General features: G+C 33.4%; 49 protein-coding genes and 1 pseudogene (1 of these 50 running past the window's edge). 41 read left to right on the top strand and 9 right to left on the bottom strand.

From position 1 onward, the window contains the following. The 6 genes from glgA to CAAU_RS01360 all read left to right on the top strand — a co-directional run. Window positions 1-1,019 carry the 3' portion of a glycogen synthase GlgA gene (gene glgA, locus CAAU_RS01385; RefSeq protein ID WP_008907648.1) on the top strand. 415 nt of this gene lie to the left of the window's left edge, so 1,019 of the gene's 1,434 nt are visible here — the last part of the coding sequence; its start codon lies beyond the left edge, outside the window; its stop codon occupies window positions 1,017-1,019. Window positions 1,020-1,030: 11 nt separating this feature from the next. Continuing rightward, a complete protein-coding gene (locus CAAU_RS01380; protein ID WP_008907647.1) occupies window positions 1,031-3,442 on the top strand; it encodes a glycogen/starch/alpha-glucan phosphorylase in 2,412 nt (803 codons plus the stop codon). 96 nt (window positions 3,443-3,538) lie between these two features. Continuing rightward, entirely contained in the window at window positions 3,539-4,243 is a 705-nt protein-coding gene (locus tag CAAU_RS01375) for a WecB/TagA/CpsF family glycosyltransferase (RefSeq protein WP_008907646.1), read from the top strand. A gap of 12 nt (window positions 4,244-4,255) precedes the next feature. Then, complete coding sequence (locus CAAU_RS01370; protein ID WP_008907645.1) at window positions 4,256-5,494, top strand: glycosyltransferase family 2 protein; 1,239 nt, start codon at window positions 4,256-4,258, stop codon at window positions 5,492-5,494. Between the two features lie 12 nt (window positions 5,495-5,506). After that, window positions 5,507-7,303, top strand: a complete 1,797-nt coding sequence (locus CAAU_RS01365) for an LTA synthase family protein (protein WP_008907644.1) — start codon at window positions 5,507-5,509, stop codon at window positions 7,301-7,303. Between the two features lie 100 nt (window positions 7,304-7,403). Next, complete coding sequence (locus tag CAAU_RS01360) at window positions 7,404-8,534, top strand: THUMP domain-containing class I SAM-dependent RNA methyltransferase (RefSeq protein WP_008907643.1); 1,131 nt, start codon at window positions 7,404-7,406, stop codon at window positions 8,532-8,534. Between the two features lie 19 nt (window positions 8,535-8,553). Here CAAU_RS01360 and CAAU_RS01355 read toward each other — a convergent pair whose 3' ends face one another. Beyond that, window positions 8,554-8,805 carry a spore coat protein gene (locus tag CAAU_RS01355; RefSeq protein WP_008907642.1) on the bottom strand — a complete coding sequence of 84 codons (252 nt, stop codon included), beginning with the start codon at window positions 8,803-8,805 and terminating at the stop codon, window positions 8,554-8,556. Between the two features lie 12 nt (window positions 8,806-8,817). Then, window positions 8,818-9,003: a hypothetical protein gene (locus CAAU_RS01350; protein ID WP_008907641.1), complete on the bottom strand. Its 186-nt coding sequence runs from the start codon at window positions 9,001-9,003 to the stop codon at window positions 8,818-8,820. A gap of 83 nt (window positions 9,004-9,086) precedes the next feature. On the opposite strand from CAAU_RS01350, the gene CAAU_RS01345 reads away from it, so the two are divergent. Further along, complete coding sequence (locus CAAU_RS01345; RefSeq protein ID WP_008907640.1) at window positions 9,087-10,031, top strand: phosphoglycerate dehydrogenase; 945 nt, start codon at window positions 9,087-9,089, stop codon at window positions 10,029-10,031. A gap of 101 nt (window positions 10,032-10,132) precedes the next feature. Continuing rightward, window positions 10,133-11,542, top strand: a complete 1,410-nt coding sequence (gene nhaC / locus CAAU_RS01340; RefSeq protein ID WP_008907639.1) for a Na+/H+ antiporter NhaC — start codon at window positions 10,133-10,135, stop codon at window positions 11,540-11,542. A gap of 35 nt (window positions 11,543-11,577) precedes the next feature. Here the strand turns inward: nhaC and CAAU_RS15535 are convergent, their stop codons facing one another. Together CAAU_RS15535 and CAAU_RS01330 are read right to left on the bottom strand one after the other, a co-directional pair. Further along, on the bottom strand, window positions 11,578-11,943 hold the full coding sequence (locus tag CAAU_RS15535) for a hypothetical protein (protein ID WP_008907638.1): 366 nt from the start codon (window positions 11,941-11,943) through the stop codon (window positions 11,578-11,580). Between the two features lie 24 nt (window positions 11,944-11,967). Then, entirely contained in the window at window positions 11,968-12,411 is a 444-nt protein-coding gene (locus CAAU_RS01330) for a cell wall hydrolase (RefSeq protein ID WP_008907637.1), read from the bottom strand. 133 nt (window positions 12,412-12,544) lie between these two features. Between CAAU_RS01330 and CAAU_RS01325 the strand changes: the two genes are divergently transcribed. The 6 genes from CAAU_RS01325 to CAAU_RS01300 all read left to right on the top strand — a co-directional run bounded on the left by CAAU_RS01325 (window position 12,545) and on the right by CAAU_RS01300 (window position 19,413). Beyond that, the gene (locus CAAU_RS01325; RefSeq protein ID WP_008907636.1) at window positions 12,545-13,303 is read left to right on the top strand and encodes an exodeoxyribonuclease III; all 759 of its coding nucleotides are present in this window, start codon (window positions 12,545-12,547) and stop codon (window positions 13,301-13,303) included. 396 nt (window positions 13,304-13,699) lie between these two features. After that, window positions 13,700-14,605: an acyl-CoA dehydratase activase-related protein gene (locus CAAU_RS01320; RefSeq protein WP_008907635.1), complete on the top strand. Its 906-nt coding sequence runs from the start codon at window positions 13,700-13,702 to the stop codon at window positions 14,603-14,605. After that, on the top strand, window positions 14,602-15,702 hold the full coding sequence (locus CAAU_RS01315; RefSeq protein WP_008907634.1) for a 2-hydroxyglutaryl-CoA dehydratase: 1,101 nt from the start codon (window positions 14,602-14,604) through the stop codon (window positions 15,700-15,702). Before CAAU_RS01320 ends, CAAU_RS01315 begins: the two co-directional genes overlap by 4 nt. Continuing rightward, entirely contained in the window at window positions 15,683-16,633 is a 951-nt protein-coding gene (locus tag CAAU_RS01310; protein WP_008907633.1) for an acyl-CoA dehydratase activase, read from the top strand. The genes CAAU_RS01315 and CAAU_RS01310 overlap by 20 nt, the downstream gene beginning before the upstream one ends. Window positions 16,634-16,696: 63 nt before the next feature. Beyond that, window positions 16,697-17,101 (top strand): Hsp20/alpha crystallin family protein, encoded by a 405-nt coding sequence (locus CAAU_RS01305; protein ID WP_008907632.1) that lies wholly within the window; start codon window positions 16,697-16,699, stop codon window positions 17,099-17,101. 215 nt (window positions 17,102-17,316) lie between these two features. Further along, a complete protein-coding gene (locus tag CAAU_RS01300) occupies window positions 17,317-19,413 on the top strand; it encodes a glutamine synthetase III family protein (RefSeq protein WP_008907631.1) in 2,097 nt (698 codons plus the stop codon). A gap of 84 nt (window positions 19,414-19,497) precedes the next feature. Here CAAU_RS01300 and CAAU_RS01295 read toward each other — a convergent pair whose 3' ends face one another. Both CAAU_RS01295 and pulA read right to left on the bottom strand, forming a co-directional pair. Further along, on the bottom strand, window positions 19,498-20,121 hold the full coding sequence (locus tag CAAU_RS01295) for a hypothetical protein (RefSeq protein ID WP_008907630.1): 624 nt from the start codon (window positions 20,119-20,121) through the stop codon (window positions 19,498-19,500). Window positions 20,122-20,649: 528 nt separating this feature from the next. Further along, the gene (gene pulA / locus CAAU_RS01285; RefSeq protein ID WP_008907628.1) at window positions 20,650-23,670 is read right to left on the bottom strand and encodes a type I pullulanase; all 3,021 of its coding nucleotides are present in this window, start codon (window positions 23,668-23,670) and stop codon (window positions 20,650-20,652) included. Window positions 23,671-24,634: 964 nt separating this feature from the next. Here pulA and CAAU_RS14465 point away from each other — a divergent pair. Further along, window positions 24,635-24,802: a hypothetical protein gene (locus CAAU_RS14465; RefSeq protein ID WP_008907627.1), complete on the top strand. Its 168-nt coding sequence runs from the start codon at window positions 24,635-24,637 to the stop codon at window positions 24,800-24,802. Here the strand turns inward: CAAU_RS14465 and CAAU_RS01280 are convergent, their stop codons facing one another. Next, on the bottom strand, window positions 24,803-25,039 hold the full coding sequence (locus CAAU_RS01280) for a YkoF family thiamine/hydroxymethylpyrimidine-binding protein (RefSeq protein ID WP_008907626.1): 237 nt from the start codon (window positions 25,037-25,039) through the stop codon (window positions 24,803-24,805). Between the two features lie 62 nt (window positions 25,040-25,101). Then, window positions 25,102-25,920 (bottom strand): aminotransferase class IV, encoded by an 819-nt coding sequence (locus tag CAAU_RS01275; RefSeq protein ID WP_008907625.1) that lies wholly within the window; start codon window positions 25,918-25,920, stop codon window positions 25,102-25,104. Between the two features lie 134 nt (window positions 25,921-26,054). Here CAAU_RS01275 and CAAU_RS01270 point away from each other — a divergent pair, with 134 nt between their 5' ends. The 5 genes from CAAU_RS01270 to CAAU_RS01250 all read left to right on the top strand — a co-directional run bounded on the left by CAAU_RS01270 (window position 26,055) and on the right by CAAU_RS01250 (window position 30,957). Further along, window positions 26,055-26,957, top strand: coding sequence for a phosphate butyryltransferase (locus CAAU_RS01270; protein WP_008907624.1), 903 nt, complete (start codon window positions 26,055-26,057; stop codon window positions 26,955-26,957). A 16-nt stretch (window positions 26,958-26,973) separates the two neighbouring features. Next, entirely contained in the window at window positions 26,974-28,743 is a 1,770-nt protein-coding gene (gene iorA, locus CAAU_RS01265) for an indolepyruvate ferredoxin oxidoreductase subunit alpha (RefSeq protein ID WP_008907623.1), read from the top strand. Further along, the gene (locus CAAU_RS01260) at window positions 28,736-29,308 is read left to right on the top strand and encodes an indolepyruvate oxidoreductase subunit beta (protein WP_008907622.1); all 573 of its coding nucleotides are present in this window, start codon (window positions 28,736-28,738) and stop codon (window positions 29,306-29,308) included. Before iorA ends, CAAU_RS01260 begins: the two co-directional genes overlap by 8 nt. 145 nt (window positions 29,309-29,453) lie before the next feature. Beyond that, window positions 29,454-30,107, top strand: a complete 654-nt coding sequence (locus CAAU_RS01255; RefSeq protein ID WP_008907621.1) for an MgtC/SapB family protein — start codon at window positions 29,454-29,456, stop codon at window positions 30,105-30,107. 25 nt (window positions 30,108-30,132) lie between these two features. Then, complete coding sequence (locus CAAU_RS01250) at window positions 30,133-30,957, top strand: hypothetical protein (RefSeq protein WP_008907620.1); 825 nt, start codon at window positions 30,133-30,135, stop codon at window positions 30,955-30,957. A 16-nt stretch (window positions 30,958-30,973) separates the two neighbouring features. On the opposite strand, the gene CAAU_RS01245 is transcribed toward CAAU_RS01250, so the two are convergent. Then, window positions 30,974-32,440: an aminotransferase class I/II-fold pyridoxal phosphate-dependent enzyme gene (locus CAAU_RS01245; RefSeq protein ID WP_008907619.1), complete on the bottom strand. Its 1,467-nt coding sequence runs from the start codon at window positions 32,438-32,440 to the stop codon at window positions 30,974-30,976. Between the two features lie 215 nt (window positions 32,441-32,655). Between CAAU_RS01245 and CAAU_RS01240 the strand changes: the two genes are divergently transcribed. The 21 genes and pseudogenes from CAAU_RS01240 (at window position 32,656) to CAAU_RS15040 (ending at window position 57,348) form a co-directional block, all read left to right on the top strand. After that, entirely contained in the window at window positions 32,656-33,261 is a 606-nt protein-coding gene (locus CAAU_RS01240; RefSeq protein WP_008907618.1) for a 50S ribosomal protein L25, read from the top strand. 129 nt (window positions 33,262-33,390) lie between these two features. Continuing rightward, a complete protein-coding gene (locus tag CAAU_RS01235; RefSeq protein ID WP_008907617.1) occupies window positions 33,391-34,878 on the top strand; it encodes a TIGR02677 family protein in 1,488 nt (495 codons plus the stop codon). Window positions 34,879-34,904: 26 nt separating this feature from the next. Continuing rightward, on the top strand, window positions 34,905-36,065 hold the full coding sequence (locus CAAU_RS01230; protein WP_008907616.1) for a TIGR02678 family protein: 1,161 nt from the start codon (window positions 34,905-34,907) through the stop codon (window positions 36,063-36,065). Further along, the gene (locus CAAU_RS01225) at window positions 36,052-40,125 is read left to right on the top strand and encodes a TIGR02680 family protein (RefSeq protein ID WP_008907615.1); all 4,074 of its coding nucleotides are present in this window, start codon (window positions 36,052-36,054) and stop codon (window positions 40,123-40,125) included. The genes CAAU_RS01230 and CAAU_RS01225 overlap by 14 nt, the downstream gene beginning before the upstream one ends. A gap of 9 nt (window positions 40,126-40,134) precedes the next feature. Next, window positions 40,135-41,430 (top strand): TIGR02679 family protein, encoded by a 1,296-nt coding sequence (locus CAAU_RS01220; RefSeq protein ID WP_008907614.1) that lies wholly within the window; start codon window positions 40,135-40,137, stop codon window positions 41,428-41,430. Between the two features lie 27 nt (window positions 41,431-41,457). Next, window positions 41,458-42,405: an LCP family protein gene (locus tag CAAU_RS01215; RefSeq protein WP_008907613.1), complete on the top strand. Its 948-nt coding sequence runs from the start codon at window positions 41,458-41,460 to the stop codon at window positions 42,403-42,405. Window positions 42,406-42,467: 62 nt separating this feature from the next. After that, window positions 42,468-43,532: a tetratricopeptide repeat protein gene (locus CAAU_RS01210; RefSeq protein WP_008907612.1), complete on the top strand. Its 1,065-nt coding sequence runs from the start codon at window positions 42,468-42,470 to the stop codon at window positions 43,530-43,532. Window positions 43,533-43,634: 102 nt separating this feature from the next. Then, complete coding sequence (locus CAAU_RS01205) at window positions 43,635-44,318, top strand: YveK family protein (RefSeq protein WP_008907611.1); 684 nt, start codon at window positions 43,635-43,637, stop codon at window positions 44,316-44,318. 9 nt (window positions 44,319-44,327) lie between these two features. After that, window positions 44,328-45,005, top strand: a complete 678-nt coding sequence (locus CAAU_RS01200) for a CpsD/CapB family tyrosine-protein kinase (protein ID WP_008907610.1) — start codon at window positions 44,328-44,330, stop codon at window positions 45,003-45,005. Further along, a complete protein-coding gene (locus CAAU_RS01195) occupies window positions 45,005-45,781 on the top strand; it encodes a tyrosine-protein phosphatase (RefSeq protein ID WP_008907609.1) in 777 nt (258 codons plus the stop codon). The genes CAAU_RS01200 and CAAU_RS01195 overlap by 1 nt, the downstream gene beginning before the upstream one ends. A 2-nt stretch (window positions 45,782-45,783) precedes the next feature. Then, the gene (gene galU / locus CAAU_RS01190; RefSeq protein ID WP_008907608.1) at window positions 45,784-46,662 is read left to right on the top strand and encodes a UTP--glucose-1-phosphate uridylyltransferase GalU; all 879 of its coding nucleotides are present in this window, start codon (window positions 45,784-45,786) and stop codon (window positions 46,660-46,662) included. A 171-nt stretch (window positions 46,663-46,833) separates the two neighbouring features. Further along, a complete protein-coding gene (locus tag CAAU_RS01185; protein WP_008907607.1) occupies window positions 46,834-47,553 on the top strand; it encodes a CpsD/CapB family tyrosine-protein kinase in 720 nt (239 codons plus the stop codon). Window positions 47,554-47,675: 122 nt separating this feature from the next. Further along, a complete protein-coding gene (locus tag CAAU_RS01180; RefSeq protein WP_008907606.1) occupies window positions 47,676-49,520 on the top strand; it encodes a polysaccharide biosynthesis protein in 1,845 nt (614 codons plus the stop codon). Window positions 49,521-49,561: 41 nt separating this feature from the next. Continuing rightward, window positions 49,562-50,809, top strand: coding sequence for a DegT/DnrJ/EryC1/StrS family aminotransferase (locus CAAU_RS01175; RefSeq protein ID WP_008907605.1), 1,248 nt, complete (start codon window positions 49,562-49,564; stop codon window positions 50,807-50,809). A 25-nt stretch (window positions 50,810-50,834) separates the two neighbouring features. Further along, window positions 50,835-51,461, top strand: a complete 627-nt coding sequence (locus tag CAAU_RS01170) for a sugar transferase (RefSeq protein WP_008907604.1) — start codon at window positions 50,835-50,837, stop codon at window positions 51,459-51,461. Continuing rightward, on the top strand, window positions 51,415-52,251 hold the full coding sequence (locus CAAU_RS01165; RefSeq protein WP_051004355.1) for a GNAT family N-acetyltransferase: 837 nt from the start codon (window positions 51,415-51,417) through the stop codon (window positions 52,249-52,251). The genes CAAU_RS01170 and CAAU_RS01165 overlap by 47 nt, the downstream gene beginning before the upstream one ends. Window positions 52,252-52,285: 34 nt before the next feature. Continuing rightward, window positions 52,286-53,410: a glycosyltransferase family 4 protein gene (locus CAAU_RS01160; RefSeq protein ID WP_008907602.1), complete on the top strand. Its 1,125-nt coding sequence runs from the start codon at window positions 52,286-52,288 to the stop codon at window positions 53,408-53,410. 82 nt (window positions 53,411-53,492) lie between these two features. Beyond that, window positions 53,493-54,637, top strand: a pseudogene (locus tag CAAU_RS14460) (IS3 family transposase). Window positions 54,638-55,466: 829 nt separating this feature from the next. Next, window positions 55,467-56,558, top strand: coding sequence for a glycosyltransferase (locus CAAU_RS01145; RefSeq protein WP_008907599.1), 1,092 nt, complete (start codon window positions 55,467-55,469; stop codon window positions 56,556-56,558). A gap of 59 nt (window positions 56,559-56,617) precedes the next feature. Further along, window positions 56,618-57,004: a hypothetical protein gene (locus CAAU_RS01140; RefSeq protein WP_008907598.1), complete on the top strand. Its 387-nt coding sequence runs from the start codon at window positions 56,618-56,620 to the stop codon at window positions 57,002-57,004. A gap of 59 nt (window positions 57,005-57,063) precedes the next feature. Beyond that, window positions 57,064-57,348, top strand: a complete 285-nt coding sequence (locus CAAU_RS15040) for a hypothetical protein (RefSeq protein WP_156792011.1) — start codon at window positions 57,064-57,066, stop codon at window positions 57,346-57,348. The last annotated feature ends 323 nt before the right edge of the window (window positions 57,349-57,671 follow it).

Genomic DNA, 57,671 nt, shown 5'->3' with positions numbered 1-57,671 from the left:
TTCCTTTGATTTTAAAGGCACATTATTCAAATAGTGAAAGACATAGAAACATAAAAACGATATTTACCATTCATAATTTGAGATATCAAGGGGTGTTTAGAAGGGAAATACTTTGGGATCTTTTAAATCTTGATGATTATTATTTTACAGAGGAAAGGTTAAAATATTACGATGCAGTTAACCTCATGAAGGCGGGGATAATCTATTCGGATAAAGTTACAACTGTCAGCAGAACCTATGCTAAGGAAATTAAAACACCCTTTTATGGTGAGGGCCTCCATGGCCTATTAAGTGCAAATTCTGATAAGCTTGTTGGCATTGTAAACGGCATAGATTATGATGAGTATAATCCTAAAACCGATAAGTTCATCTATAAAAACTATGATGAGAATTCCTTTGGCTTAAAGAGGGAAAATAAAGAAGCACTACAAAGGGAGCTTCACCTTCCTCAAAATCCTGATATTCCAATGATAGGAATGGTAACAAGGCTTACAAATCAAAAGGGGTTAGACCTTATAGCACAGGTTATTCAAGAGATTCTCGAGATGGATATTCAATTTGTACTACTAGGCGCAGGAGATTCAAACTATGAAGACATGTTTAAATATTATGCATCAGTTTATCCATCGAAAATTTCAGCCAACATAAGATATAGCGAGGAGCTTGCAAGAAAAATCTATGCATCATCGGATTTGTTCTTAATGCCATCGCTATTTGAACCCTGCGGAATAGGACAGCTTATAGCATTAAGATACGGAAGCCTACCTATTGTTAGGGAAACAGGGGGCCTTAAGGATACTGTAAGGCCATATAATAGGTTTACGGGAGAAGGAAATGGATTTTCCTTTGCAAATTATAATGCAAGGGAGATGATTGATATTATAAAGTATGCCCTTTATGTTTACTATAATGAAAGGGATGCCTTTAATAAATTAATTTACAATGCTATGATTTCTGATAATAGCTGGCGTGAATCTGCAAAGCTGTATATTATGCTTTACAACAGCTTAGTAAACTAGGAGGAAGAAGAATGAATTTAAACAAGGAACGTTTCAAGGAGGACTATCAAAGAAAGTTAGTAAGTCTTTTTGCAGAAGATATAAAGGAGGCGTCAAAGCTTCATAAATTTATAGCCCTTGGTGAACTTATAAAGGAATATTCCTTTGAAAACTGGCTTAGGACTAACAAAAATTATATAAATAGCGATAGAAAACAAGTTTACTATTTTTCAATGGAATTTCTAATAGGTAGACTCCTTGAAAACAATTTAATAAACTTAGGAATTAGGGATATAGTAAAGGTTGGCTTAGAAGACCTTGGAATATCCCTTGAGGAATTAGAAATGGAAGAAAAGGATGCAGGGCTTGGAAACGGTGGCCTTGGACGTCTTGCAGCCTGTTTTTTAGATTCTATGGCTACATTAGGAATTGCTGGACATGGTAATGGTATAAGATACAAGTATGGACTTTTTGAACAGAAGATTGTAAACGGCTATCAGGTAGAAGTTCCTGATAATTGGCTAAAGGATGGTTATGTTTGGGAGGTTAGAAGAAGGGATAAGGCTTGTATTGTAAAATTTGGAGGTAATGTAAGATTTACCGAGGAAGATGGTAAATTAAAGGCAATCCACGAAAACTATGAATCCGTCCTTGCTGTGCCTTATGACATTCCTGTTATTGGATATAGAAATGAAGTTGTAAACACTTTAAGACTTTGGAGTGCTGAGATATTTGGAGCAGAGTTTGACTTCTCAAGCTTTTCTATGGGGGATTATCAAAGGGCAATGGAGTATAAATATAATGTTGAATCTATAACTTCAGTTTTGTATCCAGATGACAGGACGGAAAAGGGGAGGCTTTTAAGGTTAAAACAGGAGTATTTCTTCGTCAGTGCAGGGATTCAAAGCATAATAAGAACCTTTAAAAAGAAGGGAAAGCCTATAACTGAGCTTTATAAATATGTAGCTATCCAAATAAATGATACCCATCCTGCCCTTGCAGTCCCTGAACTTATGAGAATATTAATAGATGAAGAAAACCTTCCTTGGGAAACTGCTTGGGATATTACTGTTAAAACCATAGCCTATACAAATCATACGATAATGGCAGAAGCCCTTGAAAAATGGCCAATTGATATGTTTAAAGGTCTCCTTCCAAGGATTTGGACTATAGTTGAGGAGATAAACAGAAGATTTTGCATGGAGCTTTTAGAAAAGTATGGACAGGACTGGAATAGAATAAGTAAAATGTCTATAATAGGCGATGGATATGTAAAAATGGCCCACCTTGCAATTGTAGGGAGCCATTCGGTAAACGGTGTTGCAGAGCTTCATACAAAGATTTTAAAGGAACAGGAGCTAAAGCTTTTTAATGAACACTTTCAAGGAAGGTTCAACAATAAAACTAACGGTATAACCCATAGAAGGTGGCTAATTGAGGCTAATCCAAGGCTTACAAATCTTTTGATTGAAACGATTGGGGATAGATGGATTAAAAAACCAGAGGAACTTATAGAATTTAAAAAATTTGCAAAGGATGGGGCGGCTAGGGATAAATTTTATAAAATAAAACAGCAAAACAAAATTGATTTAGCAAAATATATAAAAAACAAATATGATATAGATGTTGATCCGGAATCTATTTTTGACATTCAAGCAAAAAGATTACATGGGTATAAAAGGCAGCTTCTAAATGCTTTATATATACTTGATTTATACAATAGGCTAAAGGAAGATAAAAATTTAGAAATTTCTCCAAGAACATTTATATTTAGTGCAAAGGCCTTTCCTGGATATACCCTTGCAAAGGAGATTATTAAGTTTATAAATACTTTAGCCCAAAAGATAAATTATGATGAAGATGTTAAGGATAAAATTAAAGTTATATTCCTTGAAAACTATGGAGTAACTCTTGCAGAAAGAATTATCCCTTGTGCTAATGTAAGTCAACAGATTTCAACAGCCTCAAAGGAGGCTTCGGGAACCGGCAATATGAAGTTTATGATGAATGGAGCTATAACTTTAGGAACACTGGATGGGGCTAACATAGAAATAAAGGATGCAGTTGGTGAAGAAAATATAATAATCTTTGGTTTAACCTCCGATGAGGTGATAAATTATTACAAAAATGGTGGATACAACTCTAAAGAAATATACAGCTCAAATGCAAGGATAAAAAGGCTGGTTGACCAACTAACTAATGGATTTTTAAATGTTCCGCCGACGGAATTTTTGAATATTTATAACCATCTTATAACCTACAATGATGAATTCTTTGTTTTAAAGGATTTTGAATCCTATGCTAATGCACAGGAGAGGATTGATAAGCTTTACAGGGACAAAGGCAAATGGAATGAGATGGCAATAATAAATGTTGCAGCATCGGGAAGGTTTTCAAGCGACAATACGATAATTAAATATGCAAGGGAGATTTGGAATGTGTGAGGTGGCTTTAAGCCACCTTTTTTCTATATATTACATGTTGAAAATTGTCGAATTTATTTTTAAAATTTAAGTAAAGGTTAATAAGGGGGGATGAGGGTGAAGGTTGAACTTAATGGGATACCGATTTTTGCAGGAAACTTTGATGATTTGATGAAGACACTATATCAAAGGATAAAAGGAGACCAAAAAACAGCAGTAATATCAGCCAATCCAGAGGTTTTACACTATTTAATATCAAAAAATTTTAAATTTGATGATGAATATATATTCATCCCCGATGGAATAGGAACATGCCTTATAGTATTGGTATCAAAGGGAAAGATATTAAAAAAGATAGCGGGAATAGATGTTTTTTATGAAATGCTAAGAAGTTCTGGTAAGCTAAATTTAAAATTATTCTTCTTAGGGGCAAGGGATGAGGTGATAAAGAGGGCTTATGCCAATGCCATAGATAAGTTTAATGCAAAGGTGGTTGGTTACAATCATGGATATTTTGATTCCCATGAGGAAGAGACTATAGTCGATAAAATAAATTTATTATCCCCAGATGTTTTGTTTGTTGGTCTTGGCTGCCCTAAGCAGGAGGAATTTATAGACAAATATAAGGACAAGCTTAATGTAAAGCTAATTGTAGCCGTTGGGGGAAGCTTTGACGTTTTAGCTGAAAGGGTTAAAAGAGCTCCAAGATGGATGATAAGCTTAGGCCTTGAATGGCTTTATAGAGTAATGGTTGAACCCGTTAGGATAAAACGGTTAAAGAAGGTTTTAATATTTGTCGCACGCTCAATATTAAATTTTTAAAGGAGGATTTTGATGGAGAAAGTCTTTATATGGATTTTTTATGCCTTTCAGGTTTATATCATATTATTAACTTATTATTACAATATAATTTCACTATTTGGGCTTTCAAAGGTTGAGGAGGAAGAGGATAGGGAACCAAAAACAAGGTTTGCAATAGCAGTTGCAGCTCATAATGAGGAGAGGGTTATAGGTCAGATTATAGATAATCTTAAGTTGTTGGACTATCCAAAGGAATTATATGATGTTTATGTTATTTGTGATAATTGCAATGATAATACAGCTAATGTCGTAAGGGAAAAGGGAGCCTATGCCTTAGAAAGATTCGATCAAGTAAATAAGGGTAAAGGTTATGCGATAAAGTGGTTTTTGGAAAAGCTTTTTTCAATGGATAAACAATACGATGCAGTTGCCTTTTTTGATGCAGACAACTTAGTTTCTCCAAACTTTTTAAAAAAGATGAACAACAATATTTTAAAGGGATATAAAGTTATTCAAGGATATTTAGATAGTAAAAATCCTGATGATACATGGATTACAATATCCTATGCTCTTGCATACTGGACGATGAATAGAATGTTCCAGCTGGCAAGGAAAAAATTAAACCTTTATGCAGCCTTAGGTGGGACAGGCTTTGTGGTGACGACGGATGTTTTAAAGCAGATAGGCTGGGATGCCACAAGCCTTACTGAAGACCTTGAATTTACAATGAAATGTATTCTAAAGGATATAAAGACAGTTTGGGAGCATAATGTTAAGGTTTACGATGAAAAGCCTCTAACCTTTAAGGCATCCTTTAGACAAAGGGTAAGATGGCTTCAAGGCCATTGGGACTGTGCCTTTAGATATTCATGGCCACTAATAGTAAAAAGTATAAGAGAAAGAAACTTTGCAGCCTTTGATGCTTTTATATATCTTATTCAGCCTGCAAGGATATTAACCTATGGATTTGTCCTTGTAGCTGCAGGACTGAAGATATTTTTCCCAGGGCTATATTTTTCAAAGATAATATTTCCCTCATATTACTGGTATTTTAGCTTATTCTTTGGGTATGGTGTTCCTATTATAGTTCTTATTATGGAAAAAATATCCTTTAAAAGAATGCTTGGGCTTTTAGTTTATCCCTTCTTTGGACTGTCTTGGATTCCGATAAGCCTTTTAGGATTTATAAAACGAAAAGAAAAAAATTGGACCCATACTATCCATGCAAGGACGGTAAATTCTGAGGAATTTAAGGAGTTAATTCAAAAATAAGGAGGAGGAAGCGTGAAGGGATTTAAAAATATATTTCTTTATTATTTTATATTTTTAATTCTTATGCTATATAAACTTTTAGGTTTTAATTTAATGGTTAATATGAATATAAATATTAAAACCATATTTTCTGCATTAGGATTTATTTTGCTTCTTTTTGGTTTTCCGATGTTTTTTGAAAAAAGCATTCAGGTAAAGATATTATTTCTTATAAATATATTAATTGCATTTATTTTAACTGTGGATTTATTTTATTATGATTACTACAAAAGCTTTTTTACATTATTCTCACTAAGACAAGTTGGATTATTAGGAGAAGTTGTTAATTCATTAACTTATCTTTTTAAGGTGCAATATTTAATTTTAATAGCGGATGTTTTGCTAAGTATTTTTATCATAACGAGAAAAATTGGCTTCGATGAAGAAAAATTTGGCGATAAGGCAGTTAAGATGTTTGCGTTAATACTTTCAGGAATATTAATTTTAAATATAAATTTTTATCTTGCAAGAAAAAAGGACAAATGGGTTTTGACGGAAATGTATGATAAAAGGTTTATAGTAGAAAATACAAGCATATTAGGCTATCATTATTTTGATTTTAAAAAGTTTGCTAATGAAAATAATTTTATAAAAATAATAGATTCGGCAAAGGCAGCTGAGATTAAGGAATTTTTTAATAAAAAGAAAAATGGAGAAAAACCTAATTATTATGGAAAGTATAAGGGAAAAAATTTAATTATTGTTCAACTTGAGGCCTTCCAATACTTCCTTATCGATAAAAAAATAAACGGAGTTGAAGTTACACCAAACTTAAACAAATTAGCAAGGGAAGAAATCTATCTTTCTAATTTTTACTATCAAATTTCTAATGGTGGGACATCCGATGCAGAATTTGCAGTAAACACATCGTTGCTTCCTTTATCAAATGGAGCAGTTTATTATTTATACCCTTACAATAACTATGAATCCATTGCTAAACATTTAAAGGACCTAGGATATTTTACAAGCGTTATGCACGGCAATGACGAATCCTTCTGGAATAGACCCTCCATGTATAAAAGCTTAGGATTTGATAAATATGAAAGTATAAATGACTTTACTTTTGAAGAAAAGATTGGGCTTGGTTTAGCCGACGATAGCTTCTTTAAACAGGCGGTAGGAAAGATGAAGGGATATAATAAACCCTTTTATTCCTTTTTAATAACCCTATCTAGCCATTACCCATATAGGGATAAAAAGTTTGAGGAGTTTGATGTAGGAAATCTAAAAGGAAGTCTATTAGGGAATTACCTTCAAAGTGCCCATTATGTTGATAGGACCCTTGGAGATTTTGTTGAAAATCTAAAAAAGGAAGGGCTTTGGGATAACTCTGTTGTAATCTTTTATGGTGATCATCATGCGATTCCTTATGGCAACAAGGAGGAACTTGAAAGGGCAATTGGAGAAAAAATAAATGACGATTATGACTGGACCTTAAATCAAAGGGTTGTTGCAATAATGCATGTCCCTGATTTTGAAATAAAAGGACAAATCGACAAGGTATGCGGCCAGGCGGATTTGGCACCGACCATTGCAACGCTTTTTGGATTTGAACTTGAAAAGTCATTAGGGAAGAATATATTTTCAAATGAAAAAGGCTATGTAATATTCCCTGATGGAAGCTTTATCTATGATGACTATATGTATCTTCAGCAAAAGGGTGAAATGGTAGATAAGGATACGAAAAATAAAGTAAATGAGTATTATATTATTGAGATGATGAAAAAAATGTATGATTATTCATCTTTGATAATAAGAAATAACCTCTGAAATGACCACCTCAAAAATGAGGTGGTCATTATGTTAAAATATCAGAAAATATGATATAATCATAAAAAAGTTTTAGGAAAATAGTAAAAGGAGAGGTAGGATGAGATACGATATAGTTGCAACATGTGCCTTTGGAATAGAAGGAATACTTAAGGAGGAGCTTTTTAAGCTTGGAATAAAAGATATTTTTGTTGATAACGGTAAGGTAACTTTTAAAGGGGATGAAGAAGATATTGTAAGATGTAATATTTGGCTGAGAACTGCTGATAGAATTTTAATAAAAATAAAGGAGTTTAAAGCTGAAACCTTTGAAGATTTATTTCAAGGAACAAAGGCGGTAAATTGGGGAGAAATACTTCCTAAGGATGCAAAAATTCATGTTGTTGGAAAGTCTGTTAAGTCAAAGCTCTTTAGCGTATCCGATTGTCAAGCTATAGTTAAAAAGGCAATAATAGAATCTATGAAGAATAAATATAAAATAGAGTGGTTTGAGGAGAGCGGACCTACATATAAAATAGAAATTTCGCTTTTAAAGGATATTGCAACCCTCACTTTAGATACATCAGGGATAGGACTTCATAAAAGGGGATACAGAGAAATTGCTGGAGAGGCACCCCTTAAGGAAACCTTGGCATCAGCCCTTGTTTATTTAAGCAGGTGGACTCCTGATAGAATTTTAGCGGATCCCTTTTGTGGTTCAGGAACTATCCTTATTGAAGCTGCCATGATTGGTAAAAATATAGCACCGGGACTTAATAGGGAATTTGCAGCAGAAAAGTGGCCTAACTTCAATAAAAGGATTTGGGAGGAGGAAAGAAAAAGGGCAAGGGAGGAGATTAACGACAAAGAATTTTTACTTTTAGGCTCAGACATTGACGGAAAAGTTTTAAAGGTTGCAAGGGAGAATGCCAAAAAGGCTGGAGTAGAAAAGTTCGTTGCCTTTCAAAAGCTTCCAATGGAGGATTTTAGGTCAAAGAAAAAATATGGAGTTATAATTACAAATCCTCCCTATGGTGAAAGGCTTATGGAAAAAAGGGAGGTTGAGGGACTTTATAAGAGGATGGGAGAAGTTTTTTCAAGGCTTGATTCTTGGTCCTTTTTCATATTAACAGCCCATCCAGAGTTTCAAAGGCACTTTGGCAAGAAGGCAGACAAAAATAGAAAGTTATATAATGGAAAGCTTTTATGCTACTATTATCAATATTTTGGACCATTGCCGCCCAAAAAATAAAGGAGTGGTAACCACTCCTTTAGAAGGTGCCAAGATCTGTTTTAACCTGCTGTATATCCTGAGGTGAAGCAGGTTTTGCTGCCTTGTAGTATCCCTTTTGTTCAGCTATTTTATAAAGGTCATATTGGAACTGTTCGTCTGAATTTCTTATCTGCTGTAGAGTGCTTCTTAGCTGTGCATTAGTGCATTGGGCTATGGCATTGGCGTAGTTTGTTAGGCTACTGTTTATCATAGAAAGTGCATCGTTTACAAGAGCCTTTTCGTTGAGCATTATAAACCCTCCCTATTGTAAGAATGAAAGAAGCTTTTGTTTAGTATTTCTTGCGCTTTGTGCCGCTTGAGTAAACATCTGCTTTATTTGAGGATCGGTTGCCATCTGGGCATATGAGTCAAACTTTTGGGCAGCTGTGTCGTGTTGCCCTATCAAGTGCCTTAAATTTTGAAGTTCCAGTTGATTAAGCTGTGCCATATGAACACTCCTTTCATTATTTTTCATTATTATTTTTGTCAAATAAAGTCGAAATAATACAAGTAAAAATTGGGGGGATTTGGATGAAAAAAGCTTTGTTTACATATGATTACGGAAAGGAAAAGATGAGTTTAATTAAAGAATTAGGCTATGATGTGATAATTAAAGAAGAAAAGGGTTTATTTTATTCTGAGGAATTAAAGGATGTTGAGGTTTTAGTCTGCTATGATCCCTTTTCAACACTTGATATCACTAAAATGGAAAAACTAAAGTGGATTCAATTATCAAGTATTGGTATCGATCAGGCGCCAATTGATTATATTAAAGAAAAGGGAATAATTCTTACAAACAACAAGGGAGGATACAGCATTCCAATTGGAGAATGGATTGTTATGAATATCCTTCAGCTTGCAAAAAATAGCATAAAGTTTTTTGAAAAGCAGAAAAATAAGATTTGGAGGATAGACACATCTATAATAGAAATATATGGGAAAACAATTGGGTTTATAGGAACTGGAACTTTAGCCATTGAAGCTGCAAAGCGATTACAGGGTTTTGGAGTTAATATACTAGGTCTCAACTCCAATGGAAGAAACGTAGAGGGATTTAATAAATGTTTTTCAAAGGATGTGATGGATGATATGCTAAGGCTTTGCGATTTTGTTGTAGTGACAATTCCGTATACAAAGGAGACGCATCATTTAATAAATAAAGAAAGATTTAATGCTATGAAGGATGGAGTATATTTTATAAACGTTGCAAGGGGAAGCGTTGTTGATGAAGGGGAGCTTATTAAAAATTTAAAAAGCGGAAAAATAAAGGGTGCAGCCCTTGATGTTTTTGAGGAGGAACCTTTAAAGGAGGACAGCCCTCTTTGGGATATGGAAAATGTATATATAACCCCCCATAACTCTTGGGTATCGGAGATGAGGAACGAAAGAAGGTTTAAACTTATATATGAAAATATGAAAAAATATGTTGAAGGGGAGAAGCTATTGAATATAGTCGATTTACAAAAAGGCTATTAGAATCGACAAATTTTAAAATTAAAAATTTTTTAAATATTATTGAAATTTAATGATGATTAATGTTAAAATATAAAAAAGCTTATTTTTTGGGGGGTATCTTAATGGAAAATGGACAAAAGAGAAAACCAAGTGTTTGGGAGGCTCTAATCCCAGTCGTTGCACTCGTTGCAATTCTTTCCTTCTCAATTTTAAAGTATGAGGCAAGTCCGCATATTCCGCTTATATTTTCGGCAATCATTGCAGCCTTTATGGCAATGAGGGTTGGGCTTAAGTGGAATGAAATTGAAAAGGGTATTATTGACACAATCGGAATGTCAATGCAGGCAATCATAATCCTTATGATCATAGGAACAGTTATAGGTGCATGGATTCTTTCAGGAACAGTTCCTGCTATGATATACTATGGTCTTAAGATATTATCACCTGGAATTTTCCTTGTTGCAACTTTAATAATTTCAAGTATAGTATCCCTTGCAACAGGAAGTTCATGGACTACTGCAGGAACAGTAGGTATTGCCCTCATTGGAGTTGGACAAGGCCTTGGAATTCCACTACCAATGGTTGCAGGGGCAGTTGTATCAGGCGCATACTTTGGAGATAAGATGTCTCCATTATCAGATACAACAAACCTTGCACCTGCTATGGCTGGTGCAACGCTTTTCGACCACGTAAGACACATGATATTCACAACTGGTCCAAGCTATTTAATAGCTTTAGTAGTTTATGCAATATTAGGTGCTAAATTTGCGGGAAGACAGCTTGATGTTGCTCAAATAAATCAAATACTTGATGCGCTTTCAAAGCAGTTTAATATAAGCATATGGCTTTTAATCCCACCTATAGTGGTTATAGTAATGGTTGTTAAAAAGGTGCCTGCAATTCCAGGTCTTTTGTCAGGAACTATCTTAGGTGCAATTTTTGCAGTTATATTCCAAGGCAAAGGATTTGGAGATATATTATCAGTTCTTAACGATGGTTATGTTTCAGAAACAGGATTTAAGATAGTTGATGACCTTTTGACAAGGGGTGGACTCCAGAGCATGATGTATACAGTATCATTGATCCTTTGTGCTATGACCTTTGGAGGAATAATGGAAAAGGCAGGCTTCTTGGAAGTTCTTGCTGAAAAGCTACTTAGCTTTTCAGATAGCGTTGGAGCCCTTGTTACTGCAACCATCTTTTCAAGCATATTTACAAATATAGTTGCAGGTGACCAATACCTTTCAATAGTTATTCCAGGAAGAATGTTTAAAAAGGCCTTTGATAAGAAGGGCTTACATCCAAAGAACCTTTCAAGGTGCCTTGAGGATGCAGGAACTTTAACATCGCCTCTTGTTCCATGGAATACCTGTGGTGCCTTCATGATGGGGGCATTAGGAGTTCATCCATTTGCATATCTACCTTATGCGGTTTTAAATTATGTTAACCCATTTGTATCCATATTCTATGGATTTACAGGTATTACTATGGAAAAGGTAAAACCTGAGGAAAAGGTTACAATAAACGCATAATATAAGGCCCTAAAGGGTTAAACCTTTTAGGGCCTTTATTCATATATTGAAACGAATTTAATTGAATAAAGGTCGCACATAACTTTAAAGTTTGTAGCAATTTCCCTAATTACTACATAGCTTATACCAACTTCTAAAAGGATTCCTTCCTTGTCTATAAACATATCTGTTCCAATCAAAAAGTCTATTTTTACCTTTTTCCCAATTTGTGTTCTTAAATAAGCCTGTGTATAGCCTATGTCCTTTAGAGTCGGTTCCATCTGTGCCTCTGCTACATCGATAGGTTCAAAGGGTTGCTGCCTAAAGTATTCATAGGGACACATCATGGCAGGACTAAAATATTGAGGAACAAAATAATTCATTTCTTTTGTTTCGTTAACTTGATTTTCTTTTTTAGACATAAAGAACCTCCTTATATATTAATATCAAGTTTGGGCATACAAAGGAGTTGGAATATAAAAGCAATGCTGGGCAATCCTTGTTATATATTGCCCTGTTCTGTTAGGAGGAAAATAGTAGGCACATGTGGGCTTAAATGGATTATAATACCAAAGTGCAAAGCCTATACCTGAATACTTGTTGCCGGAAAGGGCCCAATCTGCTATCCAGTAGTGATATTTATCGGGTGGTTTTGCCCATATATTTTGATAATTGGGCTGGCCGTATACCTTTACCATAGCGCAGGTAAATTGACGGGGCTGAAGGATAACCTTTCTAAGATCTCCCTGGCATACCCTTCTATATTCCCCATAGGTTACATTAACCCTATTCATAACAACACTTGCAACGGCCTTCATGCCTATTTCGCCTTCACCCTCAGCCTCACATCGAACAAGCCTTGCAAGAAGTTCTCTTGCCGAAAAGGACATACAATCACCAAAACAAAAAGCTTTAATAATAATATATTCTTAAAATTAGTTTAAAGTTACTTTATTGAATAAATTTTTTTTAAAATATATAATTTATTTGTCTAATAAATTATATGAAGGGAGAAAAACTATTATGAGAATATATACATGGAATGTAAATGGGCTAAGGTCTATTTTAAAAAAGGGGTTTTTGGATTTTATAAAGGATGAGGATCCGGATATTCTATGTCTTCAGGAGACAAAGCTTCAGGAGGAACAAATAGATGATGAGATTAAAAACCTTAAAGGATATTATAAATATTTTAGCTTTGCAAATAAAAAGGGATACAGCGGTGTTGCAATTTTTACTAAGGTGGAACCAAAGAATATCTATTACGGGATTGGAATAGAAGAATTTGACACAGAAGGAAGGATTTTAATTGCTGAATATGAGGATTTTATACTTTTTAATATATATTTTCCTAATGGCAAAATGAGCGATGAAAGATTGGATTATAAACTAAGGTTTTACGATGCCATTATGGATTACTCGAAAAATCTTTTAGAAGAAGGTAAAAATCTAATTATATGTGGTGATTACAACACAGCCCATAGGGAAATAGACCTTAAAAATCCAAAGCAGAATGAAAAGTCCTCAGGTTTTTTACCGATAGAAAGGGAATATATAGATAGATTTTTAGAGATAGGCTTTATTGATGCCTATAGACATTTTTATCCTGATAAAATCGAATATACCTGGTGGAGCTATATGTTTAAGGCAAGGGAGAAAAATGTAGGCTGGAGAATAGATTACTTCTTTGTTTCAAATAATTTTATATCAAAGATAAAAGACGTTGAAATTTTAACCCATATTCACGGCTCAGACCACTGTCCAGTTAAACTAACTATTTAATCTGAGGCTCGGAAAATCCGAGCCTCAGATTGTAGACAAAGCCTCTTTGGTATTCAGGCTTTGCAAGAGCCCCGTGAATGGATTTCAAAAAGGCATCTCTCATGAGCTTTAGCAATTCTTGTTTTTCGACTTTTCAAAAGTCCGTAATTCTGCACACGGACGTGCAGAGCCGAGTGGCCGACACGGATGTCGGCTCACGAGGGTAGGACTTTTGAAAACAAAGAAAAGCTTAGAATTGCTTAGCGAAATGAGCGAATGCCAGGGAAATCCTTCACGGGGCTTATCAAAAAACAACTTTTTCAACATTCTAAGGCTCGGATTTTCCGAGCCTTTTTTGTATATTTTTACATTTTAAAGTTAAAAATATATTAGTGTAGGTCAAAAGGAGTGGTTTTTATGAAGGTTGGGATCCCAAAGGGACTTTTATATTACAAATACAAGCCTTTTTTTACGACTTTTTTTGAGGAACTCGGTGCAGAGATAATCGAATCTCCAGATACCAATAAGGAAATACTTGATCTTGGGGTTAAACTTTGCACCGATGAGGCATGCCTTCCTATTAAGGTTTTCCACGGACATGTGGAAAAGATAAAGGATAAGTGTGATTTGATTTTGGTTCCAAGGATTATGCAGGTTGAAAAGAGAGAGTTTATCTGCCCTAAGTTTTGTGGAATCCCTGAGATGATCGAAAACAACATAAAGGATTTACCCTTAATAACAAAGGCACCTATATACTCCTATTCAGCAGATAAATTTATAAATTGGGCCTATGAAACGGGAAAACTATTTACAAAAAGCTATGTAAAAATACAAAAAGCCTTTGAGGATGCATTAAAGGAGCAGAATAATTTTAAAGAAGGAATAGATCATGAAGGTTTTCAATATAAAATTGCCCTCATTGGCCATACCTATAACATCTACGATAAGTTTATAAATATGAATCTTATAAAAAAATTAAACGGATTTGGAATTGGTGTTATCACCCATGAAGTAGTGGATGATAGTATTAAACATATGGAAATTAAAAAGCTTTTTAAAAGGCCCTTTTGGACCTTTGCAAGGGAATACTACGGCTTTGCATCGTATGCTGTAAAAAATAAGTTGATTGATGGAATTATTTATTTATCCTCCTTTGCCTGTGGAATTGACTCTGTAATAGTGGAGCTTTTAAAGCTTGAGTTTGAGGATGTTCCCTTTTTGCTTCTTAAAATTGACGAACACACAGGGGAGGCAGGATTTGATACAAGGGTTGAGGCATTTGTAGATATGTTGACGAGAAGAAAAAGGGGGAATCTTGCTTGAAGGTTACATTTCCTCACATGGGCAACGTATATATAGGTGCAAAATTTTTAATGGATGGACTTGGAATCGACTATGTGATTCCGCCCTTTAATAGTAAAAGGGCACTCGAGATTGGAAGTTTGTATTCTCCGGAGGAGATATGCCTTCCCTTTAAAATAATGATGGGGAATTATATAGAAAGCATTGAAAGGGGAGCGGATACGATAATTTTGACAGGCAGCTGCGGCCCCTGTAGATTTGGTGAATATGCAGAACTTCAAATGAAAATATTAAAAAAATTAGGTAAAAACTTAGATTTTATTGTATTGGATTTGCCATCCGATATAGGATTTGATGAATTAAAAAGAAGAATAAATAAGATTTCCTCCCAAAGCCCAAAATCGAAAAAGGAAAAATACATGGCCCTTGTAAATGCCTATAGGATAATAGGGCTTATAGATGCTCTTGAGGCAAAGGCCCACGAAAGGGCAGGATATGAAGTAAACAAGGGAGAATGCAAATGCCTTTTAAATGAATGCAAAAGAAAACTATTAGACACAAATAATCCTAAAGAGGCAATATCGATTTTAAAGGAATACCACAAAAAAATGGATGAAGTTGAAATAAGCAGAGAAAAAAATCCCATTAGGGTTGCTATAATAGGAGAAATTTATACTATAATCGAGCCCTTTTCTAATCTATATATAGAGGATAAGCTGATGGAAATGGGAGTTTCAACTAAAAGGACCTTAAGCCCAAGTTGGTGGGTTTACAATACTGTTCTTTTAAGTCCCTTTGGACTTACTGCAAAGAGGATCAGGGATGCGGCAAAGGAGTATTTGCCTTTAGGAGTTGGAGGACATGGACAGGAATGCGTTGGAGAGGCTATTTTGTCCTATGAGGAGGGTTTTGACGGCGCTATTCAAATTTTCCCATTAGGATGTATGCCGGAGATCGTCTCAAAATCAATTTTGCCTTCTATAGCCAGGGATAAAAATTTCCCTATCTTAAGCCTTGTTGTGGATGAAATGACTGGGGAGGCAGGATATCAAACAAGACTTGAGGCCTTTATAGACCTTTTGGAAAGGAGAAGGGGATATGTATTATCTGGGAATTGATGTTGGATCAGTCAGCACAGATATAGTTGTGATAGATGAAAATTTTAATGTTGTGGAAAGCGTTTATTTAAGGACAAAGGGAAGGCCTATTAAGGCAGTTCAGGAGGGCTTTAAAATTATAAAGGACAAAGTTAAAAGCGCTGATATTGCAGGAGTTGGAACTACAGGAAGCGGAAGACACATAGCAGCCTTTTTAGTTGGTGCTGATGTTGTTAAAAATGAAATAACATCCCATGCAGTCGCTGCATTGAGTTTGGATAAGGATGTAAGGACTATAATTGAAATAGGTGGACAGGATTCAAAGATAATTACATTAGAGAATGGAATGATAACGGATTTTGCAATGAACACCGTTTGCGCAGCTGGAACGGGATCTTTTTTGGATAGGCAGGCTGAAAGGCTTGAAATCCCGATAGAGGAGTTTGGCGATTATGCATTAAAATCTAAAAACCCTGTAAGAATTGCAGGAAGATGTGCTGTTTTTGCGGAGTCTGATATGATTCACAAGCAGCAGCTAGGGTTTGCTGTCGAGGATATTATAAGGGGACTTTGTGAGGCCCTTGTTAGAAATTATCTTAACAACGTAGCAAAGGGAAAGGATATTAAAAGCAAAATATTTTTCCAGGGTGGAGTTGCAGCAAATAAGGGAATGAAAAGGGCCTTTGAAGAGGCTTTAGGATGCGAGGTTTTTGTTCCGAAGCATTATAATATGATGGGTGCAATAGGTGCCGCAATCCTTTCTGCTGAAAAGCGGAGCAAGTGGACCAATTTTAAAGGATTTGAAATCGCCGATGTAAATTATGAAACGGCAAGTTTTGAATGCAACGGGTGTTCTAACCTTTGTGAAGTTGCGGTTATAAAATGTGAAGATAAGGTAATCGGGTATTTTGGTGACAGATGTGGAAGACATAGTGGCAAAGTTGCCGTATAATTCTAGTTTAAACTCACTTGTTTTTCAAAAAAATAATATTGAGAAAAACAAGGGGGTGATGATATGCATCTTATTCCATTTAGTCCCTTCAATGAACTTGAAAGATTAAGAAGGGATGTCGATGATGTATTTAAAAGCTTTGACCTTTATGAAAGACCAAGGGTTGATGTCTTTGAAGATGAAAAAGAGGTCAAAGTTGTTGCTGAAATTCCAGGAATATCAAAGGATGATATAGACATTACGGTATATGATGATTCTGTAAGGATTACTGGCGAAGTTAAAAGGTCAAGCGAATTAAAAGAAGAAAACATTAGAAGAAGCGAAAGGTTCTACGGAAAGTTTACAAGAACCGTCCCTCTTCCATCGGAGGTAAAATCCGATGAAGCAAGGGCAGACTATAAGGATGGAGTATTAACTATAACAATTCCAAAAAGATTTGAGGCAAAAAGCTCTGGTAAAAAGATATAATTATCCTGATGAGCTGCAAATTTGCAGCTCATTTTTTATGAAATATTAATTTTCAAAAAATTAATATTTGTTGTATTGAAATTTGCATATTATAGTATTATCATATTTTTATAAAATAATTTAAAGATAAATGATAATTTTTAAATTAAATTAGGATTATATCGAAATATAAAATTAAATTTTTAAAAATATTTCGCTGATAGGGGGATAAGGCAATGTCAAAAATTACACAATCCTTTGGAGTAAACGTTTTTAATGACGTTGTTATGAGGGAGAGACTACCTAAAAGTATCTATGTTAAACTTAGAAAAACCATTGATGAGGGTGTTGCTTTAGATGCTGAAGTTGCAGAGGTTGTGGCAAATGCTATGAAGGATTGGGCAATCGAAAAGGGAGCAACCCACTTTACCCACTGGTTTCAGCCTATGAACGGAAGAACAGCGGGCAAATTGGAGTCCTTTATATCGCCTAAAAAGGAAGGCACTGCAATAACTGAGTTTTCTGGAAAAGAGCTAATAAAGGGAGAACCTGACGCTTCAAGTTTCCCAAATGGAGGACTAAGAACCACCTTTGAAGCAAGGGGTTATACTGTTTGGGACTGCACCTCTTATGCCTTTTTAGTAGAGGATGAAGGTGGAGCAGTTTTATATATTCCAACAGCCTTTTGTTCATATACTGGAGATGCACTTGATAAAAAGACACCTCTTTTAAGATCCATGGAGGCCGTATCGAAAGAAGCTTTAAGGGTATTAAGGCTTTTAGGCAATGGCGTATCTTCAAGAGTAATTCCAATGGTTGGAGCAGAGCAGGAGTATTTTTTAATTGATAAGGAGATTTTTAAAAGGAGAAAGGATTTAATTTATGCCGGAAGAACGTTAATTGGTGCAAAGCCGCCTAAGGGACAGGAGCTTGAGGATCATTATTTTGGAAGTATCAATGAAAAAGTTGCAGCATTTATGAAGGAAATAGATGAGGAACTCTGGAAGGTTGGAGTTTCAGCAAGGACGAAGCATAAGGAGGTTGCACCAAATCAATATGAAATTGCACCGGTATTTACTAATGCCAATGTTGCAGCGGATCATAATCAGATTATAATGGAAACTCTATTGAAGGTTGCCAATAGGCACGGTCTTGTTTGCCTTTTACATGAAAAGCCCTTTAAGGGAGTTAACGGTTCTGGAAAGCATGTAAACTTTTCTTTAATGACCAACGATGGAATTAACCTGTTTGACCCAGGGAAAACGCCCCACGATAATCTTCAATTTTTACTTTTCCTTGCAGCGGTTATAAAGGGAGTTGATGAGTATCAGGATCTTATAAGAATTTCAGCTTCAAATCCAGGAAATGACCATAGATTAGGGGCCAATGAAGCACCTCCTGCGATTGTTTCTATATTTTTAGGTGAACAATTGACGGAAATATTAGAACAAATTGAAAAGGGAGAGATTATAAGTTCAAGAGGGAGAGAAAAATTAGAAACTGGAGTTATAACTTTGCCGGTGCTTAAAAAGGATACAACGGATAGAAATAGAACTTCACCCTTTGCCTTTACAGGGAATAAGTTTGAATTTAGAATGGTGCCATCATCTGCGTCAATATCAGATGCAGTGACAGTATTAAATACGATTTTAGCTGACAAATTAGGGGAATTTGCAGATAGATTGCAAAATTCAAAGGATGTAATAAAGGAAGCAAAGAATATAATAAGGGAAACAGTAAAAGAGCATAAAAGGATAATTTTCAATGGTGACGGGTATTCAAAGGAATGGATTGAAGAGGCTGAAAGAAGAGGCCTTTTGAATTTAAAAAGTTCAGTTGATGCAATAAAGTATTTGATTAGCAAGAAAAATATGGATTTATTTGAAAGGCATAAGGTGTTAAATAAAAATGAGATTTTTTCAAGATATGAGGTTATGCTTGAAGGATATATAAAGCAGCTTCTGATTGAAGCAAGGACTATGGTGGAGATATTTGTAAAGGATATAGTTCCTTCCGTTTCAAGATATATGAAGGATCTTGCAAAGGCTTCATTTGAACTTAAAAACATGGGATTTAATGCTGAAGTTCAACTTGATTTATTAAGGACAATAGATGAACTTTTTAAAAGAGCAAATAACCAATGCGATGCCTTAAAAAAATTAATTTCTCAGGCAGAATCCTTCGAGGAGGATTCCTACAACAAAGCATGCTTTATAAAGGATAATATTTTTACCCAAATGGAAACATTAAGAGAACTAATCGACGATCTCGAGAAGATACTCGACAGAAACTATTGGCCGATGCCCACCTACGGCGATATTATGTTTAACTAGGGACGGTTCTTAATTGTTTTATAAATTCTGCAATTTTTAAAAGGCTGTCGGGCTAGTTTTTAACCCGAGCAGCCTTCACTTATATTAGAAGGATTGAGTTTGTGTTGAATAATTAAATTGTTTATTTCTAGACTGAGGCTTAAATCCTTTCAAAAGTCTACTTTTTAAAGGAGCCTTTCCGTCCCAATTTTTTAGTTTTTCTTCAAAATTTTGAAGAAGTTTGTTTGCTTCATCTTGTGTTAACTTTCCGTTTTTAACAAGATTATTTAGCTTTTCTTGGAAATGTTTTTTAGCTATTTCCTTTTTCTTATCTAGACTTAGATTATTATATTTTTCCCTTAAATTTAATTCAAACTTAAAGGGGGAACTTCCATCCCATTTTGATAAACTTTCTTTTAAGTTGTTTAACATTTTATCAGCTTCGTCCTGAGTAATTACCCCATCTTCAACAGCAGTTTTAATTCTATTCTCAATTCTTTTTTGAATAAGATTCTTCTTTTCCTCTAAAGTTAAATCTTTAAACTTTCCGTTAAACTGTTTGCCAAACTCACCCTTTGGTCTTAATTTGAAACAATCAGCATAAAGCTTAGAACCATTAAATTTGCTTGTAAATTTTTCTTTGAAAGTAAATCCTTTTGCAAAGGCCAAAGATGTCGTGCTTGTTAAAGCAATTGCAATTGCTAATGATAATGCTAATTTTTTCTTCAAAATTCTACACCTCCTTTTTAAATTTTCTTTTTTATTGTATTATTATATTACCCCTGTATTATGGCAATTTTGTGTCAAAAATATTAAAAAAAGTTAACAAAGGGACGACAGATTGTAGACAAACTCTCATTGGTTTTTAGACTTTGCAAGAGCCCCGGAAGGATTAGAAAAGGCATCTCTCATTAGCTCTAGCAATTAGAATTGCTTAGCGAAATGAGCGAATGCCAGGGAAATCCTTAACGGGGCTTATCAAAAAACAACTTTTTCAACAGTCTGCCGTCCCTAAAGGAGGCTATGTTATGGCAATAAATAGTAATTGCAAAAAATGCCCCTATTATAATTCAAAAAAATGTGACGGAAAGGATGTAAACTGCATTTGCAGATTTTGCCCAAGGAACCTAGGGCTTTGTATTGCGACAAAGTGGTGCAAGGAAACTGAATCATCTATTGTTTTTGAATAAAACAATGGAAAAGTTTAATTACCTTTTTAAGGGACGGTTCTTATCTTTATGAACCGTCCCTTAAAAATTAATTGATAGCTACCTTTCTTGATGCAAGGATTCCAACAATAAGTCCAATTAAGAGTGCGATGTAAACAAAATTAAATGAAGATCCTTTATAGTATAAAACATAAGCAGATTTTGCTGGAAGTTTTAAAGTATCGCCAGTTATAGTTCTTATAACTTCAGTTCCAGCCTTATTTTCATCTACAACTATAGCCCATTTGCCTTTTTTAGGAAGTTTGATTGTTTGTTCAGATGTGTTGCCGTTAAAGGCAACTACAATATTTTCCCATTCATCCCCGTTAGCTTTATCCTTTAAAACATAAGCGATGACGTTTTTAGGAGCATTTAAAAATTCTAAATGCCTTTTTATCATATCAGAAGTTGTCATTCTAAAGGCAGGATGTTCCTTTCTAAGTTTAATAAGTCCTTTATAATATTCAACAACATCTAAATATTTTGCTTTCCTTTCCCAGTCTAATCTGTTTATCTCATCGCTGGCGTTATAGCTGTTTTCGTTGCCTTGTTTTGTCCTCATAAATTCTTGTCCAGCATGTATAAATGGTATTCCCTGAGATGTTAACACTATGGCCCCAGAGAGTTTGTGCATCGCTTTAATTTCTTCTTCCGTAGCATCGGGATTTGTGAATTTTAGTTTATCATATAAAGTATTGTTGTCATGGGCTTCACAGTATACAACAGACTGATCGGGTTCTATTCGTCCCCAGGTGTATATCTGGCCTGAATATTCAATTCCACCAACAATACCTGATTTTACTTTAAATTCAACATAATCCTTACCATTTACAAAACCAGCATCTGTTTTATCGAATACGCTTCCTTTGATCGCATCTCTTATTGTATCATTGAAATGAGCAATTCTAGGCATTTTATATGCATTCTTTTGGTTTGCCTTTACATCCGGTGAGAGGGCAGTGTTTAGATCCCAGCCTTCACCAATGATAATTATCGTGGGATCTATTTTATCTAGGGCCTTCCTTACCTCATTCATTGTTTCAACATCGTGAAGCCCCATAAGGTCAAATCTAAACCCATCGATGTTATATTCCTTTGCCCAATAGGTTACAGAGTCTATAATAAATTTTCTCATCATTTTTCTTTCTGATGCAGTATCATTGCCACAGCCTGAGCCATTTGTAAGCTTTCCATCATGCCCAGTTCTAAAGAAGTATCCTGGAACAAGCTTATTAAAGTTTGAGGCATCAGCACTGAACATATGGTTATATACAACATCCATAATCACCCTAAGGCCGTTGTCATGTAAAGCTTGGATAGCTGTTTTTAGTTCCTTTACCCTTGAAATAGGGTCATATGGATTAGTTGAGTAGCTTCCCTCTGGTGCATTGTAGTTTTTGGGATCGTATCCCCAGTTAAATTGAGGTTTTGTTGATGTCTCATCTATGCTTGCAAAATCGAAAATAGGTAAAAGCTGAACATGCGTTACACCTAAATCCTTTATATGGTCAAGGCCGGTTGATGTTCCATTAGGGCCTTTAGTCCCTGTTTCAGCAAGTCCTAAAAATTTGCCTTTGTTTTTTATACCGCTATCCGGGTGAATGGATAAATCCCTAACATGAAGTTCGTAAATTATTGCATCAACTGCATTTTTAAAGGGAGGTTTGAAGTTTGGATCCCACTTTTCGGGATTTGTCCTAGAAAGATCTAAAACTACGCCTTTATCACCATTGACAGTCACAGAGCGAGCATAAGGGTCAACAGCTTCGTTCCATTTGCTGCCGATTTTAACTTTGTAAGTATAAATTGTTCCGTGCTGATCTCCCTTTAAGGTATAGCTCCAAACTCCCTTTTCCCCTTTTTGCATAGGAAGTTCTTGTCCAGCTTTATCCTCCCATTTTGAATAAATAACAAGCTTTGCTTCAGATGCAGTTGGTGCCCAAACTTTAAATAGGGTTTGTTCCTTTGAATAATTAGCACCAAGGTCGTTGCCATCGTAATAATACAATTTATCAAATTCTTCAGAGCTGAACACTTTGCCGTAGGAAACTATGATTGAACCATAACCAATTTTCTCAACGGTAATGGTTTTATCAAGGGGAAGTTTATCATAAGTTGTGATTATTAATTTTCTCCCTTTATTATTTGAAACTAAATAGTTTTTATCTGGCTCTACCTTTGAAAGTTTTATCTGTTTTCCTTCAACCTTTACCACAATATCTTCTTTAAGGTCATTTTTTAAAACAAATGGGATATTTGTTTCAGCAGAAATGATATTCATGTCATCCAATGTTGCAGCAACAAATTTAGGTGATAAATCTAATTCGGAAGGAGAGTAGTGAACCTTCTCATCTCCCTGAGCCAGCCAAATTTCAGCTGAGCCATCTTCTTTAAATTTAGTTATGAATCTGTCGCCGAATTCCTTTTCAGCCCAGGGGTTATCCTTGGTGCTCCTTCTTGTTATTATCCCAAGCTTATCAACTCCTTCTGTCCCCTCAACATAAAATTCAGCTACCTTACCATATTTGTCTTCGGAGGTAAAATAATAAGCAGAGCCTTCCTTACCAAATGGCCACACCCAAAGATTCCAGCCTTCATAATTTCCGTCATATCTAAAATAGTGAACTGTAACCTTTGTTTTTTCACCTAAAGATGTTTTCTTTATGGATTTCTTGTCAGGCTTAGAATAATAAATTTCAGGATCACCAGGTAAGAGCCAAATTTCTGCAACTCCATTTTTGAATTTATCGACGAACCTATCTTCTGCAACATCCTTTTCCCAATTGTCAGTTCTAACGATAAAACCAACTTTGTCATAGGCTTCTTCAAATTCTATTATTGCATAAGGACCAAAATCATCCTTGTGGGTAAATTCATATTTTTTTCCCTCCATGCCGTAGGGCCAAATCCACAAATTCCAGTCCTTATCGGTATTAGGATCCTTAGCATAGTGGATTATTAATTTGGTTTTTGTTTGAGCAAACGTTTGCTTAAAAGGGAATAAAAAAATTAAATTTGTAAATAAAAATATTAAAACAAATGATAAAACAGATAAATTTTTTCTTTTCATTTCCCCACCTCCATTTTTTCTCTATTATAAAATATTCTACAAAAAATTTTATATTCCTCTAGGGACGGTTCTTAATTTTTTTACTTTTAAGACAAAATTAAAAGTTCTAATACAAAATTGGGATGATTATTTAAAAAATAATTCAGACTGTTGAAAAAGTTGTTTTTTGATAAGCCCTGTGAAGGATTTCCATGGTATTCGCTCATTTCGCTAAGCAATTCTAATAGCTAAAGCTTATGAGAAATGCCTTTTCTAATCCTTCCAGGGCTCTTGCAAAGTCTGAACACCAAAGAGGGTTTGTCTACAATCTGGATTATTTAAAAAATAATTGATAACGATGTTTTAAAAAAAGAATGCACGATATTTTGTTTATAAAACACATTGTAATTTTTAAAGAAAGTGAATTATAAAAAGGGTGTTGTTAATTTTTCTAAAAATAAAATAATTAAGAACCGTCCCCAAAAAAATATAAAGGGCACGTAGCAATCTACCTTGCACCAATATAAGTAGCTTATTACCCAACCATGATCTTCCGACCATGATAGAGCAGTTCACCACCTATACTGATGGTTCGTTCGACCATCTAGGATATCTACGCACCTGCATGCAACCTCTCGGCTGCATGCAAGCACTAGAACTAGTGGCTTGCTAGATCCTAAGCTAATTTAAAAGCTTACAATACCCTAGATGATCTTAGCTCGACCCTGCATGATAGGTTGGAACCTTATTACAATCAAATGAAGCTCGACTGCAATAAAGCTTTTCCCCACCATGCAGGATCTTCCCTCCGGCTGCATGCAAGCCTGCCAGGGCCTGCATGCAACCTTTGGTCGACCCATATACGACCCTTTCGGATCATATATAGGTCTTAGCTCAACTGCTACGCACCCTTTACACTATATATTGTAACCTGATATAATAGTATTATTCTTGGAATTTTTATCTAATTTTGAGGGGTGGGTTTATGAAAAAGAATGCAAATGTAATTTTATATTTGTTTGCAGCTTTATGCTGGATAGCTGCAGCATTTATCACCTTTTCTAATAAGAATGTAAAGCTTGGAATATTGTATGCTGTTCTAGCTCTTATGAATTTAATACTAGCTTATCTTAGCAGAAGAAAGCTAATGTAATTAATCCGCAGCATTTGAAATTGTAACAACCATGTTAACTTCGCCAGCTTCCTGCGCAGTGTCAAACATTTCCTTTAAACTTCTCCAAACATCTTCCTCACGACCATGAAGATGCGTAGAGATAGAACCAACTTTGTAATCAACATTTTCGTTTTGCAAAACTCGAATTGAATTATTAATAACGCTTTCTGGATTGTTGTGCTTTAAAGGATATATCGTAACTTCAGCACAAATCATCTTAACACCTCCATTTTTAGTTTAAACTATGGGACAAAAAATATTCAGGGACGGTTTATTAATTAATGAACCGTCCCTAAATAGTTTTTTATCTCCTCATTATAAAGTTCCATAATTTTTCTTATCAATACATTATTAACGTCATAGATAATATCGTCTATTTTTGAAATAGGTAAAACTTTGGGCGAAGTTCCTGTTATAAATGCTGCATCGAAGTTTTGAAGGTTTTCAATTTTAATCGGCTTTTCAATTATTTCAATATCATTTAATCTGCATATTTTAATTATTTTCTGCCTTGTTATCCCTAAAAGAACGTCCTTTGCTGGGGCAGTGTAAACCTTATTTTTCTTAATAAAAAACAAATTTGACCTGCTTCCTTCTGTTACCTCATCCTTTTCGTTTACTAAAAGGGCCTCATAACATCCCGTTTCCTTTAATTTTCTATTTATATCCTCCCTAAGATTTTTATATATCACCTTTGCATTTGGATTTTCCCTAACAGCTCTATAAATTATAGTTTTTACCCCATTTTTATACATATCTATATTTGGGTATTCGGATTTGATAAAATATAAATAAATATTAGGATTATCAAATTCGTTAATAACGATCTTTATATTTATATCTTTAACTTGATTAAGATTAGCTAACTTCAATATCTGCTGCCTTAAAGTTTCCATGCTTATATTTAATTCTTTGTTTAAAAGTTTTGCTGAATTTTTCAATCTCTCAAAATGCTCCTCTAAAAAAAGGGGTTTCCCATCAATAAGCCTTATGACTTCATAAATTGCAGGATTTAATTCATGATAAATTTTTTCAAAATCATTTATTTCATAAATATTTCCATTATGCATAAAAAATTTCAAAATTGCCTCAACCATTTTGATCACCTCACATATATTTTATAACTATTTTTAAAAAATGTATATCAACAAAATAATTTTTAAATAAAAAATTTTTGCGAAAATTATAATTATTTGATAAAATATTAGGTGTAATGAAAGGAGGGCAATGTATGATTAGAAATTTTGATGAACTTTTAGATGCAGTTAGAGGCCGTAAGAAAATGAAGCTTTCTGTTGCAGCTGCAAACGATGTTGAAGTTTTACTTGCAGTGGAAAATGCAAGAAGTTTAGGTTTAATTGACGCAGTTTTAGTAGGAGACGCTGAAGATATTAAAAAAATTGCCGATGAAAATAATATAGATTTGTCGAATTACGAAATCGTTGATGTTAAAAACTTAGTTGAAAGCGCAAGGGTTGCCGTATCCTTAGTATCCCAAGGAAAGGCAGACTTTTTAATGAAGGGCCTTATTGGAACTGCAGATCTTTTAAGGGCAGTTCTTGATAAGGAAATAGGCCTTAGGACAAATAACCTATTAAGCCACGTCATGGTATACAGCGTAGAGACTTATCACAAACTAATTCTTCTTACCGATGGCGGCATGGTAACATATCCCGATATAACACAAAAGGTTCAAATAGTTCAAAACGCAGTTAAGGTTGCAAAGGCTCTTGGAATTAGCCCTATCCATGTAGCACCGCTTTGTGCTGTTGAAGTTGTAAATCCTGATATGCAGGCTACAATCGATGCTGCTATCCTTTCAAAGATGAATCAAAGGGGGCAAATTAAAGACTGTATAATCGATGGCCCACTTGCCTTAGATAACGCAATATCAAAGGAAGCAGCACAGCATAAGGGGATAAAAAGTCCGGTTGCAGGAGAGGCAGATATACTTTTAGTTCCAAATATCGAGGCAGGAAATATGCTCGGAAAGAGTTTGACATATTTTGCAAGGGCAAAGTCAGCAGGAATAATAGTTGGTGCAAAGTGCCCAATTGTTTTAGTATCAAGAGCTGATACCCATGAATCAAAGTTATATTCAATAGCACTTGGAAGCTTAATCGCCAATTCATAATCAAGGGGGAGTTAAGATGAAAAAAATAATGACGGGCAACGAAGCCATTGCAAGGGGCGCCTATGAAGCAGGCTGCACCGTTGCTGCGGCATATCCAGGAACGCCCAGCACAGAAATTTTAGAAAACATTGCACAGTATGAAGAAATCTACGCAGAATGGGCACCAAACGAAAAGGTAGCTGTTGAAGTTGCAGCAGGTGCATCAATTGCTGGTGCAAGATCATTATCTGCAATGAAACATGTTGGACTTAACGTTGCAGCAGACCCTCTTTTTACAATGGCTTATGAAGGGGTTAATGGCGGCTTTGTAATAGTTACAGCAGACGATCCAGGAATGCACAGCTCACAAAACGAACAGGACAACAGACTCTATGCACAGCACGCTAAGGTTGCCATGATCGAACCCTCCGACAGCCAAGAATGTAAAGACTTTGTTAAGGCAGCCTTTGAAATTAGCGAACAGTTTGATACGCTTGTTTTATTTAGAATCACAACAAGAATTGCCCATTCTAAATCCATAGTAGAGCTTTCCGAAAGACAGGAAGTTGGAGTTAAGGAATATAAAAAGGATGTTAAAAAATACGTTATGATTCCAGCCCATGCAAGGGTAAAGCACGTTGAGGTTGAAGAAAGATTAAAAAGGCTTCAAGAATATTCAAATACTACTCCATTAAATAGGATTGAGTGGGGAGACACTAAGATTGGAATCATAACAAGCGGTGTATCATACCAATATGCAAAGGAAGTGTTTGGAGATAACGCATCATATTTAAAACTTGGATTTACATTCCCACTTCCAGATAAACTCATAAAAGAATTTGCAAGCAAAGTAGACAAGCTCTATATTATTGAAGAAAACGAGCCATACATTGAAACCTTTGTTAAGGCTTTAGGAATAAACTGCATAGGAAAAGAATTGATTCCAATTTGTGGCGAGCTAAATCCAGATATAATAAGAAGGGCACTTTTAGGCGAAAAGGAAAGGGAAACTTATTCAGTTGATGTAAAAGTGCCAAATAGACCTCCAGTTCTTTGTCCAGGCTGTCCACATAGAGGAATATTCTATGCTATGAGCAAATATAAAGACATTATAGCTACAGGTGATATAGGCTGCTATACATTGGGAATGATGCCACCATTAAACGTTACTGATACTGTTATAGATATGGGGGCAGGAATTTCTGCAGCAATTGGATTTGAAAAGGCTGCAATGATGGCAAAGAGGAAAAATAAAGTATTCGGTATAGTTGGAGATTCAACCTTCTTCCATTCAGGAATTACAGGGCTTATTGATGCAGTTTACAACAACAGCCCAATAGTTGCAGTGATCCTTGACAATAGCATAACTGCAATGACAGGACATCAAGAAAATCCAGGAACAGGAAAGACACTAAAGGGAGATATATCGCCGGTTATAGATATAAAGGGAATAGTTAAGGCATGCGGAGTTAAGGAAGAAAATATAAGGGTTGTTGATCCATATAAACTTGATGAAACAGAAAGGGCTGTAAAGGATGCATACAATGCAACTGAGCCATTTGTAATAATAACAAAACAGCCATGTGCTCTATTAAAGGATGTATTGAAAAAGAGGGCAGGAAGATATGTTAAAGTAAATCAAGATAAATGTAGAAAGTGTAAGTTATGCTTAAAGGTTGGCTGCCCAGCAGTTGCATTCAAGAATGGAAATATAGTAATAGATAAGGATATGTGCAACGGCTGCACAGTATGTCTACAAGTTTGTCCATTTAATGCGATAGAAAAGGTTGGTGAATGGAATGACTAAGAGCTTGTTATTTGTTGGAGTTGGTGGACAAGGGATTATACTTGCATCGAAGATTTTAACAGAGGGGCTTGTAAAGTTTGGATTTGACGTTAAAATGAGCGAAGTTCACGGTATGGCCCAAAGAGGAGGAAGCGTAACAACTCAAGTTAGATTTGGAGAAAAGGTGTATTCTCCTTTAATTGGAGAAGGCGAAGCAGATGTTATAGTTGCCTTTGAAAAGGTTGAAGCTGCAAGATGGATAAAATACCTCAAAAAGGGCGGAACTTTAGTTGTTAACGATTATGAAATATATCCTCAATCTGTATTGGTTGGACAAGAGGTTTATCCAGACGATGTTATTCAAAAGCTAAAGGAAAATGTAGAAAACGTAGTTGTATTTAACGCAGCTGAAGTTGCTGAAAAACTTGGAAATATAAAGGCACAAAACATCGTTCTACTCGGTGCCCTAATAAAGGCATTAGGAGTTGAAAACCTTGATTGGGAAAGCGTAATAAAAGAAAATCTTCCTGAAAAAATGCATGACATAAATATCAAAGCAATAAAAGAAGGCATGAAGTTAAGTTAATATATGGGGACGGTTCTTAATTTTTTAAAATTTAAAAAAATTAAGAACCGTCCCCTATTTTATTCTTCTTGGACAAGTTGTATAATTACTATATAACTGCATAAATTAAAAGTAAATATTAATGAACCGTCCCTGAGGTGATTAAATGTATTTAGAAACTTTTTTAAGGCTTTTACTAGCCCTTATACTCGGTGGAATAGTTGGCTATGAAAGGGAGCACAAAAACAGGCCAGCTGGACTTAGAACACACATTTTAGTTTGTATTGGGGCTGCCCTTGTCCAGATAATCTCTTTTAACTATATTCTTCAAAAGGGCTTAGCTTCGATTGATCCTTTTCGTCTTGGTGCCCAGGTAATAAGCGGCATAGGCTTTTTAGGTGCAGGAACCATACTTAAAGAGGGGGTAAACGTTAAAGGGCTTACAACTGCAGCAAGCCTTTGGACTGTTGCTTGCATTGGACTTGCTATAGGTGCAGGGCTTTACTTTGAATCGCTTCTTGCAACCCTTTTTGTATTTTTATCCCTCAGGGGACTAAAGATAGTAGAACAAAAGATTTCAAAGGAGGCAAAATATTTTAACCTACAGCTTGTAACAGAAAATATCCCAGGAGTTATAGGGAATATTGGCAAGGAGCTTGAAAAGTTAAGCGTTAACATAATTGGAATTGAAATATCAGGAGGAGAAGATGAAGAAGCGATAATCTTTTTAAACCTTAAAGCCCCTAATTATATTAACGCTAATCAAATAATAGAGATGCTAACAAAAATAAAAAGCGTAAAAGAAATAAAATTAATATAACTAATGAACCCTTATGGAGGTGCTTATGAGAGTATATACTAATGAACTTGGAAGATACAAAGCTATAGCAGAAAAGTATAAAAAATCCAAAGAGGATGTAAAATTATCACTTCCCATTGAATTTGAAGGAGAATTGTATAGGGTTTTAGAATTCTTTAAATCATCATTTTTTGAAAAAAATCCAACAGGCATATTGGTCCTTACAAATGATGGTTTTAAGGTTAGCGATAAAAGGGTCCAAAGGGAAGTTGTAAAACTTTCATATTATTTGGATATCCTTTTAGATGATGACAGCATCGAAAGGCTTAAAAAGGCTATAACGCCTGAAAAAGAACTCAAAAAAGAAACGATTAATTACAACGATGCTATTGATGTGTTAACTTTGCTAAATTCTGAAAACATAAAGGGAATCGATACTGTTATTAATGTCCTAAAAAAACTTCCAGAAAGCAAAATAGAAAACAACAGGGCCCTTGAGGAATATATAAAAATTACAAAAAAATATGAGGATGTAGATTTTGCTGTCAATTCAGAGATGATAGAGGAGCTTTTAAAATGCTATAGGGATATGCTTCTTGTGAACTTTAGAAGAGTTAAGGAGATAAACAAAGGAAGGGCATATTACGATTCACTAAAGGATTTATCCAGCAAAAACAAAAAGAAAATTTCAAATAAGTTTAATGGAATGTCACAAAGATATACAAGGCTTGAAATGATTTTGGACAAGCTTAAAAATATATTAATAATTTACGACAGAATACTTGATATGAACGAAGAAAGATACATTGAATTTTTAAAGACTCAAGATAACGTAAATATAAACAATAAATTAAAGCTTATAAGAGAATAAGGCTGCTCATGCAGCCTTATTCTATATCTACAACCTTTATAAAGTTAACATCTGGATCTTCTGTTCCTTGAACATAAAGATTCGCATCCTTAAGAGCCTGAACATAGTCAACAATCTCTTGAGTTATTATTTCACCTGGACAAACAATTGGAATTCCAGGAGGATAAGCAAGCAAGAACTCCCCTGAAACCTTTCCAATGCTGTCATGAAGTGGCAGCGACCATTTCTTTGCATTAAAGGCTTGCCTTGGGGTTAAAACCTGCTTTGGAATTGCAGGAATATCTAAAACTTCACCCTTTACTTCCCTTGTTCCATAGTATCTATCGCTGATATCCTTAAGAGCATTAATAAACTTATCCATCTTTTCCTTTGTATCTCCAAAGGATCCAACAGCAAGGATATTGTAAAGGTCGCTAAGTTCCATTTGAATATGATATTCATCTGCTAAAATCTGGTCAACCTCATATCCAGTAAGTCCAAGGCCCCTTACAGTAACAGTTATCTTTGTAGGATCAAGGGCATATACACCTGGCTGACCTAATATTTCCTTTCCAAAACAATAAAGTCCAGGAATTTGGTTTATCTTTTCCCTTGTATACTCAGCAAGTTCAATGGCTCTGTCTAAAAGCTCCTTACCCTTTGTTGCAATCTGCATTCTAGCAACGTCTAAGGATGCCATAAGAGGATAAGATGGACTAGTTGTTTGCAAAAGATTCATAACCTGTTGAACTCTATTTATATCAACCCTTCCAGCTCTAACCTGCAAAAATGAACTTTGAGTCATTGAACCGATTATTTTATGGGTGCTTTGGGCACATATATCTGCACCAGCTTGCATACTTGAAATAGGTAATTTATCATTAAATCCTAAATGGGGTCCATGGGCTTCATCGACAATCAAAATTTTGTCATAAGAATGGACAATTTCAGCAATTCTTTTAATATCAGTAGCAACTCCATAGTAAGTAGGATTGATTATCAAAACAGCTTTGGCATCAGGATTTTCCTTTATTGTCCTTTCAACCGTTTCAGGAGTAACGCCATGGGCGATTCCTATGTTTTTATCAATCTCTGGCTGCATATAAACAGGAACAGCACCGCTAAGGATTATACCAGCTGTAACTGACTTGTGAACATTTCTTGGGATTATAATCTTATCGCCTTCTTTAACAACGCTCATTATCATTGCTTGAATAGCGCCGGATGTTCCATGGATTGAAATAAACGCCATGTCAGAGCCGTATGCATCCGCTGCAAGCTGCATAGCCTTTTTTATAGGACCTGTTGGATGGTGCAGGCTGTCAACAAGCTTAAAAACAGTAACATCGATTGAAAGTATGTTTGAACCAACAAAGTCCTTGAACTTGTTGTCCATTCCGTCTCCCCTTTTGTGCCCGGGAACATGGAAGGGAACAGTATCTCTATTATGGTATTCCATTAAAGCATCAAAAATAGGAGTCTGTGTTTGATCCATCTTATACAATGTGATATGCACCCTCTTTCATAAAAAATTTAAACGAATTATATTATAGTTCAATGTTTTATAGAATGCAATTGTTTTATATTAAGTTTGCGTTAAATTTTAAAATTTATGATAGGGACGGTTCATTATTTATAAAACTAAAGAACCGTCCCCAAGAATAAAACATCAAAAAATGGAAATACTCCTTAAAGGATAAAACTTTAAGGAGGGATAGGATGATTTTACATGCGCATCTTAGGGAACATAATACAAAGGGTGATACCCATAAATTAAGAAGAACAGGTCATGTTCCTGCTAACCTTTACGGAAGGGATATAAACAATATGTTGGTTGAGTTTGGTGAGCTTGAGGTCTGTAGCGTCCTTAGAAAAGTAGGCGAACACGGCATTGTAGATGTTGATGTTGATGGTAAAAACTATAAAGCCATGATAAAGGAAGTCCAAAAGGATCCAGTAAGCCAAAAAGTTCTACATATAGACCTTTACAAAGTAAACGAAAAGGAAAAAGTTCATGCAAGGGTTCCGATAGTTATAAAGGGAGAAGAATACTTAAGAAACATGAACGCTGTTATTCAAAAGGTTCAAGACGAAGTTGAAGTGGAGTGCAGCGTAGATAAAGTTCCTAAATATCTTTCTGTAGATATAACCAATCTTAACAAGGATAAAATCACAGTTGCTGACCTTGAGGTTTCTGAGGAGATTTCCATAATTGCACCGCCTAACATGCTCCTTGCAACCCTTGTAAAAGCAGGCGAGACTGTAAGGGAAGCTGAAGAAGTTGAAAAGGAAATAGTAGTTCATGCTGATGGCAGCATCGAATAGCTGCCTGCTTAAAAAGGGACGGTTCATTAAAATTATCACTTTTTAACCAGCAAAATTTATAAAACTAATGAACCGTCCCTAAACTTGTGATAAAATTTAAAGGGAAACCTTCAAATAGGCGGTGATACTTTGGAAATCAATGCTAAACTTCAAAAACAGATAGATGAAGTAAGATATTTAACGGCAGAAAATGCCTCGCGATATAGGGTTATTATGCGTTTTTTCTACCTTCAATATGAAAGAATGAAGTATTGGCTATACAAGGAGGATGTATTTGAAGAGCTCAAAAAACATAGCCAATTTGAGGATTACACGATGGAGCAGCTAAAGCAGGACCTTGACAACCTTGTTCAATGGAAAAATTTAATTCCTGTTCAAGATACCTCAAAAGTTTCATCGGTTGAAGAGTTTAAAAACAAACAATTTAGATACCAAATTTCTGATTATTCCATTGAAATCGAAAGAATGATTATCAAGCTTGAAACCTTGCATGTTGAGACAGCCTCCCTTGAACCGTCACTACTTGAAAGAATAAAAGAAGCCTTTATAAAAATCCCGCAAATAATAAATTCCGATGAAAAAGTGGCTAACCAGTGGTGGAAGGACTTAAACAGCGACTTTGAGAGGCTTAATAAAAACTACAAAGATTATCTTGGCTCCTTTTATAGTCTAAAGGCTGAGGAGATGATGAAGACAAGCGCCTTTCTACTATACAAGGATAAATTCATAGAATACCTTAGAAACTTCATAAAGGAGCTTCAACAGCACATAATTTCAATTGAAGGCATACTAAAACAAATAAATGAACATACGGAAAATGCTTTGCTTTTAAAGATTTTTTTACATGAAAAGTCAATACCCAAAATAAACAACGAGGCAACAGAAGAGGAAATAAAGGAAAACATCGAATCAAAATGGAGAAACATTAAAAATTGGTTTTTGCCTTCAAATGCCAAAGAAAGTGAAGCCACAAGGCTTCTTGACATCACCAATGAAATAATACGAAAAATAACCCGATATGCGGCACAAATTTCAGAGAGCCGAAACAGTGCAGCAAACCGCAAAGAGGAATACAAAAAACTTGCCCAGCTATTTACAACCTGCAAGGATATTAACGAAGCCCACAAACTTTCGGCCCTTTGCTTTGGCATATTTAACCCTTACCATATAAAAACAAATGCCCCAAGAAGCACCGAAAGTATAAACTCAAGCCCCTATGATGAAATACCAAGCCTTTACATTATAAAGCCTAAGATTAGAAACTACAAAGAAAAGTCCGAAAGAAGCCCAATAAAAAGCAACCTTGAAAAAAAGGAGATTACTCTACAAAATATACTAAAATCAAGACAGCAGGAACAGGAATTAATACAAAACTACATAAAAAACGGGATTATTGACTTTTCAAACCTTCCTAAAATTCCACAAAGTATTAGAATATCCCTTTTAAGGTGGCTATCAAAGGGGCTGAATTCTCCCGATTTTACATCAAAAACTGAGACTGGAATAAAATACAAAATAGTCCCACCAGACCTACCAAACCAAAAATGCACAATAGTTTGCGATGATGGTGAATTTACAATGCCAGCCTTTAAAATAATTTTTAGGGACGGTTCATAAGAAACGTCCCCAAAGGAGAGTTAAGGATGAAGGAACTTGAGTTACTTCTCGATAATTTTTGGATAATAAAAGATGAAGATAAGGAGCTTTTTTATCAAATTAAAGATGCCATTCCTGAATTTAAAAACTTTTTAGCTGAAAAACTTGGATACCATATCATCCAAAATACACAGCTTATTAAACTTGAAAAAATTCCAGGGAAGGCAGAAGCCTGGATGGGAATACAGGAGTTTGATAGTCCTATGGAATATGCTTTTTTATGCCTTCTTTTAATGTTTTTAGAGGACAAGGGCAAAGAGGAGCAGTTTGTTTTATCAAGTATAACAGAGTTTATCGAGGCAAATTATCCAGGTGAAAAGATAGATTGGACCCTATTTAGACATAGAAAAAGCCTTGTTAAAGTGTTGCGTTTTGCAACAAAAATGGGGATGCTTAAGGTGGACGATGGTGATGAATCAAAATTTACAAACGATGCATCAACCGAAGTTCTATACGAAAATACAGGCCTTTCAAGATATTTTACAAGGAGCTTTTCAATGAATATATTAAACTACACTTCATATAAGGACTTTGAAAAGGAAGAGGAATTAGATATAGATAAAGACAAAGGCGTCATAAGGCGCCAAAGAGCCTATAGAAAACTTTTAATGTCGCCTGTCGTCTATAAAGAAGGGGATTTTGATCCTGATTTTGACTACATCAAAAAGCAAAGAAGCTCAATAGAGAACGACCTTGAAAAATATTTAGGCCTAGAGCTTCATGTTCACAAAAATTGTGCAATGGTTGTGCTACCCCAAAACAAAACATATAAAAGCATATTTCCAGATGGGACAACCCTTAATGATATAATACTTCAAATGAATTATATGATAACCAATATGGTTAAAACAGGAAAGCTAAAGCCGGACAACGATGATATAATAACCATTTCAAAGCCTTTTTTTGAAACGATGGTCAAAGAACTAAAGGCCTTAAACTCAGCAGGCTGGAGCAAAGAGTATAGGGAAATGGATTTTGAAAAATTGTATAACGAAATAATACACTTTATGGAGATGCTTAACATGATAAAAGTAAGCGAAAAGGAAATAAAAATTTTACCTCTGTGCGGTAAGGTTGTAGGACGTTATCCCGATGATTTTTATTCAAAGGAAATGGAAAGGGAGGTGGCTTTAGATGAAGCAAAATAGATGGATAATAGAAAGGGCAGGCCTTATAAACTTCTGGTATTACGATGAAGAGGAATTTAATTTTTCTGACGGAAGGCTACTTTTAAGAGGGGCAAACGGCTCTGGAAAATCCGTAACAATGCAAAGCTTTATCCCCCTTTTGCTTGACGGGAACAAGAGCCCCGAAAGGCTTGATCCCTTTGGCTCAAAGGCAAGAAGGATTGAAAACTATCTTTTAGGAGATGAGGGGTCAGAACTCGAAGAAAGGACTTCGTATCTTTATATGGAATTTAAAAAGAAGGAGAGCGGAAATTATATTACAATAGGAATGGGTTTTAAAGCCCAAAGGGGAAAACCCATCCAATCATGGGGCTTTGCCATAACCGATGGAAGAAGGATAGGCCATAATTTTTTCCTTTATAAAGACATCGGAGATAAGGTCCCACTTAGCAAAAAAGAGCTGGAAAATAGAATAGGAGGCGGTGGAAGGGTAGTAGAAGCGCAAAAGGATTACATGAAAATGGTCAACGATCTATTATTCGGCTACGAAGACATCGACGACTACGACGAACTTATAAAACTCTTAGTTCAGCTTCGTTCACCTAAGCTTTCAAAGGAGTTTAGACCTACAGTTATATACGAAATACTTGAAAATTCTCTTCAGCCCCTATCAGACGACGATTTAAGGCCTATGTCAGAGGCCATTGAAAATATGGATAACATAAAAATAAGGCTGGATGAGCTTAAGGAAAGCAAAAAAGCTGCAGAGAAGATAAAGGATGTTTACGATAAATACAACCGCTTTATGCTTCTTGATAAGGCTAAAAATCTAATCAACATATACAATGAATATCAGAAACTTCTAAAAAATAAACAAGAGCTTGAAGGGTCAAAGGAAAACTCAAAAAAAGAATTTGAAACGGCTTCTAAAAATATTGATGAACTTAAAATAAAACAAGCCTTCTATGAAAACAAAAAAAGGCAGCTTGAGGTCCATGACAGCCTCAAAATTAAAGAAAAAATAAAAGAAGTTGAGGACTTTATAGAAAGCCTTAAAAAACAAAAGCATGAAAAGATTTCCCAAGAAGAAACCAAAAGACAAAGGGAAAGACAGCTACAATTTGAGTTAAACAAATTAAAGGATAATAAGGAAATTCTATTAAAAAAGGTAGAGGATATAATCCTTCAAATGGACGATTTATACCTTGAATTTGACTTTGATGAGCAGGTATTTTTAAAGGATGAGCTAAAAAACAATATAGAAGTAGAATACAACTTTAGCTTTGTTAAGGAAAAATTATCGAAACACATAAAAAACTTAGAGGAGGCAAAAGAAGGAATAGAGGAACTTGAAAGGATAAATAAACTTTATGATGAAGCTCTAAAGGTATTAGAAAGGGCAAAGCAGGAAAAAGATTATAAGGAAAAGAAGTTAGATGAAGCAAAGCTTTTATTGGAGGAAATTAAAGAGGAACTTATAGAAAAAATCTACAAATGGCATAAAGAAAACAACGAACTAATATTATCCGATGAAACATTAGTAAAAATTTCACAGGTTATAAATAATTTTAACAAAGACAGCAGCTTTGATGAAGTTATTGTCCTTTTAAGGGATGAGTTTAATAAAGTCGAGTTCCTTTTAAACAGCCAAATTTTAAAATTAAAATTTCAAAAAGAAAGTCTTGAAGAAAAAATTAAAGAGCTTAATGAAAAAATTGCTGAGTGGAAAAACAAAAAAGATCCTGAACCTGAAAGAAAAGAGGCGGTTATAAAAAACAGAGAAAGGTTAAAGAAGGAAAATATCCCCTTTATTCCATTTTATAAAGCAGTGGATTTTGTCGACGGCCTTTCAGAGGAGATAAAATCCTACATAGAATCTGCCCTTTGTGACATGGGAGTTCTTGATGCCCTTATAGTTCCTAAGCAATATAAAGAAAAGATTTTTGAAATGGACAAAGACATGGCAGATAAATATATTTTTCCTTCACCGGCATATCTTATGCATGATTTAACTCAATTTTTAAAGGTTGACAAGATCGATGTTGATGGTATTAAAGAGGAGGATATTGTAAACAGCCTTAAGAGCATAATGATAGATGAAGGAAGTGCAACTTACCTTAACGAAAAGGGAGAATATTCTATAGGAATTTTAAAGGGGAAAACTAACATAACTGAAGGTGTTAAATTCATCGGCTCTTCAGCAAGAAAAAGATATAGAGAGATAATAATCAAGGATCTTGAAGAGCAAAAAAGCCAACTTGAAAGGGAAATCCAAACAATAAAAGAAGAATTAGAAATGATATATCAAAAATTAGAAATATTAAAAAAAGAGCTAAATTCCTTCCCAAGGCCAGATGACTTAAAAATAGCCATAAACACTGTTACAGCCGCAGAATTTGAACTTGAAAAGGCAATAGAGGATATTTCAATAAAAGAAAAGGAAGAAATCAAAATATTTGAAAGGCTCAAGGAAATCAAGCAAAGGGTTTATGAACTTACCAATAAAATAAACCTAAAGGCTGATCTTGATACATTCAAAAGCGCCTTAGAAGCTTCAAGGGAATATAGAGAACTTTTATATGAACTTGAAAATTCCCATAGAAAATTTCTCCAAAACAAAGAAAACTTAAAGGCAGCAGAAGAAAATCTAAAACTCATCCAAGAGGACATTGAAATAATAATATACGATCTTAACAGCATAAAGCTAAAACTAAAGGAGCAGGAGCTCCTATTAGACTCCTTAAAGGAACAGCTAAAAATCTCAAATTATGAAGAAATAAAGAACGAAATAGAGGACTGCATTAAAAACCTTAGGGAAATCCCTTCCCTTATAGAAAAAGAAGTTGAAAAAAGAGCAAAGGAAGAGGAAAGATACACTAAAGCTATAAAGGAATTGGAAGAGATTGATAATAAAATAAAAAGAAAAGAGATATTGTTTAACCTTCATCAAGATGCCTTTAAAGAAGAATATGCATTAGGCTTTATAGAAACTCCAAAGGATGAAGATACAATAAAACTTGCCCAAAGGATCATAAAAGAAATAAAGCAAGAGGATAAACAAAGGGAGGACTATATAAACAGCCTTTATTCCAAATTTAACGAGAACAGCCCCTATCTTAGGGAGTATATTTTGAAGATGGATACTATTTTTGAAAAAAATATCGATACAGAAGATGAAGATATAAAGGAAGCCCTGTTTAAAACAAAGCGTCTTGCAATTAGAGGAAAGGTAAGGGGAAGGGAAGTTGACCTTTATGACCTTTTAGAATTTATAGAAGAAGGGATAAATGAAAACGAAAACCTTTTAAGGGAAAGCGACAGACAGCTCTTTGAGGATATATTGGTAAACAACATAAGCAAAAAAATAAGGTCTAAGATATATCATGCACAGGAATGGGTTAAAAAGATGAATAAACTGATGGAGTCGATGGATACCTCCAGCGGCCTTTCCTTTAGCTTAAGATGGAGTAGTAAAAAAGCCGAGGGAGAAAACCAGCTTGATACTAACGAGCTTGTTGAGTTATTAAGGCAGGAAGGCAGCATAATGAAAATTGAAGATTTAAATAAACTTTCCCAGCATTTTAGAGCAAAAATAAACGAAGCAAGAAGGATCCAAGAAGAACTCGGTAAAGCAAAATCCTTCCACAGCATAATAAAGGAAATTTTAGATTATAGGAAATGGTTTGAGTTTAAACTTTATTATAAACGCTCAGGACAAAATCCAAAGGAGCTAACAAACAATGCCTTTTACCAATTTAGCGGTGGAGAAAAGGCTATGGCGATGTATGTCCCATTATTTTCAGCCGTCTATGCAAGATATGAGGGAGCAAGGATGGACTGCCCAAGGATAATATCCCTTGATGAGGCCTTTGCTGGCGTCGATGAAAGAAATATTAGGGATATGTTTAGGCTCTTAACGGAACTTGAACTTGACTTTATTGTAAACTCACAGATACTTTGGGGAGATTATGACACAGTTCCTTCCCTTTCTATATGCGAACTTATAAGACAAGATAATGCAGACTTTGTTACCGTCATAAGATACCATTGGAACGGTAAAGTTAAGGAACTTGTTTGTTAGGGGGATTTTATGGAAAGGATAAAGCAGGAATGCTTAAAATATTTTAAGTCAAATAAAGGCTATAAAAGGCTGTTTGAAAAAATAAGGGAAAAATATAGAATGCTAGGCTACTTAGGCGGTTCTATAAAACTTGATAATCTAACCCCTGAAGAGCAGGACGCTCTTTCGGGGTTTTTTAAAAGGGATTTTTACAATAAAAAAAGCGCGACGATAAAAATAGAAAACTTTTTAAAAGCATTAGAAAACACAAGATTTAGCGGCGTTGATTTTGAAGGGGTTTTGATGGAGTATTTCGATGAAAAAATAATTTCCAAAAAAGAGGAACAAAATAGGCTTGAGAGGGAAAAGGAAAAATTCTTTTCAGAGATTTTAAGCTGTTTTAGTGGAACTAAAGCTAAGGAGTGGCTTGAATATGTTCTAGATAAAAAGGAAAACGCCTACAAACTAATTATTCAAAAATACGAGAGGGATAAATTAGGTTTAAAAAATTCTTTATTGTTAACAGGTGAGGCGTTAAATAGGTTGAGTTTTGATATAAATAACACCGAAAGGCTTGCGATTTTTTCATCGAATATCAGCAAAAACCCCCATACATTTGATTTTGATAGGGATGAGGGAAAGCTTTTGCTTTATGGGATATCTTATTTTTTAAAGGAAGAATATCCTGAAAATGCTCAAAAAAGAGCAGAACTTTTGTATAGAGCAGGAATAATAGACGATGAGGTGTCAAACTATACGATAGTGAGCGGGCTTTTAGCCTATAAGGATGGGAAGCTCCACGAAGGATGGGAAGGATTTTATAAAAACTCTGAGCCTATGCAGCTATCCTTATATAATCTATCCAAAATCGACAAGATCATTGCACCTGAAAGAGTAGTTTATATATTTGAAAACCCAACTGTGTTTAGTGAAATCTTAGAAAGGACAAAGGGGAAAAAGATAGCTTTGATATGCACCTATGGACAAATAAAGCTTGCAAGTATAATTCTTCTTGACAAGTTAATGGATAACGTTTATAAAATATATTATTCTGGCGATTTTGATCCGGAGGGACTACTCATAGCCGACAAATTAATCCAAAGATATGGCGATAAAATAACCCTTTGGCGATATGGAATTGATGATTATAAAACGATAATCTCAAATAAAAAGATTAGCCCCCAAAGACTAAAAAAGCTTTCTAATTTAAAAACAAAAGAACTCATAGCCCTTGCAGAAGAAATTCAAAAAACAGGCCTTGCCGCCTACCAAGAACTTTTAATCGAAAAGTATCTCAATGATATAGGGACGGTTCGTGAAAACTAATGAACCGTCCCCAAGGAGGTCCAAATAATGAAAAAAGTAATAATATTTGCATCAATTTTTATTGCAATAATTTTAGGCATCACAGCATTTTATATTAACAATATTTTAAATAAAATACAGAATAATAACACAAATATTAAGATTGAAGATAAGACAAATAATAATGAACAAAACGTAGTTAAAAAGGAAAATAACCTTATAAACATTGTCCTATTTGGCATAGATGCAAGAAATTTAAAGTCCCCTTCAAGGTCAGATTCAATTATAATTCTATCCATAAATTCAGAAACAAAAAAAATCAAATTAATCTCTTTAATGAGGGATATGTTTGTTGAGATACCAGGAAAAAATAAAAACAGAATAAATGCAGCCTATGCCTTTGGAGGGCCAGAACTTGCCATTAAAACAATTAACCACAATTTTGACTTAGGCATTTCAAAATATGTAACGATAAACTTTTATGGGTTTGAAAAGGTTATAGATAATATAGGTGGAGTAGAAATCGATGTTAAAAAAGATGAAATAAAATATATTAATTCATATATGAAGGAAACCCAAAATTTATTTGGCGGCGAGTATAAAGAAATAACAAATGAAGGGCTACAACTATTAAATGGTAGACAAGCTCTTGCCTACTCAAGAATAAGATACGTCGGAAATGCTGATTATGAAAGAACAGAAAGACAAAGAAGAGTATTAACTCAAATTTTCAATAAAGTTAAATCACAGGGGACAACAAAAAAAATATCACTTATAAACAGCATTTTGCCATATATTGAAACAAATCTATCAAAAAATGAAATAATAAACTTAGCATATTTAATTACTAACCTTAATGAATACAAAATTGAAGAGCTAAGAATACCTGTTGATAAATCCTTTAAAAGCGAGAGAATTAACGGAATGGCTGTTTTAGTGCCTGACCTTGATGTAAACAAAAATAAAATCCACGAATTTATAGGGACGGTTCATTAAAATTATCACTTTTATAAATAAAAACTTTTAAAACTAATGAACCGTCCCCTAGGAGGTGCAGTATGAACTACAAAGAATACTTCAAAAAAGAAGCACAAAACTTAATATTCATAGAGCTTGAAAGGCCACTAACAATATCCCTAAACAATACAACCATAACATTACCCCAAGGCGACTATCCCATAGACTCAAAATCCCTCATAAACATCGCTCAAAATAAAAACAACCTCACAGCCCAAAACATAATCGACGGCATGATAATGATTCTTGGCTGTGACCCTGACTTTCCCCATGCCGAATTTTACCTTGCAACCCTCAAAAAAATCCCAAACATCGAAAGCTACTTAATACATCAAATAGAAGAAAACAAAAACAATAACCTTAAAAGAGCCATAATCTACATAAACGCCCTTATAAAACTCAACCCCAAAAAAGAATTCCAAATGAACCGTATATATCTTCTTATGGACTACTACCAAAAAACTAACCTAAGCCTTCTTCAAGATGAGATACTCGAAAGCTTAAAAAGCCTCTGTGACCAATACATAGACTTTGCTGCGCCTAACTTTTACCTTGGCGAATACTATCTTGACAAAGACTACGACATGGCAAAGCATTATCTAAGACGCTCTCTAAATGACCAAAGATTTGCTAAAAAAGCCCAAGAATACCTAACAAAAATCGAAGCCATAGAAAGCTACGACAAAGCCGTAGACCTTCTAAAAGAAGGCTACCCTATGGAAGCCCTTAAACTTCTTATTCCCCACATAGAACAAAATCCAAACAACCTTGACGCAAAATACTACGCAGCAGTTGCCTACAGGGAGCTTCAAAACTACCACAAAGCCCTATATTACCTACAAGACCTTTTACAAACCCTTGAAACTGAAGAAGTCTTAAACGAAATAGGCCTAAACCTTGCCTTTTTAGGCTACTTTAACGAAGCAATAGAGTATTTTCAAAGGGCACTAAAACATAGGCCTCAAGATTCAAGCATTATTACCAACATAGGCGTTTGCTATCTTAATCTTAACGATTCTACAAACGCCCAAAAATATTTCCAACTTGCCCTACAAAAGAACCCAAATGACGAAATCGCAAGACAATGGCTTAATAATTTAAATTAAAATTTAATTGAAATTTTTATAAAAAAGTTATATCATATTAATGTATTCATTAAAAGTGCAAAATTCTACCCAACCCCTCTAAAAATTAAAGGAGGCTACATAATGGAACAAGAAATGACACTTGATCTTAGGGATCTTTTAGAAATAATCAAAAAAAGATGGAAAATGATATTTTCGGTAACCACAATATGCATCCTTATAAGTGCCCTTCTTAGTTTTTTTGTTTTACCTCCCATATATGAAGCAAAGGTTAGCATAATCATTGGGAAAGAGGATACAAGCCAGGAAAAAAGAATAGACTATAACGATATTATGATGTATCAAAAGCTTGTAAAAACCTACGCAAGCATAGCAAAATCAAGAACAGTTGTTGAGAAAACAATCCAAAAGCTAAGCAAACAAGTAACCTACGACGAATTTATATCCTCAATTACAGTCACACCACAACCTGACACACAAATAATGGACATAAAGGTTCAAAGTAAGGATCCAAAGGATGCCATGATAACGGCAAACACTTTATCTCAAATTTTCCTCGAAGAGTCGATGCGCATATACCCAACAGGAAGCATTCAAATAATAGACAATGCAGTATTTCCAGACAAGCCTGTTAAACCTAAAAAACTTTTAAACATTGCAATAGCATTTTTCCTTGGAATAATGATATCCCTTGGAGCTACATTTATGCTTGAATACATGGATAACACATTAAAAACCGAAAGCGATGTTGAAAAATATCTTGAACTTCCCGTTATAGGAATAATACCAAAGGAAATAGATGAGTAGGAGGATACTATGAAGCCAATACTACTTAAAAACCCAAAATCGCCAATATCAGAGGCATATAGAACCTTAAGAACAAACGTTCAATTTTCATCCGTAGATAAAAATTTAAAAGTTATCCTTGTTACAAGCTCAGGTCCATCAGAAGGAAAAACAACAACAGCTGTAAATCTTGCCCTATCCTTTGCAGAGCTAAACAAAAAAGTTTTAGTTATAGACTGCGACCTTAGGAAACCTACCGTCCACAAAAGATTTAATCTATCAAACCAAAAAGGCCTTACTAACCTATTTGTTGAGGATATAACCTTTGAAGAAACAGTTCAAAGGATAAATGATAATTTATATGTTTTAACATCTGGTATTTTGCCTCCTAATCCTGCAGAAATGCTATCATCAAGCAAATTTAAAAGCTTTATTGAAAACTTACGTCAATCCTTTGATGTAATAATTCTTGATACACCACCGGTTATTGCAGTAACTGATGCACAGGTTTTATCAACAATTTCAGATGGTGTAATTCTTGTGGTTTCAAGTGGACAAGCAGATAAGGAAGCTGCAAAAAGGGCAAAGGAACTTTTAGAATCAGTAAGAGCTAATATAATAGGAGTTGTTTTAAACAAAGTAGAAATAAACTCAAGAAACAAATACGGCTATTACTATTATTACGGCGAAGCTGAGGGGAAGAAATAATGATAGATTTTCACAGCCACATTATTCCTAAAATCGATGATGGTTCATCATCCTTTGAAGAAACATTAGAAATGCTTAAAATAGCAAAAAATGATGGTGTTGACGCTATAGTTGCAACACCTCATTTTGTTCCTGGAAGATTTGAAAATGAATATAAAGACATTTTAAACCATATAAAAACCTTAAATGAGTATATAAAAAACGAAAACATAAACATAACAATCTACCCATCCCAGGAAGTTTATATCACCCGCTCTACATTAAAATACCTAAATGAAGGCCTTATAGGCACTTTAAACGATACAAGATACATACAAATAGAGCTTCCTTTTTTTGAACTTCCTGATTATACCTTTGATATTATATATGAGCTAAGAATAAAAAATTTAATTCCAATCCTTTGTCATCCCGAAAGATACGCCTTTATTATAAACTCCCTAGAAAATATCAACAAATTCATCGACGAAGGCTGCCTTTTTCAGATAAACTCAGGAAGCATCCTTGGCCATTTCGGAAAGGAAGTTCAAAAAACAGCAAAGATGCTGATCGAAAATAACATAATAGATGTATTAGGCTCAGATGCCCATAATTCAAAAAACAGATTGCCAAAAATAAAAGATGCCTTTGACAAAATAAAGGGAATTGACGAAAAATTGTCCAAAAAAATTTTAGAAAACGAGAGGAAAATTATTGAAAATGTAGAAATAAAATCAAGTGCCCAAAAAATAAACAAAAAAAGGGGCATATTTAGCTTTTTTAAATTAGGGAGGGGTTAAAAATGAAGGTAAGAAAGGCTATTATTCCTGCCGCAGGCCTTGGAACAAGATTTTTACCTGCAACAAAGGCACAGCCAAAGGAGATGCTTCCTATCGTTGATACTCCAACAATCCAATACATAGTTGAAGAAGCAGTAAGCTCCGGAATAGAAGAAATACTTATAATCACCGGTAGAAACAAAAGAGCAATAGAAGATCATTTTGATAAATCCATCGAGCTTGAACTTGAATTAAAATCCAAAAACAAATATGAGATGTTAGAGCTTCTTGATAATATAACCAACATGGCACAAATACATTATATAAGACAAAAGGAGCCTAAGGGACTTGGGCATGCAATACTTTGTGCTAAAACATTTGTAGGAAACGAACCCTTTGCTGTTCTTTTAGGGGATGATATAGTAGACAGCAAGGTTCCATGCCTTAAGCAGATGATCGATGTATTTAACATGTATAAAACCACCATTTTAGGTGTTCAAGAGGTTGATAGAAGCGATGTTAACAAATACGGGATTGTAAGCGGCGTTAAGATAGATGAAAGGCTATATAAAGTTTCAGACCTTGTAGAAAAGCCAAGCGTAGAAGAGGCACCAAGCAACATCGCCATCCTTGGAAGATATATTATAACCCCAGAAATATTCAATATCCTTGAAAACACAAAGCCAGGCAAAAACGGAGAAATACAATTAACCGACGCCCTAAAGGAGCTTCTAAAAAAGGAAGCTATGTATGCCTATAACTTCGAAGGCAAAAGATACGACGTAGGTGATAAATTAGGATTTTTGCAGGCAACGGTAGAGTTTGCATTAAAAAGATTCGACATTAGGGATGAATTTATGTCATATTTACAAGAAGTAGTGGCAACACGCGTCGAAGATTAGTATAAATTGTAAACAAATTGTAAAAACTCAACCAACCCCAAGAAAACAAAAGAAAATACGAAAAAAAATACATTTAATTTAAAAAAATTAGAAAATTTAGCCTTGGATAACCTAATACTTGATTATTTATAATTATAAATGCACTTACTATTTTGATTGGGGTTGGGATTAATGGAACTTATTACCTTTAAAAAACCAAAATCGCCTATTTCAGAGGCCTATAAAACTTTAAGAACTAACATCCTCTTTTCTTCTTTGGATAACAAAGTTAAAACAATAGTTGTAACAAGCTCAGGGCCAGGCGAAGGAAAAACAACAATAGCATCAAACCTTGCCGTTACATTTGCGCAAAATGGCAATAAGACGTTAATACTTGACTGCGACTTAAGAAAAAGCAAGCTACACAGAATATTTAACCTTTCAAACCAAGTAGGTCTTTCTAACATCCTCATAGGTGAGACAAGCTTTATGGAAGAAAACTTTAAAACCGAAGTTGAAAACCTTTATGTTATCCCAGCAGGCACAAGACCACCAAATCCAGCAGAGCTTCTCTCATCTGAAAAGATGGAAATTTTCTTAGAAAATCTAAAACAAACCTATGACACAATCATCATCGACACACCACCGGTGTTAATGGTTACAGACGCACAAATACTTTCAAAGTATTCAGATGGAGTAATCCTTGTTGTTTCCTCAGGCGAAGCTGACAAACATGCAGCCCAAAGAGCAAAGGAACTTCTTGAAAAGGTTAATGCAAAAATACTCGGAGCTGTCCTAAACAAGCTAGACACCACCAAAAAAGGCTACTATGGTTACTACTACTATTACTACTACGGCAGCGACGGACAAAAACATAATCAGACGAAAAAGAGAAGGTTTTTCAGTAGGTGATAAAGATGAAAGTTTTAGTTACAGGAGGAGGGGTATATCGGCTCGCATATAGTTTATTAGCTTACTGAAAATGGATAAGAAATAGTTATAACAGATAATCCAAATTATAAGCAGGTGAAGCCATGAAAAAAATAAATATTATAAAAACATTTGGATATATCCTAATTGATTTTTTACTGATCAACGCTTCCTTTATTTTAACCGATATTTTATTAAATACTACAAGATATAAAAAATATACAGAAAGCTATTTGATGATATCAATCATTTTTCTAATATCATTTGTTCTTTTTAAAATATATAAAAATGTTTGGCATTATGCAAGTATCGATGAATTTTTAAAAGGAATTATAGCCAATATTACAGCTTATATATTTTCAAATATGTATTTATATTTTTTCAATCCACGAATTCATTGGAAGGTATTTATCATAAATACTATTTTTATTGTAATGTTTACATTAGGCTTTAAACTTAGCTTTAGAATTATTAAACAAGTTGAGTCTAAATATATAAAATCAAAAATCAAATATAAAGAAAATGTTCTAATAGTAGGGGCAGGTTCAGCAGGAACCTTATTATTAAGAGAAATAAAGCAAAACTTATTCTTAAACTATAACATAATTGGATTTATTGATGATGACAGAAGAAAAATAGGCCACTACATTGCAGGTGTAAAGGTCTTAGGAGATAGAAATTCTATTCCAAATATTGTTGAATTAAAAAAAATAGATTTAATAATTATTGCAATACCATCATTAAATAATAAAAACAAAGTAGAACTTATAAACATCTGCAAAAATACAGGTTGCAAAGTAAAAATACTTCCTGATTTTGAAGAAATGATTAGGGATGATAAGGCTTTATTAAAGAATTTAAGGGATATTAAAATTGAAGATCTTTTAAGAAGAGATCCAATAAACCTAGACTTAAAGGGAATCGAAGAATACATAACTAACAAAAAAGTTTTAGTAACCGGTGGGGGAGGCTCGATAGGTTCAGAACTTTGTAGACAAATATCAAAATTTAATCCTTTAGAGCTTATTATACTTGATATAAACGAAAATGCTGTATATGAACTTGAGCATGAATTAAAATTTAAATATCCAAACCTAAACATAAAAGTAATTATAGCATCAATCAGAGATAAAAATAGACTTGATAAAATATTTAATAGTTTAAGACCAGACATTGTTTTTCATGCAGCAGCACATAAACACGTTCCACTCATGGAAAACAATCCAGCAGAAGCAGTTAAAAATAACATTTTCGGAACCTTAAATCTTGTTGAATGTTCAGACAAATATAAAGTTGAAAAATTTGTTATGATTTCAACTGATAAAGCAGTAAACCCGACAAACATAATGGGTGCAACAAAAAGAGTTTGCGAAATGATAGTCCAAGCCTATGACAAAAAATCAGAAACAGAATTTGTAGCCGTAAGATTCGGAAATGTCCTTGGAAGTAATGGGTCTGTTATTCCATTATTTATGAAACAAATAAAAAATGGTGGACCAGTAACGGTAACCCATAAGGATATAACGCGTTACTTTATGACCATACCAGAAGCTTGCCAATTAGTTATGCAGGCGGCATCCTTTGCAAAGGGTGGGGAAATATTCGTTCTTGATATGGGAGAGCCTGTAAAAATTTACGATCTTGCCTGTGACCTTATAAGACTTTCAGGCTATGAACCAAATAAGGATATCGAAATAAAAATAACAGGTCTAAGACCTGGAGAAAAACTCTATGAAGAGCTATCCTTAGCTGAAGAAGGCTTAACAAAAACCAAAAACAACAAAATTTTTGTAGCTAAACCACTTGAAATAGATTACAACCAACTAAAACAAAAACTCGATGAGCTTCATTTGGCAGCACAATATGACGATGCAGCATTTATAAGAAATCAACTTAGAGAAATAGTAACAACATACAAAAGTTATTTAGAAGTTGCCGTAGATTGTTAGAGAGTTTGATTAATTTTATATAATTGAAGGGAGTATGATTTATGCATATACCGTTTTCGCCTCCAGATATAACAGAATTAGAAATAAACGAAGTTATTGAAACATTAAAATCGGGTTGGATAACAACGGGTCCAAAAACAAAATTATTTGAAAAAAAAATAGCAGAGTATTGCAATACATCAAAGGCTGTTTGTTTGAATTCAGCAACAGCAGCTATGGAAATGACATTAAGGTTATTAGGTATAGGACCTGGAGATGAAATTATTACATCTGCTTATACTTATACTGCATCTGCAAGCGTTATACATCATGTTGGAGCAAAAATAATTTTAGTTGATACTGCAAAAGATTCTTTCCATATTGATTATGAGAAAATTGAAAAAGCAATTACTGAAAAAACAAAAGCTATTATTCCAGTTGATATTGCAGGGGTAATGTGTGATTATGATAAAATTTTTGAAATAGTAGAAAGAAAGAGAAATTTATTTAAATCATCAAATAAAATTCAAGAAGCTATAGGAAGAATTGTAGTTATAGCTGATGCAGCTCATTCATTTGGAGCGACTTATAAAGGTAGAAAAAGTGGAGAAGTAGCTGATTTTACTTGTTTTTCATTCCATGCAGTAAAAAATTTAACAACTGCAGAAGGTGGAGCAGTAACATGGAAAGATATTAAAGGTATAGATAACGAAGAAATTTATAAACAATTTATGCTATTATCTCTTCATGGACAATCAAAGGATGCGTTAGCTAAAACAAAACTTGGTTCATGGGAATATGATATTCTTTATCCTGCTTATAAATGCAATATGACTGATATTATGGCATCAATAGGTCTTGCACAACTTAGAAGATATCCAGAAATTTTAGAAAGAAGACGACAAATTATAGAAATGTATGACAAAGCACTACTAGGGGAAAATATTGTTTCATTAAAACATTTTGATAAAGATTATACATCAAGTGGACATCTTTATCTTATAAGGCTTATAGGTAAAAATGAAGCATATCGAAATAAAGTTATAGAAAAAATGGCTGAAAAAGGAATAGCAACAAATGTTCATTTTAAGCCATTACCATTACATACAGCATATAAGAATTTAGGATTTAAAATAAAAGATTATCCAAATGCGTATGAAATGTATAAAAATGAGATTACTTTACCTCTTCATACTCTACTAACTGATGATGAGGTGAATTATATTGTCAATTCATTAGCGGAAATCTTAAATGAAGAAGACAATATGAAACTATATGAATTTGAAGAATGTGCATATGCAATGGAATAAAGAAAATTATTTTGGAGGGTATCTAATGTATTCAAAATATATAAAAAGAATTTTTGACATATTATTTGCTATAATTTTATTACCTCCTGTTCTATTTGTAATAATTTTATTTGGATTTCTAATTAAATTAGAAGATCGGGGACCTGTATTTTATTGTGGTAAAAGGTTAGGAAAGAATGGGAAAGTTTTTAAAATGTTCAAGTTAAGAACAATGAAAGTAAATGCACCAGACATAAGAAATCCGGATGGATCAACTTATAATTCGATAGACGATCCTAGACTAACAAGAATTGGAAAATTCCTAAGAAAAACAAGTTTGGATGAATTACCACAGATATTTAATATTTTAAAAGGCGATATGAGTTTTATAGGACCAAGACCTGATTTACCAGACCATATATATTATTATGAAGGAGATGAAATTAAAAAACTTGATGTTCTTCCGGGTATTACTGGATATAATCAAGCATATCATAGAAATTCTGTTGAGTGGAAGAAAAGATTAGAAAATGATGTTTATTATATTAATAATATAAGTTTTATATTAGATCTAAAAATATTAATAAGAACAATAATAATTATTCTTTTAAGACGAGGTGTATTTAATGAAACAACCCATACAAAATCAATCAAAATTAATGCTACAGAATAAATTTGAATTTAAAATTTTAGAATGGGATACAAATTATTTTGGAATAAAAAGTGCTAGAGTAACTTTAAAAGAAGAAATTAATAGAAATGATTGGATTAAAATAAGAAATTTTATTGTAGAAAATGATTTTGTTGTTATAGATAATATTAATAATAATCCTACTAATAACCTTTTTATCTCTAATCTCTTAGGAGCATTTTTAACAGATATAAATTTTCAATTTGAAAAAAAATTAAATAAAGAATTAAATAAATTTTATAATTTTGATGAAAAAATAGTTATTAAAAACAATTTAGAGTATAAAAAAGATATTGTAGATATAAGCAGAAAGTCATATAAATTCTCTAGGTTTTTTAATGATCCATTTTTAAATAAAGAAAAGGCAAAAAATATTTATTGCCATTGGGTAGAATCATCTTTCTTAAAAGATGATAAATATTTCCTTTATTATTTAGAAAATAATGAAATATTAGGTTATATTCTCTTTAAATTAGACGAATTGAATAAAAAAGCAATAATTGAATTAATATCTGTAAAAGTAAATCATATTGGTATGAATATAGGAACAAAAATGATTAACGAATTAGAAAAATATTTAATAACCCACCATAAATATATTGATATACTTCAAGTAGGAACTCAAAGTAATAATACAAAAGCAATAAACTTTTACGTAAAAAATGGTTTCAAAGTTAAAGAACTGCGATCAGTATATCATTATTGGCCGAATTTTATTTTGAATAATATTGAGAGAGTTGTAAATGATGAGGTAGCTATAACAAATAAATAATCTTAATATCTTTATATAAAGGGAGAATTGTGATATGGCAAAAGTTTTAGTTACAGTTCATTTAGGACGACATTTTAGAATTTTTGGTCACTATGATTATAAAGTATTACTTGATATGGGACATGAGGTTCATATTGCTGCAAATTTCAATGATACAATTGATAAATTTGATGATAAACGAGTCATAAAACATCAAATTGATTTTGATAGGAATCCATTTAGTTTAGCCAATATAAAAGCTTACAGGCAACTTAAAGAATTGTTTAAAAGATATAGATTTGATCTTATACATACACAATCACCTAGTGGAGGAGCTGTTACAAGATTAGCTGCAATTGAAGAACGTAAAAAAGGGACAAAAGTGATTTATACTGCGCATGGATTTCATTTTTATAAAGGTGCTTCATTAAAAAATTGGATACTATATTATAACATAGAAAAATTTTTAGGATGCTTTACAGATTGTGTAATTACTATAAATAAAGAGGATTATGATTTTGCAAAAAAGAACTTTAAAGAAAATAAAGTTAAATATATACCAGGTGTGGGTATTGATTTAAATAAATTTATACCTCAAAACATTGAAAACAAAATTAAACTTAGAAAACAATATGGATATGATGAAAATGATTTTATATTAATTTATGTTGCTGAAATGAGCTATAGAAAACATCAAGATTTACTTATAAATGTAACTAATTTATTAAAGACGAAAATTCCTAATTTGAAATTATTATTAGTAGGCAAAGGTAAGTTATTAGAGAAATATAAGGAACAAACTAAAAAATTAAATTTAGAAAAATATATTCATTTCTTAGGATATCGAAAAGATGTTCCAGATCTTATGACTATTGCTGATGTGGCTGTTTCATCTTCAAGACAAGAAGGTTTGCCTGTAAATATTATGGAAGCTATGGCAACAGGATTGCCATTAGTTGTAACTAATTGTCGAGGAAATCGTGATTTAATTACAAATGGTGAAAATGGATATGTAGTTGGAATAGATGATGTAGGTGAATTTGCAAATGCAATTGAAAAAATATATAAAGAAGATGAATTAAGAAGAAAATTTGGTAAAAAAAATTTGGAAAATATTAAAATGTATTCTATCGAAAATGTAAAAAAGGAAATGGAGCGAATATATAATTCCTATATTTAAATGTAAAATTGGTGTTAGTATATTAGTGTAGACACAAAAAGCCGAACACCTTAAAATATAAGAAGGGAAGGAAGTGTCTACAATGGCAAAAGGGCAAAAGTATTATACAGAAGAATTTAGAAAGACAATTATAGAGCTCTATAACTCTGGTAAGAGTTTGGCAGAACTTAACAGCGAATATGGCATATCAAAATCAACAATTAATGGATGGATTAAGAAAGCTAAACCAATAACTGTGGATAAAGATACAACTATAACGTCAGTAGAGTATCAAGCAATGTTAAAGAAGATGGCAAGGCTTGAGGAGGAAAATGAAATATTAAAAAAAGCCATGGCCATATTCGCAAAGAAGTAACCTCTATTTTTGAGTTTATCAATGATCATAAAGAAGAGCATGATATCAAGCTAATGTGTGAAGTCTTAAAGGTTTCAAGAAGCTCTTTTTATAAGTATCTAAACAAAACCGAAAGCAAAAGAAGCATATAAAACAAGATGTATGAGGAAGAAATATTGAAGATTTATAAAGATAGTAAAGGTCGTTATGGTGCTCCCAAAATACATAAAGTGCTTCGTGAAGAAAGAGGACATGCCATAAGCATCAAGAGAGTCCAAAGGATTATGAAAAAACTAAATATAAAGTCCATAATTATCAAAAAATTCAGACCTCTCTCTTCCAAAAGCAAAATAGAAGCTAAAAAAAACATTTTGAAAAGAGATTTTTCAACAACTACAATAAATGAAAAATGGGTTACTGATATAACTTATATTTATACACTCAAAGACGGATGGTGCTATCTTGCTTCAGTTTTGGATCTTCATACAAAGAAAATTATTGGCTATGCTTTTTCAAAGACTATGGATACAGAACTAGCTATAAAGGCTGTAGAAAATGCCTACATAACTCAAAAACCAAAGAATACTGTTATACTCCATAGTGATTTAGGCTCACAGTATACAAGCTCTAAATTTGATGATTATCTTAATGAACATAATATAGTTCATTCCTTCAGCGGCAAGGTTTGCCCCTATGACAATGCTTGTATAGAATCCTTTCATGCTACACTAAAAAAGGAAGAAGTAAACTTAGCTACATACTATGACTTTGATGCTGCAAGGATAGCTATATTGGAATACATAGAATCTTGGTACAATAGAAAAAGGCTTCATAGCAGTATCGGTTATATGACTCCTCAGCAGCTTGAAGATGCTTTAAGAATAACTGCATAAAAATTTGAGTTTTAGTGTCTACTATATTGACATAAATCCAAATATTTTTTATAAAAATAATTTAACAAAATTTATAATACAAGTAATTTTGATAAAATATAATTTTACAGTTGTAAATTATGCTAATATATAACAGATAAACAATAATAAGTAAATTATTCTATCATAACTTATAAAAAATTACAATAGTCATATAAAATTTGTTTTTATAGTGAAGTAGTAGCAGTTCAGTAATTGATACAAGAGAATAAAAAATTCGTGTAAATGTTTAACAAAATCAGCTTTGAATATGCTGAATTGAGAAGCATTAGGAACTCTTGAATAATCACATAAGTTTCATAATTCTTTTGATAAATGAATGATGCTTATAAGAAGTCTAGTTTCAGGAATAGATAACAATTTTTGAATAATTAAGGCACATAACATTAAAGTGAGCTTAAAATCTCGTGGATGACCAGTGCTAGAATAATATGTATTGTAAAAAGACTGAGGTATATAATTTTCAAGATTAATAAATTCTTCGAATAATTTGATTAACTTAGGTTTATTTTTAATAATATAATTTTCAATATCTGAGTAGATATCGAAAAAATAATTTGTTTTACTTTTGTTTGTATGGAATTTTTCCACCTTTCTAGTGATTTTGGTTTCAATAAATAAATTCTACAAAGTGTTAGGGAATTCCTGCTAATAAATATTTGCAGAACCCTTGAATTTCAACAATTTCAGAGTTCTGCAAGAAACTATATAAGATGACTCAAAGGGGGATGAAATTCAAATATCATACAACTTAACATAATTGGGAAAATTAATCGGAGGTAGAATATTAATGGAAAAAAATAAAAAGAAGCGCATTATATGTTTTTTCCCAACATCTAAAAGATATTATGGGATGGGTGGAGCAGAAAGAAGGATACCATACATCTTCTCAAATTTAGATAATACTAAATTTGATGTAACTATACTTTTTCAAGTATACGATGGACAATCAGAGAAAATATTAAAAGATATAAAAAAATATATAAATAGTAATACTAAAATCGTTTTTATTAAAGGATACTTAAAAATACTTATATATTTGATAAAACAAAAGTTTGATTGGGTTTGTTATACTGATTGTATTATAAGGTCAACAGTTGTAATTATAGGAGCAATTTTAAGTGGAAGTTATAGATTGATGATGAGTGTTACGACAACTAACTCAAAATTAATATTTAAAAGTAGAATAGAAAAAATGCTATTTAAGGTGAATGTATTACTTTCTAACCAAATAGATTGCTTATATCCTTCAAGCATTAATATACTTAAGAAAGCGTTTCCACAAAAAAAAATTTCACTTACCCCTTGTACTCTATCAAATATGCAAGAATGCATTCCGAGCACTAAAAAAAGAAATTATATAGTATTTGCTGGCCGATTAGTTGATGGTAAAGGTATAGAATTGTTTGTTGATGCTATTTTTGCAATAAAAGAAGTTATAAGAAAAAATGAATATTTGTGTGTGATCTGTGGAGATGGTCCACTTAAAAGTATAATAGAAGCTAAAGTCCAAAATTATAATATTACTGATATAGTTAAAGTTAAAGGCTATACTAATGTACGAAAAATTTTATCAGAAGCTAAAATTTTTTGTTCATTACAGAATGTTAATAACTATCCATCTCAAAGTTTACTAGAAGCTATAGCATGTGGCTGCTATTGTATAGCAACTAATGTAGGCGATACAGAAAATATAATTGATCCATCATTTGGGGAATTGATTGATGCTGATAAAAAAAGTTTAGCAAATGCATTATTAACAGCAATTTCCTTTGAGAACGATAAGTGGGAAGATATATCTAAAAAAGCAAGTAAGTATGCAATTTCAAACTTTGATTTGAAGAACGCAGTAAATCATTTTGAAGAATTGTTCCAAAAATAAATATTTCATAAATTAAGATTAATCTTTTTTAATAATATTTATAAAGGGGATAAATTATTATGATTAAAACAAGAAAAATATGTAAAATTAATTTTTTAGATATAACATTAAGTGCAACAGTAATTCTTATGTTTACTGGAACTGAAATAAAAATACAAAATATTCCTTTGTTTTTCATAACATGGAGTCTATCAATTATTAGTTCATTTTATAAATTGTTTTTCTTTAATAAGGTAAAAAAGAGAGAATATACCTTTTATTATATTGAAATATTTATATTTTTAGTAATCTGGATGTTTTATGCAATTATTCTATATTTAATTAATGAAAAAAGTAATGTTGAAAAAATGTATTTATTAAATATTATATTAAATATTACAATATTTCAAATGATTCTAATTGCTATTGATAAAAAAAAATTAAAATATATACAAGAGCTTGTATAGTGGGTTTAATTATAAATCTAACCATAGCGTCATGGGAAATATATACTGGGAAACATATTATGAATTTATCCATTGATTATCAAAGAATGTTTTTAAATGTACCTCTTGGATTTTTTCCTAATGCCAATGATTTAAGTACAGTAGTATTTGTTAGCAATTTCCCATTATTTATAGAGTATTTTGAAAGCAAATCAATTAATTGGAAAGTATGCTTAATATCTATTTTTGTCTACAGTATTTATATTGTTTTAAAAGTAGATTCTCGTGGAGCACTTTTAGGTTTTGTATTTTTTGCTAGTTCATTTTTTATTTTTAATTTTATTATTAGAGATGAGCATAATTGATTAAAAAACAAATTATTTATGTTAAATTGTTCTAACTTTTATGAAGTGAAGCTCAATTATTTTAAATTAAACTTAAATTAACACCAAAAAAAGCAAAAAAAGGGTAGACTACTCCCTTGGTAAAATTGATGTTCAAAAAAAATTTAATTTAATTTTAATATAATTTATTTAGGCTGTTCTTCTAAATCCCGATAGGGATTTGTATTTATCAACGCAGCCAGATTTTATGGCAGCAATTGCAACAGTTAAAAGGCAAATGTGACCGATTGTATTCAAATTAGTAACGGAGTTAATATTTCTAACATAAGCTTGTTCTGTATTGA

Origin of the sequence: Caloramator australicus RC3 (genome assembly GCF_000297115.1) — a bacterium.
GTDB lineage: Bacteria > Bacillota > Clostridia > Clostridiales > Caloramatoraceae > Caloramator > Caloramator australicus.
The sequence above is the reverse complement of the archived record's forward strand: the minus strand, read 5'-3'. Positions and strand labels throughout refer to the sequence as shown.

What these genes read in the sequence shown, in the direction of transcription:
- CAAU_RS01250 (WP_008907620.1), top strand. Translation starts at nt 30,133, where the DNA reads ATGAGAGTATATACTAATGAACTTGGAAGATACAAAGCTATAGCAGAA.
- CAAU_RS01215 (WP_008907613.1), top strand. Translation starts at nt 41,458, where the DNA reads ATGAAAAAAGTAATAATATTTGCATCAATTTTTATTGCAATAATTTTA.
- CAAU_RS01175 (WP_008907605.1), top strand. Translation starts at nt 49,562, where the DNA reads ATGCATATACCGTTTTCGCCTCCAGATATAACAGAATTAGAAATAAAC.
- galU (WP_008907608.1), top strand. Translation starts at nt 45,784, where the DNA reads ATGAAGGTAAGAAAGGCTATTATTCCTGCCGCAGGCCTTGGAACAAGA.
- nhaC (WP_008907639.1), top strand. Translation starts at nt 10,133, where the DNA reads ATGGAAAATGGACAAAAGAGAAAACCAAGTGTTTGGGAGGCTCTAATC.
- CAAU_RS01140 (WP_008907598.1), top strand. Translation starts at nt 56,618, where the DNA reads ATGATTAAAACAAGAAAAATATGTAAAATTAATTTTTTAGATATAACA.
- CAAU_RS01275 (WP_008907625.1), bottom strand. Translation starts at nt 25,920, where the DNA reads ATGGTTGAGGCAATTTTGAAATTTTTTATGCATAATGGAAATATTTAT.
- CAAU_RS01195 (WP_008907609.1), top strand. Translation starts at nt 45,005, where the DNA reads ATGATAGATTTTCACAGCCACATTATTCCTAAAATCGATGATGGTTCA.
- CAAU_RS01360 (WP_008907643.1), top strand. Translation starts at nt 7,404, where the DNA reads ATGAGATACGATATAGTTGCAACATGTGCCTTTGGAATAGAAGGAATA.
- CAAU_RS01330 (WP_008907637.1), bottom strand. Translation starts at nt 12,411, where the DNA reads ATGTCCTTTTCGGCAAGAGAACTTCTTGCAAGGCTTGTTCGATGTGAG.
- CAAU_RS01370 (WP_008907645.1), top strand. Translation starts at nt 4,256, where the DNA reads ATGGAGAAAGTCTTTATATGGATTTTTTATGCCTTTCAGGTTTATATC.
- CAAU_RS01225 (WP_008907615.1), top strand. Translation starts at nt 36,052, where the DNA reads ATGAAGCAAAATAGATGGATAATAGAAAGGGCAGGCCTTATAAACTTC.
- CAAU_RS01255 (WP_008907621.1), top strand. Translation starts at nt 29,454, where the DNA reads ATGTATTTAGAAACTTTTTTAAGGCTTTTACTAGCCCTTATACTCGGT.
- CAAU_RS01220 (WP_008907614.1), top strand. Translation starts at nt 40,135, where the DNA reads ATGGAAAGGATAAAGCAGGAATGCTTAAAATATTTTAAGTCAAATAAA.
- CAAU_RS01230 (WP_008907616.1), top strand. Translation starts at nt 34,905, where the DNA reads ATGAAGGAACTTGAGTTACTTCTCGATAATTTTTGGATAATAAAAGAT.
- CAAU_RS01310 (WP_008907633.1), top strand. Translation starts at nt 15,683, where the DNA reads ATGTATTATCTGGGAATTGATGTTGGATCAGTCAGCACAGATATAGTT.
- pulA (WP_008907628.1), bottom strand. Translation starts at nt 23,670, where the DNA reads ATGAAAAGAAAAAATTTATCTGTTTTATCATTTGTTTTAATATTTTTA.
- CAAU_RS01145 (WP_008907599.1), top strand. Translation starts at nt 55,467, where the DNA reads ATGGAAAAAAATAAAAAGAAGCGCATTATATGTTTTTTCCCAACATCT.
- CAAU_RS01160 (WP_008907602.1), top strand. Translation starts at nt 52,286, where the DNA reads ATGGCAAAAGTTTTAGTTACAGTTCATTTAGGACGACATTTTAGAATT.
- CAAU_RS01380 (WP_008907647.1), top strand. Translation starts at nt 1,031, where the DNA reads ATGAATTTAAACAAGGAACGTTTCAAGGAGGACTATCAAAGAAAGTTA.
- iorA (WP_008907623.1), top strand. Translation starts at nt 26,974, where the DNA reads ATGAAAAAAATAATGACGGGCAACGAAGCCATTGCAAGGGGCGCCTAT.
- CAAU_RS01180 (WP_008907606.1), top strand. Translation starts at nt 47,676, where the DNA reads ATGAAAAAAATAAATATTATAAAAACATTTGGATATATCCTAATTGAT.
- CAAU_RS01185 (WP_008907607.1), top strand. Translation starts at nt 46,834, where the DNA reads ATGGAACTTATTACCTTTAAAAAACCAAAATCGCCTATTTCAGAGGCC.
- CAAU_RS01260 (WP_008907622.1), top strand. Translation starts at nt 28,736, where the DNA reads ATGACTAAGAGCTTGTTATTTGTTGGAGTTGGTGGACAAGGGATTATA.
- CAAU_RS01350 (WP_008907641.1), bottom strand. Translation starts at nt 9,003, where the DNA reads ATGGCACAGCTTAATCAACTGGAACTTCAAAATTTAAGGCACTTGATA.
- CAAU_RS01305 (WP_008907632.1), top strand. Translation starts at nt 16,697, where the DNA reads ATGCATCTTATTCCATTTAGTCCCTTCAATGAACTTGAAAGATTAAGA.
- CAAU_RS15535 (WP_008907638.1), bottom strand. Translation starts at nt 11,943, where the DNA reads ATGTCTAAAAAAGAAAATCAAGTTAACGAAACAAAAGAAATGAATTAT.
- CAAU_RS01165 (WP_051004355.1), top strand. Translation starts at nt 51,415, where the DNA reads ATGAAACAACCCATACAAAATCAATCAAAATTAATGCTACAGAATAAA.
- CAAU_RS01240 (WP_008907618.1), top strand. Translation starts at nt 32,656, where the DNA reads ATGATTTTACATGCGCATCTTAGGGAACATAATACAAAGGGTGATACC.
- CAAU_RS01210 (WP_008907612.1), top strand. Translation starts at nt 42,468, where the DNA reads ATGAACTACAAAGAATACTTCAAAAAAGAAGCACAAAACTTAATATTC.
- CAAU_RS01200 (WP_008907610.1), top strand. Translation starts at nt 44,328, where the DNA reads ATGAAGCCAATACTACTTAAAAACCCAAAATCGCCAATATCAGAGGCA.
- CAAU_RS01280 (WP_008907626.1), bottom strand. Translation starts at nt 25,039, where the DNA reads ATGATTTGTGCTGAAGTTACGATATATCCTTTAAAGCACAACAATCCA.
- CAAU_RS01325 (WP_008907636.1), top strand. Translation starts at nt 12,545, where the DNA reads ATGAGAATATATACATGGAATGTAAATGGGCTAAGGTCTATTTTAAAA.
- CAAU_RS01320 (WP_008907635.1), top strand. Translation starts at nt 13,700, where the DNA reads ATGAAGGTTGGGATCCCAAAGGGACTTTTATATTACAAATACAAGCCT.
- CAAU_RS14465 (WP_008907627.1), top strand. Translation starts at nt 24,635, where the DNA reads ATGAAAAAGAATGCAAATGTAATTTTATATTTGTTTGCAGCTTTATGC.
- CAAU_RS01300 (WP_008907631.1), top strand. Translation starts at nt 17,317, where the DNA reads ATGTCAAAAATTACACAATCCTTTGGAGTAAACGTTTTTAATGACGTT.
- CAAU_RS01170 (WP_008907604.1), top strand. Translation starts at nt 50,835, where the DNA reads ATGTATTCAAAATATATAAAAAGAATTTTTGACATATTATTTGCTATA.
- CAAU_RS01355 (WP_008907642.1), bottom strand. Translation starts at nt 8,805, where the DNA reads ATGCTCAACGAAAAGGCTCTTGTAAACGATGCACTTTCTATGATAAAC.
- CAAU_RS01345 (WP_008907640.1), top strand. Translation starts at nt 9,087, where the DNA reads ATGAAAAAAGCTTTGTTTACATATGATTACGGAAAGGAAAAGATGAGT.
- CAAU_RS15040 (WP_156792011.1), top strand. Translation starts at nt 57,064, where the DNA reads ATGAATTTATCCATTGATTATCAAAGAATGTTTTTAAATGTACCTCTT.
- CAAU_RS01205 (WP_008907611.1), top strand. Translation starts at nt 43,635, where the DNA reads ATGGAACAAGAAATGACACTTGATCTTAGGGATCTTTTAGAAATAATC.
- CAAU_RS01270 (WP_008907624.1), top strand. Translation starts at nt 26,055, where the DNA reads ATGATTAGAAATTTTGATGAACTTTTAGATGCAGTTAGAGGCCGTAAG.